This is a genomic window from Vibrio sp. R10-SF1-ISO8 (assembly GCF_059833805.1).
In genome coordinates this window covers 115,343-173,013 of sequence record NZ_JCBDHL010000016.1, presented here as the reverse complement: position 1 = coordinate 173,013, position 57,671 = coordinate 115,343, and the positions used below count along the sequence as shown (strand labels likewise).

Sequence of the window (57,671 nt, the reverse complement as noted above, 5' to 3'; positions counted from 1 at the left end):
AGCGACGGGCACCATAGATGAAATACGAGTTTGCGCTACAGGGAAATCTGGGAATGGCTATTGGGTAAGAACATTGCAGTTTAGAATTGAAGATAAGTGGTTTGCTTTTTGGGCTGATCACTATGGTGTAGGAAATGACTACGACAACAATATCGGCACTTCAGTTATATTGATGGCTTACTCTCAAAATTTGAGTGTACAGGTCAAGGCTAGCGATCCTTGGTATGATCTATTTAAAAAATGTGGAGTGATGGAAGGAAGCACAATGCATTCAACTGCTGGTGACTATATTCGCCTCGTTAAATAGGATAGGTAGTACACTTACTGATTGTAATTTATGAGCTTGAAGAGAAACCCACCATATAACGTGGTGGGTTTCAGCAGTGACTTACACAGAAGCCAATTACTTACGACGACGCCATAGCGCTAGGCCGAACAGAGAGATCATTGCGCCGAAGCCGAATGAACCTGCCATGTTTAGCTCTAGAACTGCTGGATCGTGGTCAGAAGAACGGAAGTGATCTTGGTACTTAGGTAGGTCACCTTTGTACTCATCGTTGTAATCGAACAGCGTAGATTCACCACCATTGATGTGCCAGTCTGTTGCATCAACAAAGTGCTTCTCTAGACTTGGGCTGATCAATAGGTGATCAAGTGCGCCCACTTCATCATTGAATGAGTAGCTCCAGCTGTTCGGATGCGCTTTCGCTACGGCATTGATGTAACCGTAGTTGTGAGTAATCACTGCACCGTCATCACCGTACTGAACTTCACCGCCGATGTATGTGTTACGCGCCGCTTTGATTGTCTTACCGTACTTCTCTTGGCTGTAATCCGTCAGAACAAGCATTGGGTCTTCCATGCCGTACGAGTTCATATCACCCAAGATAACTTTGTGGCCTTTAATCTCTTTCAGCGCATCACCCAATGCCACTGCCGCTGCAACGCGGAAGTTTTCACATGAGCCCTGCTTGTCTAGGTCTTGACCACCCTGACCGCCTTGCTCAACCGGTGCTGCATCTTCCCAACACTTAGAGCCTTTTGATTTGAAGTGGTTAATCGCCACTGTGATCTTCTCTTTGGTCCCTTTCACCTTAAAGGTTGGTGCTAGAGAATCACGCTGGTAGTTCTTACCGTCTTCAATCACTTTGCCGTTTTCATCAACCACTTCAGGTGCTTGCTGACTTGGCATTGCGATAACGCGAGACTCTTTTAGCTTAACCACTTTAGGACGGTAGATAACGCCTGTTGTGATAACGTCGGTGCCAATGTAGTCATTTTCATCAGTCACTTTATCGCCATTGCTGTCGATAGCGACGATATCGTAACGATCTTTCTTGTTTTCAATGCGTGCGTTTAGCTGGTCTACAAGCTGACGAATCGCACCGCTTTCACCAAAGCCGTTGTTCTCGATTTCCATCAGGCCGATGATGTCAGCGTCTAGACGTAGAATCGCATTGACGATCTTCGCTTGCTGTACTTCAAACTCTTCAAAGTTGTTCGCACCACGGTTGTTACCATGTGGGTTTGTGTCACCACCAAACGGCGAGTTGAAGTAGTTCAAGACGTTGAAAGTCGCGATACGTAGGTCGCCTTCTTTCATATCGATATCTTGAGTACGTGGGTCGTTACGTACGAAGCTTTCACTGGTTAACGTATTAGTCGGGATTAGACGGTAATCGCCGTAGCTGTAAGTAATTACACCTTCTAAACCAACAATCGTATCGTCAACACGGATGTAATCCTCTGTCGAACCATCTTGGTCTGCGTCAGTGCGGCCAAAATCTGGGTAGTAAGGGATAGAGCCGTTTGGCGCTTTGGCATCAGATTCTACATATAGACGACGCTCCGCGTTTTCGATGCTCTGCTGTTTCGCTTGCTCTGAACCTGCAGCAAAGTTTTGGTTTGGCTGCATGCTGATACGACCTTGCGCCAGTACCATGTTGTTACGACGCGCAGCGTAATCGTAGCCGAATGTACGCGTCACACGCATATCGAGCGCTTCAGTGGTTCTGACTAGCATGCCTTCGTAACGTTCTAACGTGCGATCGAAGTTTTTATCGGTTGGCAGGATTTCGATATCCGTCGCGGTTGGCGCCGCTTGTTCGCCTTGCTTAACCCAGTTGTTGTTTTCTGTCTTTAGCTGAGTGTGGTTGTAGTATTCTTGAACTTTACCTTTCACACACACCACATCGCCCGGTTTTAGCTCTGAGCTTGATTGGTTAGTGTGAACGAACAAACCTTCTGATGTTTGTGGGTTGTAGTCATCAGTCAGTGCTTGTAGGTAGAAACCTTTGGTTAGGCCAGTCGTCACGGCGCTAACCACACCTTTAACAAAGAAGTCTTCGTCTGTGATGTATGGGTAGCCATTAATAAATGGAGAGGTATCACCTTCACCCTGGATTTCTTGAATAGAAGTAAAGGTTGGCGCTGCGCCATCTTGAGTACAAGCGAATGGCTCTGGAGCTGTGCCACCATCCAACGTACCTAACCCTTCAATGCTATCTTTCGGCAGTGAAGACCACTGTGCAGCATTGTGCGCTGTAGAAGGTGTCATCGCATCTGAGTTGCGAACTAAAGTGGTGTCTTTTGCAAAGTCAGAGCCACCCATGTCACCCAGCAGATCATGCACACTGCCATCTTTCAGCAGTGCCATTGGGTCATTACCGTTGAACCCCGTTACTGAGCCATTAAGGATGTCCGCAACCGCTTTAATGTCGTCGCTGGCGCTAGTATGAGCAACAACCAGTACGCTTTTCGCTGCCAGCACTTGGCCGTTGAGTGACAGCTTGCTGCCCCACTCGCCATTGCCATTAGTTGACTTTGCTAGTTCATAACCATCAAGAGAGACAGAAGCATCACCTGTGTTAGCAATCTCGATTGCTTTATTGTTGCTGCCACCTTCTACATACTGAGAAATAATAATGTCTGCCATTGCTGGAGAAGACAGAGCACCTGCTACCACTGCTGCAAGTAGCGTTGGGGTTAGTTTTTGTTTCATGTTATCCACCATGCATCGCTTCCAATGTTGAACTACAACGAGAAAGCGTGTTCCAAATCACTTTTTTCGTGACTACTTATAAATAAATCATGTCCAGTGTTGATGTTTTTTATGAAACTAAAAATTACATTCAGTGACAGTGAGATTTCGATCTCATAGACATGATGAATAATTGAAGCGTCGTCAAATTTTCAACACATGGTGGTAACAGAAGTTTCAACTTTGAGACGAGGAGGTTGAATTATTTAAGTTTTTGCTAATAAATAGAGTAACTACTTTAGAGGTATTCAGCGTTAGACAGAAACAAAAAAGGCGCGGTGAGAGCGCCTTTGGAAAGAGAGTTAAACGGATTAGTTTAGTCGGTTTTGGTCATCATCATCTTTACGCTCAAACTCCCCTTCGAAAGTCGAGCCTTGCTTAGAGTCCCCTTTGTGGAAAGGACCTTGTTCAAATGGGTTCTGACCAAACTGCTCGCCATGAAATCCACCTTGGAATCCACCACCCACAGATTTCACCACCATTTTGCTCATCAAGTACTTAGCGATAACCGCCCTAGGAGCAGGAAGTAAAACCAGCATACCGAATGCATCAGTCATAAAACCTGGGGTCAGAAGCAGCACTCCGGCAACCGCCAGCATCACGCCCTCAAAGATCTGCTGAGCAGGTAACTCTCCCTGCTGAAGGCGATTTTGTACTGACATCAAAGTGTGCAGCCCTTGGCTACGAACTAACGAGGCACCAACAAATGCCGTGATCAGTACCAAGCCGATGGTAGGCCACAAACCCAGAAAACCACCGACTTGAATAAATAGGCCTATTTCAATAATAGGAACGAAGATAAACAGCAATAATAAGATAGGAAACACACGCCCTCCTTTGTTGGGTTCAGTGTACGTGTTCCACGGTTTTAGCTCAAATTGAAGCTGTAAAAAATCGTGATAAAACACTCAATAAAACCCTACCACTAAAGGGCTATTAACAACCTATTCATATCTTACAAAACTTTAACTCAACAAAAGCAAAAAAGGTGATCCACTTACTATTTTTATACCGCAGGTACAGTATTATGTGCCACATAAGTCAGGACGGATTATACAGCCAAAAATTCTGTCGAATGGATTCTTAGACTACAGATTGGCTATAAAGCAACTTTATTATCAGAATAAATATCTAAGGATCCTGTATGGCTACCCTAACTGAAACCTCTCAAGTGGCTAACCAAGCAACCCGTATCGAAGAAGACTTACTCGGCGAGCGCCACGTACCTGCTGACGCTTACTACGGCATTCATACTCTTCGCGCGATTGAAAACTTCAATATTTCTAACATGACCATCTCTGACGTACCTGAATTTGTACGCGGTATGGTGATGACAAAGAAAGCCGCTGCACTCGCAAACAAAGAGCTAGGTGTTATCCCTAAAGATGTTGCTAACTACATCATCGAAGCGTGTGATTTGATCCTTGAAACAGGTAAGTGCATGGATCAGTTCCCTTCAGACGTATTCCAAGGTGGTGCAGGCACTTCCGTCAACATGAACACCAACGAAGTGATTGCTAACGTTGCTCTTGAACTAATGGGCAAAGAGAAAGGTCAGTACGACATCGTTAACCCGAACGATCACGTAAACAAGAGCCAATCAACAAACTGTGCATACCCAACGGGCTTCCGTATCGCGGTATACAACAGCGTAGCGAAACTGATTGAAGCGATTGAATACCTAAAAGGTGCCTTTGAGCTTAAGAGCCAAGAGTTTAAAGATGTATTGAAGATGGGCCGTACTCAGCTTCAAGACGCAGTGCCAATGACAGTCGGTCAAGAGTTCCATGCTTGGGCAGTCACTCTAAACGAAGAAATTCGTGCGCTTGAGTACACATCAAAACTGCTACTAGAAATCAACCTAGGCGCAACCGCAATTGGTACAGGCCTAAACGCTGCGCAAGGTTACCAAGCATCAGCAGTGAAACACCTAGCGGAAGTAACAGGTCTAGAAGTGGTTCCTGCAGAAGACTTGATCGAAGCAACGTCTGACTGTGGCGCATATGTAATGACACACGGCGCACTAAAACGCCTAGCGGTTAAACTGTCTAAGATCTGTAACGACCTACGTCTGCTTTCATCTGGTCCTCGTTCAGGTCTAAACGAACTGAACCTGCCAGAACTTCAAGCAGGCTCGTCAATCATGCCAGCGAAAGTAAACCCAGTAGTTCCTGAAGTAGTTAACCAAGTTTGTTTCAAAGTGCTAGGTAACGACAACACTATCTCGTTTGCAGCAGAAGGTGGTCAGCTTCAGCTTAACGTGATGGAACCTGTGATTGCACAAAGCATGTTTGAGTCTATCTCAATCCTATCCAACGCATGTGTCAACCTGCGTGACAAGTGTATCGATGGCATCACAGTCAACAAAGAGACGTGTGAAAGCTATGTCTACAACTCTATTGGTATCGTGACTTACCTAAACCCTTACATCGGCCACCACGAAGGTGACATTGTTGGTAAGATCTGTGCAGAAACAGGTAAGAGTGTTCGTGAAGTCGTGCTTGAGCGCGGTCTGCTAACCGAAGAAGAGCTTGATGAAATTCTTTGTGTTGAAAACTTTATGCACCCAACGTATAAAGCGAAACGCTACGAATAATCGCAGTAAGAAAGGGCTCTTCGGAGCCCTTTTTTGGCACTCAATACGGTTAACCACAATTTTATCAAGGTCTCTCTTCATTCCTATTATCTAACTATTTAGACGCTGAGTCGTTAGATAATCAGAATCAAAATAAACTTTATGAGGTATCAATATGGTGGCAGTCGAACTCTTTGTCGTTCTGCTCTTTATCTATTTAGGAGCAAGAATTGGTGGTATTGGCATTGGTTTAGCAGGTGGTGCAGGTGTTATCGCACTCTCTTTGGTACTTGGTGTACCCACTAGCCAAGCTTTTATTCCAGTAGACGTTATTCTTATCATTATGTCGGTCATTACCGCGATCGCAGCCATGCAGGTTGCTGGCGGCATGGACTGGTTAGTACAAGTGGCTGAAAACTTTTTGCGTAAACACCCTGAGCGCATCACCTTTTATGCGCCGATTGTGACTTTCTTAATGACGCTAATGGCAGGAACAGGGCACACTGCATTCTCGACTCTGCCTGTTATCGCTGAAGTAGCAAAAGGCCAAGGGGTTCGCCCATCTCGCCCACTGTCTATTGCGGTTGTTGCTTCACAAATCGCCATTACCGCTTCACCGATTTCAGCGGCTGTTGTTGCGTTTGCAGCAATGCTAGCGCCTATTGGGGTGGATTACCTAACTCTGTTAGCGGTATGTATTCCAACCACTTTCATCGCATGTATGATTGGTGCATTCGTTGCCAACTTTATGGGCAGCGAGCTTAAAGATGACCCTATCTATCAAGAGCGTCTGGAAAAAGGCTTAATCAAGCTAGCAACTGAAAAGCAGCGTGAAATTCTACCTACAGCAAAAACTGCAACTTACATCTTCCTTGCCGCGATCGGTTTTGTTGTTTGCTACGCCGCAGCAATTTCCGGCTCGATTGGCCTTATCAAGGATCCGGCGCTAGGCCGAAATGAAGCGATAATGACAGTGATGCTGGCAGCAGCGGCAGCTATCGTTCTCGTGACTAAGATTGATGCGTCTAAGATCCCTTCAGCGGCAACCTTCCGCTCAGGTATGACAGCATGTGTTTGTGTACTTGGTGTTGCTTGGCTTGGTTCAACCTTTGTTAACGCACACGTAGACGGCATTAAAGAAGTGGCGGGGGCACTGCTTTCAGATTACCCATGGATGCTAGCTATGGTGCTGTTTTTTGCTTCAATGCTGCTTTACTCACAAGGGGCAACTACGGTCGCACTGATGCCAGCTGCACTGGCTATTGGTGTCGCGCCTCTCACAGCCGTTGCATCTTTCGCCGCAGTAAGTGCGCTATTCGTACTACCTACCTACCCAACACTGCTTGCAGCAGTTGAAATGGACGACACTGGTTCAACACGTATCGGCAAGTACGTCTTCAACCATCCGTTCTTTATTCCAGGTGTGGTGACTATCTCATCTGCGGTAGCACTAGGCTTTACATTCGGTGGTTTGTTCATCTAAAAACCCTATTAAAAATAAGGGAGCTTCGGCTCCCTTTTTTTATTTTATCTCGTGTAAAAAATCTAGCTCACATTTTATTTTTGACTTTAGTCAATAAAGTGTTCAAAAACTCTTTGTGCATTTTAATCCCAACGTTTGAATAAAATTCCGGTCAAATTTTTACTTTCCAACCACAGCCTACTTACCCACCTTCTATAACTGTTTTTCTAGAATATTAATCCGCCTATTTCAAACAATTAGTCGCTCCAATTTATCACTAGATTTATAGCGATTTTTTTGTCGATTTATTTTGTGAAGATCACCAAAGTTAGCATCAAGAACTGCTTTTAAAATAGCGTCAAAGGGCAGATTTGACAGTGAAGCCCAGTTTATAAATCAAATACCAATAACTTACCCTACATAAGTTATTTAATTATTAATAACTATTAGTCGCTGATTCACTTTTATTTATTGGTATATAAATAAAAGTAAGGAGATAGCCATGACAACCCAAACTGTACCGACCGAAGAAAAAAAAGGCGGCTTCTTTGCCAACTTTAAGTTCCCTTCCGCATATACGATTCTTTTTGTTTTAATCGCGCTGGTTGCGCTGCTGACCTGGATTGTTCCAGCAGGCCAGTACGACCGCGTAATGAACGAAGACCTAGGGCGTGAAGTTCCTGTCACAGGCACCTATCAAGCCGTAGATGGCAACCCTCAAGGCGTTATTGATGTTCTACTTGCACCTATTGATGGCTTCTATGATCACAACAGCTACGAAGCTGCAGCGATCGACGTTTCTCTTTTCATCCTCATCATTGGTGGCTTCCTAGGGCTAGTAACTAAAACAGGGGCAATTGACGCGGGTATCGAGCGCGTGACTCATCGTCTGGAAGGACGAGAAGAGATGATGATACCTATCCTGATGGCGCTGTTTGCCGCAGGTGGTACTGTTTACGGCATGGCTGAAGAATCTCTACCTTTCTACACCCTACTCGTCCCTGTCATGATGGCTGCGCGTTTTGACCCTGTTGTTGCAGCAGCAACCGTCTTGCTTGGTGCTGGTATTGGCTGTTTGGGTTCAACTATTAACCCATTTGCCACTGTCATCGCTGCAAACGCATCAGGTATCCCATTTACAGATGGTATTGCACTACGCCTTATCATGCTAGTCGCTGGTTGGGCTATCTGTGTTGCCTACGTGATGCGTTATGCTCGCATGGTTCGCGAAGACCAATCTAAATCGATTGTGTACGACAAATACGAAGAAAATAAAGCACACTTCCTTGGTAACCAGTCTGATGAAGGCTTAGAGTTCACGACCACTCGTAAAGCTATCCTTACTATTTTTGGTGGCTCATTTGGTGTGATGATCTACGGTGTATCAGTTGCAGGTTGGTGGATGGCCGAGATCTCTGCCATGTTCCTAGCCGCTACCATCATTGTCGGTATCGTGGCACGCATGAGTGAAGAAGAGTTTACGAGCAGCTTTATCGACGGTGCTCGCGACCTACTAGGCGTTGCGCTAATCATTGGTATTGCTCGTGGTATCGTCGTCGTTATGGACCGCGGTATGATCACTGACACCATCTTGTTCTCTGCAGAGCAAATGGTGACGGGGCTATCGTCTGTGGTGTTCATCAACGTGATGTTCTTCCTAGAAATTCTACTGTCGTTCCTTGTACCTTCAACGTCTGGTCTAGCGGTTCTTACTATGCCTATCATGGCGCCATTAGCAGACTTTGCGGGTGTCGGTCGTGACCTAGTTATCACTGCATATCAATCTGCATCTGGCTTAGTGAACCTAATTACGCCAACCTCTGCAGTTGTAATGGGCGGCTTGGCAATTGCTAAAGTCCCATACGTACGCTGGGTGAAATGGGTAGCGCCATTGCTAGCAATTCTGACTCTGTTCTGCGTTGTTGTACTAAGTATTGGTGCCCTAATCTAAGCCACAGACTTCTTTTCCTTACCCTGGCTCACAGGAAGTGAGCCGCCCTCAAAGCCGCCTTAGTGCGGCTTTTCTTTTGAGAGACCAGAAACGAGATACGAGAATATTTTACTTCTGCTCCTATTGCCTGCCAACACTATCAAAACTAAAGACTCCATCCCAAACCACTCACATTCCTCTCGCAGGGCGAAGCCCGCTCCCGCAGCGAAGCGTTCTAGAAGACGAAGTCTGATCTCAATTCTATTTTTTAATTAGAAAAAGTATCCCAACCAATAAACTTTATTAATTAAATAAATCCATCTAATTAAAGCGGTGCAAATATTAATATGTGATCAGCACAACAATTATTACCAAATATTTTGTTATAAAACGATTAATTTGCACCTCAAAAGCACTTATCTAGAAAGATTCATTGCATATTTCCGCTTTATTCAATTTATTGTCACTAAATTTTTAGTGCATATTCTTTCTTCTAATTATTGTTTATCTAGCATCTTGGATATTTACCTGCATAAAGTTCCACACTGAGTGGCTAATTAGAGGTGTTACAGCTCAATAACAACTGCATAGATATTGTTAAAACCCTTGTAAATCAAGGCCTGAAGCATAAAAATCGAACTGTGATTGACCTCTAAGATTCCCCCGCCAACAGGCGTAATATGAGTTCCAGAAACAAAATAAGTGAATAAATAAATTCACGCTTCTATTCCCTACAAATTAAATATTAGTTTTTAAATATTAAGACTAATTAAAATATAAGAGAGATACGATCATGAGTAAGTTATACGTAGGTTCTGAAATCGGTCAATTACGTCGCGTTCTTGTTCACCGCCCTAGACGAGCTCTGACTCACCTGACACCTTCTAACTGTCACGATCTGCTATTTGATGACGTATTAGCAGTTGAGCGTGCAGGTAAAGAGCACGACGTATTCACTCAAACACTGCGTGATCAAGGTGTGGAAGTGCTACTTCTTACAGACCTACTAGCAGACACGCTTGCTGTTCCAGAAGCAAAAGACTGGCTACTTAGCCGCCAAGTATCAGATTACCGCTTGGGCAAAACCTTCGCTAACGATGTACGCTGCTACTTAGGTGACCTACCTAATCTAGAGCTAGCGAAAATTCTGACTGGTGGCCTTTCTTACGCTGAAATGCCAATGAAATCTTCTTCAATGATGCAAGGTCTGCACGCTCCAACTGATTTCATCATTGAGCCTCTACCAAACCACCTATTTACTCGTGACACTTCTTGCTGGGTATACGGTGGCGTATCAATCAACCCAATGGCAAAACCTGCTCGTCAACGTGAAACAAACCATGTTCGTGCGATTTACCGCTGGCATCCAACCTTCGCAGGTCAAGACTTCATTAAGTACTTCGGCGACGAAGAGACAATCAACTACGACAACTCAACTATCGAAGGCGGCGACGTATTGGTTCTTGGTCGTGGCACGGTACTTATCGGTATGTCTGAGCGTACAACCGCACAAGGTGTTGAGCATCTAGCTTCTGGTCTATTCAAGCACGGCCAAGCGAAACAAATCATTGCGATGGAGCTACCTAAACACCGCTCTTGCATGCACCTAGACACCGTTATGACTCACATGAACGAAGATACCTTCTCTGTTTACCCAGAAGTGGTGCGTAAAGACGTGAAATGTTGGAGCCTAACTGGCGATGAGTCTGGTGCGGTTAATGTGAAAGAAGAGGGCTACTTTGTAACGGCTATCGAGAAAGCACTTGGTGTCGACAAGCTAAACCTTATCACAACAGGTGGTGACAACTTCCACGCAGAACGTGAGCAGTGGAACGACGCAAACAACGTACTGACTGTGAAACCAGGTGTGGTTGTTGGCTACGAAGGCAACACTTACACCAACGAGAAATACGACAAAGCGGGCATCACTGTTCTACCTATCCCAGGTGACGAGCTAGGCCGTGGTCGTGGTGGCGCTCGCTGCATGAGCTGCCCAATCGAGCGTGACGGTATTTAAGTAAGTGATTAGTTGGCGGGAGCCCTTTTGCTCCTGCCCCCTGCAGAGAGATTAAAGCAATGACTAAACAAACAGTAGTTGTAGCACTTGGCGGTAACGCCCTACTTCGCCGCGGCGAGCCATTAGAAGCTGAAGTTCAGCGCCAAAACATTGAGATTGCGGTTAAGACAATTTCTGAAATCGCGCAAGAGTACAACGTAGTGCTTGTGCACGGTAACGGCCCACAAGTAGGCCTACTTGCTTTGCAAGGTTTGGAATACAAAAAAGTCGCTCCGTACCCACTTGATGTACTGGGCAGTGAAACTCAAGGCATGATCGGCTACATGCTGATGCAAGAGTTTAAAAACCAAATGCCTAACGTAAACGCGACTTGCATGTTGACTCAAATGACGGTTGACCCAAGTGATCCTGCATTCGCCGATCCAACCAAGCCTATCGGCCCAATTTACGAAGAAGCAGAAGCTCGTGAACTAGCAGAGAAGTACCGCTGGACAATCAAGCCAGACGGTCAACACTTCCGCCGCGTAGTCCCAAGCCCACAGCCTACAGGCATTATTGAACATGAAGCGATTACCGCACTTATCGAGCAAGGCCACTTGGTTATCTGTACTGGCGGTGGCGGTATTCCAGTCAAACGCGAAAACGGCAAATTAGTTGGTGTTGAAGCGGTTATCGACAAAGACATGTCTGCCGCGTTCCTAGCAAAACAACTAGACGCCGATGCGCTACTTATCCTGACTGACGCTGATGCAGTTTACCTAGATTGGGGCAAACCAACTCAACATGCTCTACGCAGCACTAACCCATCTGAACTGGCTCAGTACCAATTTGATGCAGGCTCAATGGGACCGAAGATCGAAGCGTCATGCGAGTTCATTAAACAAGGTGGCAAAGTGGTCGGCATTGGTTCTCTAGAAGATGGTTTACGCATTCTTCAAGGCACCGCGGGTACCAATATCACCAAAGGCTAACCGACTCGTTACTCCACAACTGGAGCGAGATGGAATAACCAGACCCTCGTTGAACTTAAGGTATTCATATCTCGCTCCCCACTGTGGAAGCAGAAATTATACAAACATTACTTATTTATGCGCTTTCTTACCTCTTTCCCTGCAACCAAGAGAGCGCAATCAAAACAAAGAAGGAAAACATCATGGCTTTTAACCTACGCAACCGTAACTTCCTAAAACTATTAGACTTTACTCCACGTGAAATTCAACACATGTTGGATCTATCTGCGGAACTTAAAAAAGCGAAATACAACGGCTATGAACAACCTCGTCTAAAAGGCAAAAACATTGCGCTAATTTTCGAGAAAACATCTACTCGTACTCGTTGTGCATTTGAAGTTGCAGCATTTGACCAAGGCGCTCAAGTTTCTTACTTAGGCCCATCGGGTTCTCAAATCGGTCACAAAGAGTCAATGAAAGATACTGCTCGCGTTCTTGGTCGCATGTACGACGGCATCGAGTACCGCGGCTTTGGTCAAGAAATCGTTGAAGAGCTAGGCGCGTACGCAGGTGTTCCTGTATGGAATGGCCTAACAGACGAGTTCCACCCAACGCAAATCCTAGCTGACTTCCTAACTATGATGGAACACGGCCGTGGTAAGCAACTACATGAAATGAAGTTCGCTTACCTAGGCGACGCTCGTAACAACATGGGTAACTCTCTAATGGTTGGTGCAGCGAAGATGGGTATGGACATCCGCCTAGTGGCTCCTAAAGCGTTCTGGCCAGAAGAAGAGCTAGTAGCGACTTGTCGCGAAATCGCTGAAGAAACCGGTGCGAAAATCACTCTGACTGAAGACGTTCAAGAAGGCGTTCAAGGCTGTGATTACCTATACACAGACGTATGGGTATCTATGGGTGAAGCGAAAGAAGCATGGGCTGAGCGTATCAACCTAATGATGCCTTACCAAGTGAACATGGAAATGCTAAAAGCGACAGGTAACCCGCATGTGAAATTCATGCACTGCCTACCTGCATTCCATGGCGAAGATACTACCGTTGGTAAACAGCTAGCGGCTGAGTACCCACAACTTAAAGATGGCGTAGAAGTAACAGATGAAGTTGTTGAATCTAAACACTCTATCGTCTTCGATGAAGCAGAGAACCGTATGCACACTATCAAAGCAGTGATGGTAGCAACACTAGGCGACTAATATCACTCAAAGATATTAATCGCGAACACTCTATATCACGGAATTAATCCATAGGTATCACGAGTGGTTTGCAGGGAAATGCGGGTGGCATTCACCATGTTTCAAAAAGCATGCTGAATAAAGCCCGCATTTTTTTTCATTCCACTGACTACAAAAAAACTCTCAATCACCCTCCAAGCAAGTTCCGACAACGGCTGCGAAAAGCACATCAAAAACAGTCAATTTCGCATAAAAATCCAATTTCTGGATACTTTGCGCAAACGCTTGCGTCGCGTAATTTTGTCCGTATAATCCTCCGCAATTTGTCTAGGAGAGCATTATGAACCAGCAAAATACAACATCTCGTTGTTACAAAACGCGCCCTGAATCAGGGACGTCAGCTGTTTTATTTTTGTTCTCCATCGATCCTTTATCAGCCTCCTATTGTTAGGGGGCTTTTTTTTGTCTGTCATCTATGAGGCGAGGAAATACAGCTATGGCGCATTCGTTATTTAACAAGCACATCATCTCCATCCCTGAGCTCAGCCGCAGCGAGCTTGAACTTATCGTCGATACTGCAGCACGCTTAAAAGCAGAGCCAAACCCTGAGCTACTAAAAAACAAAGTCGTGGCGAGTTGCTTCTTCGAGCCATCGACTCGTACCCGTTTGTCGTTTGAAACCGCCGTTGAGCGTTTAGGCGGCAGCGTGATTGGCTTCGATAACGGTGGTAACACGTCTCTAGCTAAAAAAGGGGAAACATTGGCTGACTCGGTCCAAGTCATCGCTTCATATGTTGATGCCTTTGTGATGCGCCACCCTCAGGAAGGGGCTGCGCGTTTAGCGTCTGAGTTCTCTAACGGTGTTCCAATCATTAACGGTGGCGACGGCGCAAACCAACACCCAACCCAAACTCTGCTCGACCTATTCTCTATCCACGAAACGCAAGGCACGCTTGATAACCTCAACGTTGCTTTCGTTGGGGACCTAAAATATGGCCGCACTGTGCACTCACTGACTCAAGCACTGGCAAAATTCAACAACGTGCGCTTCTTCTTTATCGCTCCAGATGCACTGGCTATGCCTGACTATATCTGCGAAGAGTTAGAGGAAGCGGGTATCAAGTTCAGCATGCATAACAACATTGAAGAAGTGGTACCTGAGCTCGACGTGCTTTACATGACGCGAGTGCAAAAAGAGCGCTTTGATGAGTCAGAGTACGCGCATATGAAATCGGCCTTCATCCTTACAGCTGCAACCCTAGAAGGTGCGCGCGACAACCTAAAAGTGCTTCACCCACTACCACGTGTTGACGAGATCACCACAGATGTCGATAAGACCAAACACGCTTACTACTTCGAGCAAGCTGAAAATGGCGTTTATGCGCGCGAAGCTCTGCTAGCCCTAGTCTTGAACGAAACTCTTTAATCTGCAGGAGAACTATCATGGTAAAAGAAACTCAACTACAAGTAGAAGCGATTCGCAACGGCTCTGTCATTGACCATATTCCTGCAAACATCGGCATCAAGGTGCTGAAACTGTTCAAAATGCACAAGTCAAATGAGCGTATTACGATAGGTTTAAACCTGCCTTCTTCAGCGCTAGGTGCTAAAGACCTGATCAAGATTGAAAACATCTACCTGACTAAAGAGCAAGCGAACCAACTGGCGCTTTACGCTCCAAAAGCAACAGTGAATCAGATTGAAGAATACAAGGTCGTCAACAAGCTTAATCTTGTGCTTCCAGAAAGCATTGAAAGTGTGTTTGAGTGCCCGAATAGCAACTGTATTTCACACGGAGAACCGGTAGAAAGTCGCTTTAATGTGCAGCAAAAGAAAGAGAATGTGCAGCTAAAATGCCATTACTGTGAAAAAGTATTCTCACGCGAAATCATGACGGAAGCGCGCTAAGCAATCAGCGCTTAATCTCGCTAAGCTCCCTCTAAAATTAAGCTGGATATTTATTCCCAATCAGGAATAAATATCCACTTTCCATCAGAATATTTATCCAAAAAACATCCGCTAAAGCAGTTATTTATTTGGCGATCGCTCTCACAAAGCCACATATACTTTGGTGGTATTATGATCGCATTAAATATAAGTCACCAAAAAAGAAGTGACCGCTCAATCAAATGGTACGGCACCTAGATGGAGTTAAGTGCTGATAGTTACATGGACGAATCATCCCTACGTCATGTTTTTTAAGGAGTTCCCATGAGTGAAACTCTAAACGCAACCACTATTGACTACAGTGAAGACAAAACGCTAACCGCGGCATGCAAACGTCTGCTGCAACAGCAAAGTTTTAGCACTCAAAATGAGCTCCGTGAAGCCTTGGTAGATATTGGTTTCGAAGGTATCAGTCAATCAACCGTCTCTAGATTGCTGTCTCAGTTAGGTGTAGTGAAAGTCCAGAATGCGTGTGGTAAGAAGGTTTACTGCATTACCGTTGAAACGGCTCCGGTACGTGTCGAGTCTTCTATCTCTTCCCAGATAGAATTCATTACTCATAACCAAGCCATGGTGGTGGTCAAAACCCACCCAGGTAGCGCGCAACTTGTCGCTCGATTAGTCGACATTGATCCTCATACCGAGATCTTAGGTACTGTTGGTGGTAACGATACGGTACTTGTCATCCCTAAAGATACTGACAACATTGATGCGTGTGAGCGTGTGGTTCGCGCGCGGTTAGGTGTCGCTTAGAACTTTATTGCCTCCTCTAAGAGCCCCATTTCTTTGGGGAGGCATCACACAAAAAATGTTCTAAATGATAGCAAGTTGAAACTTATTCCCCCTTTCCTCTGTCTGATTGAGTTAAAATGATGAAAATTTAACTTAAGTGACTCTTCTATGCGCTTCGCTTTATCTCTAATTCTGCTGTGTTTCTCTATTGTTTCTGCACCTGCTTTGGCCGTATTTGAGCAATCAAACTCCGCACCAAGCTTTGGAGTTAGCAACAATACTTTTGTTCCGGTAGACCAAGCTTTCCCATTCAATTCTTTCCAACAAGGGAATCGCGTTTTCCTCGATTGGCAAGTCAAAGAAGATTACTACCTGTATCAACATCGTATTTCTGTCAGTGGCGAAAATGTCACTCTGGGTGATATTGAAATGCGAGATGGAGAACCTTACAAAGATGAGTTCTTTGGTGAGGTAAATATTTACACGACACCGCTATTTGTCGAAGTTCCGCTCGCAAATTACCAAGATGGGGCGCGCCTGATCGTTCAATACCAAGGCTGTGCCAAAGCCGGTTTTTGCTACCCACCAGAAACCCGAGTTATCGATGTCACTAGCTTCGACTTCCAAGAAGCGAATGCAGTCATTCCAACTCAAAAAGAACCGGCAAATTCAACAACAGCAACAAAGCAAACACCTGTCTCAAGCGAGTCAAACCTTGCTTCTAAGCTCAGTGACAACTGGTGGACGCCTCTACTATTTTTGGCTTTAGGTGTTGGTCTCGCCTTTACACCATGCGTACTGCCAATGTACCCAATTTTAACCAGTATTGTTCTGGGTAGCGGTAAGCTTAGCCATGGACGTGCCCTAGGGTTGGCCTTTATCTACGTGCAAGGCATGGCACTGACCTATACCTTACTCGGCCTAGTTGTTGCGTCAGCGGGTATGCAATTTCAAGCGGCCATGCAGCACCCTTATGTCTTAGTTGGCCTAAGCGTTTTATTTGTCGCCCTGGCACTCTCCATGTTTGGTCTCTACAGCTTGCAGCTGCCTAGCAGCGTTCAGACATGGTTGAACAATTTAAGCAATAAACAGCAAGGTGGAAGTTCACTGGGTGTGTTCGCCATGGGAGCGATTTCTGGCTTAGTTTGTTCACCTTGTACCACTGCGCCGCTCTCTGGTGCTCTATTGTATGTAGCACAAAGTGGCGATCTACTCACTGGTGGTATCGCTCTGTATGCTCTGGCACTTGGCATGGGGATTCCATTGATGCTAGTCGCTGTTTTTGGCAACAAGCTGCTACCAAAAGCAGGCAATTGGATGGATCGGGTCAAGACTCTGTTTGGCTTCATTCTACTGGCTGCGCCAATATTCTTACTTGAGCGAATCTTGCCTGAAGTGTGGGCGACAGGATTATGGTCAGTGCTCGGCATTGCTGCGTTTGGTTGGCTCTACCATGTCAAAAATTCACTGCCATTTGGTGGCTGGAAACAGAGCGTGGTGGGAATCATCGCTGTACTTGGTCTATTTGCTTCAGCTCAACCTGCATTGAACCACTACTTTGGTAAGAGCGCGATCAGCACCGAGCAAAAACAAAATCAGATAGAATTTATCCGGATCGCCAATGTTGAGCAGCTCAACACACAACTTGCTAAAGCAAAAGCGGATGGTAAAGCGGTCATGCTCGATTTCTACGCCGACTGGTGTGTGGCCTGTAAAGAATTCGAGAAATACACCTTCCACCAGCCAGATGTTGAGTCGCGCCTAAAAGATTTTGTGTTGCTGCAAGCAGACGTGACACGAAATCAACCACAAGACATTGCCTTATTGAAAGAGATGAGCGTGCTAGGGCTTCCTACTATCGAGTTCTGGGATAGACAAGGAACTCATCTCCCAAGCGCTCGTATTACTGGCTTCATGAAAGCTCAGCCATTTTTGACACATATTGATAGTTTTCTAACAGAGAAGAAGTAGTTAAGCTAGAGTGGCACAACTAATTGCTTTTTAACGACAAAATGAAGGATGCACATGTCAAGTAAAGTATACGTACTCGCACAATTTAAAGCTAAGAAAGGAAAGGAATCGGAACTATTTGAAGTATTGAAAGCTCTCGAACCAGACTCATTACGTGAAGAAGGGTGTATACAATATATTCTGACTCGCCAAATCAATCATCCTAGCGCTACTCGAACCGACTACAGCATTGTGTTTAATGAAATCTGGGCTAATGCGGAGAGCTGGGCTGCACATGGTCGTCGACTTCAGATTCAAACTTTCTTTGAAACTCACGTACAAGCAGAAACAGGACTTGTTGAAGACGCTATTGTAACCGCTTATAGCGATGAAGCTGACAACTTCGACGCTCCAATTTTCCTGTAAGCACATGATAAATATTTGCTATACATCATAGTTGTTTGAGCCAAGCATTGCAGATACATCCTTATGCTCGGCTCTTTCACATTTTGTGAAGAAACACTCGATAATCCACGCATACTAGTTGTGTCTCTATCAGCAAATGGTAATACTGAACTTAATAACCTATAAAAAGTGTTGATTCCATGGACGCGACCTACACCATTATCATTGCGGATGATCATCCGCTGTTTCGCAATGCTCTGTTCCAATCGGTGCATATGGCGGTGAGTGGCGCAAATCTGCTAGAAGCCGACTCGTTAGATGCCCTTCTTACCCTGCTCGCTAAAGAAGACGAACCGGACTTACTTCTGCTCGACTTAAAGATGCCCGGAGCAAACGGCATGTCAGGCTTGATTCAACTGCGTGCTGAATATCCTGATTTACCCATTGTGGTCGTCTCAGCTAGTGAAGAACCGTCAGTAGTGACTCAGGTTAAGAGTCATGGCGCATTCGGTTTTATTCCCAAATCAAGTGATATGCGTGAGCTCGTCAGTGCTCTCAATCAGGTGCTCAATGGCGAACCTTTCTTCCCTGAAGGTTCCATTACCAACAACGCAGCATGTAATGATTTAGCAGAAAAAATTGCCACTTTGACCCCACAGCAATATAAAGTCTTAGGAATGCTATCTGATGGCTTGCTGAATAAGCAGATTGCTTATGAATTAAATGTATCAGAAGCAACAATAAAAGCTCATATGACGGCAATATTCCGCAAGTTAGGTGTGAAAAATCGAACTCAAGCGGTTATTTTACTTCAACAACTCGAATCAGAAACTTAACTCACCAGTTTCTGACACAAAAGCTCCTAGAAATTTGCTACACTTGAGGAATCAGGCAACAATCTGATTTACCCCTCTGTTCAACAAACTCTGGGAGTACTTCTCTTGCTAAGCGTTCTAATTACTCAATTTGTCGTCCTCTGGGCCGTTATCGATCCCATTGGCTCAGTCCCGGTTTACTTATCTCAAACTCAGCATCTCACCGCTAAACAGCGCCGTTTGGTCGCGTTAAAAGCCGTGGCTATTTCAACGGGCGTACTACTGTTTTTCCTCGTCGCAGGTCAGTTGCTCCTTGAAGCGATGCAGATACCCTTGCCTGCATTTCAGGCGGCAGGTGGCTTAGTGCTACTACTGTTTGCCCTAACCATGATCTTTGGCGAGTCTAAGCCTGAACAAGAAACTAAGCTTTCTGAAGAAGTGAGTCATTCCGATCTCGCTGATTTGGCGGTTTACCCTTTAGCTATTCCCTCCATCGCTTCTCCGGGAGCGATGATGGCGATTGTCATGCTGACGGACAATCATAGATACGCACTTGTCGATCAGGGGATTACTGCCGCTGTCATGGTGACAGTTTTACTTATCACCCTATTGTTACTTCTGGGTGCGACACATATTCAAAAGTGGATTGGCAATGTCGGTGCCGCCATTATCAGTCGTGTGATGGGGCTTATTCTTGCAGCCGTAGCAGTAAGCAACCTGCTGATGGGGATCAAAGATTTTTACGCCGGATAACGAAAATCGATAAGATTAACAATAAAACGTTAGACTTTAGGCTAATTTAACACCCCATTAACATCACAAAAATCTATCAATAATCCTTAAGCGCCTTATTTTTAGGCGCTTTTTGTTTTTCTCACCGCGACTAAAGTTGAAAAGAGTTCTTGTTCCACCCTTGCTAATGTAGATATTGAAACATTTTCTTAACAACGAACACGTAAGGAGACGGCAATGGCGTTTGAAAGTCAGGATAAAGCCAAAGCCTACTGGGATAAGAACGTAAAACTGATGATTAGCCTTATGGTTATCTGGTTTGTCGTTTCTTTCGGCTGCGGCATTTTATTTGTAGATGAACTCAATCAATTTCAACTAGGCGGGTACAAGCTTGGTTTCTGGTTTGCTCAACAAGGCTCAATCTATGCCTTCCTGGGTATTATTTTCTACTACGCGTGGAAAATGCGCCAAATCGACCGTGAATTCGGCGTAGATGAGTAAGGAGTAACTCAGATGGATTTGAAAACTATCACTTACCTCGTTGTTGGTGCGACCTTTATCCTTTACATCGGTATTGCGATTTGGGCACGTGCTGGGTCAACTAAAGAGTTTTATGTTGCAGGCGGTGGTGTAAACCCAATCGCCAACGGTATGGCAACCGCAGCAGACTGGATGTCAGCCGCATCATTTATCTCTATGGCAGGTCTGATTGCCTTTATGGGTTACGGTGGCTCCGTATTCCTAATGGGTTGGACTGGCGGTTACGTACTTCTCGCACTACTACTTGCACCTTACCTACGTAAGTTCGGCAAGTTTACTGTACCAGAGTTCGTAGGTGAGCGTTTCTACTCAAACGCAGCACGTATCGTAGCAGTTGTCTGTCTTATCATCGCCTCGGTCACTTATGTAATCGGTCAGATGAAAGGCGTGGGTGTTGCGTTCGGTCGTTTCCTAGAAGTTGATTACTCAACTGGTCTTCTGATCGGTATGTGTATCGTATTCATGTACGCTGTAATGGGCGGCATGAAAGGGATTACTTACACGCAGATTGCTCAATATTGCGTGCTCATTTTAGCTTACACTATTCCTGCAATCTTTATCTCTCTGCAACTGACTGGTCACCCTCTTCCTCAGATTGGTCTCGGTAGTACCATCCAAGGCACCGACGTCTATCTACTGGATAGGCTCGACCAAGTGGTCACCGAACTCGGCTTTAGTGAATACACCACTCAAGTCCGTGGCGATACCCTCAACATGTTTGTTTACACCATGTCGCTAATGATTGGTACTGCGGGTCTACCACACGTAATCATCCGTTTCTTCACGGTACCTAAAGTGCGTGACGCACGTACTTCAGCAGGTTGGGCACTAGTCTTCATAGCTATCCTATACACAACTGCACCAGCAGTATCGGCGATGGCTCGTCTAAACCTAATGGATACCGTAAATCCAGCTCCAGGTCAGCACCTTGCTTATGATGAACGCCCTGACTGGTTCAAAAACTGGGAGAAAACAGGTCTACTAGGCTTTGATGATAAGAACGGCGATGGTCTGATTGAATACACGTCAAACCCAGCAACTAACGAACTGAAAGTTGACCGTGACATCATGGTATTGGCTAACCCTGAGATTGCTAAGCTTCCAAACTGGGTGATTGCCTTGGTGGCAGCCGGTGGTCTGGCAGCGGCACTATCAACGGCGGCAGGTCTCTTGCTCGCGATATCCTCTGCGATATCCCATGATTTAATCAAAGGCGTCATCAATCCGAATATATCCGAGAAGAAAGAGCTGCTCGCCAGTCGGATTTCCATGGCGGTGGCGATTGCGGTGGCAGGCTATCTCGGCCTCAACCCGCCAGGCTTTGCAGCAGGTACAGTAGCACTGGCATTTGGTCTTGCGGCGTCCTCAATCTTCCCGGCACTAATGATGGGTATCTTCAGTAAAGGTATCAACAAGGAAGGCGCAATCGCGGGTATGATTGCGGGTATCAGTATCACTCTTTTCTACGTATTCCAGCACAAAGGCATCCTGTTTGTTGCTGATTGGACTTACCTAGAAAGCTGGGGCAGCAACTGGTTCCTAGGCATTGAACCAAACGCATTCGGTGCAATTGGTGCAGTCTTTAACTTCGCAGTCGCGTTTGCTGTATCGAAAGTAACAGCGGAAACACCACAAGAAGTGAAAGACTTGGTTGAACACGTACGTGTACCAGCAGGCGCTGGCGGTGCAGTAGACCACTAAAATAATACCTAAGCCACAAAAGCCCCCTCGGGGGCTTTTTTATTCGCTAAATTGAGTTAACTTAGCCTTTTAACGTTGAAGCCAGGACGCAAGATGTTCAAAAATAAGCACTTTCTAATCGCATTATTGATTGCCCCAATTCTTTCTCTGATTGCCTACTTTGGTACAGATATGGCGCTGAGTGAAAAGCCTCATGCCGCGAAAGAAGGCGAAACCTATAAGCTAGCCGCCAAATCTAACTGCCGCTACACCAGCGGACTATGTGATATGACCAACGGCGACTTTAAAGTGCAGTTTCGTTCCGAGAAGTTAACCGCGAACGGTTTGGACTTATCTTTAAAAGCCGCTTTCCCTTTAGAAGGCGTAAAGCTATCCATTGTCGATAGCCAAGAGCAAAGCGCTCAACCTTTGGATATGCAGCCAACAGATAGTACTGGCCAACACTGGGCAATCTCTGTAGCGAAACCAACATCGGCTGAAAGCTGGCTACGCGTCGCAATTCAGTCTGAAGGAACGCTGTATTACGGCGAAACTCAAACTGCGTTTGTTAAATACGAGACTTTGTTTACGGAGTAGCGAGAAGCGAGAAGCGAGAAGCGAGAAGCGAGAAGCGAGAAGCGAGAAGCGAGAAGCGAGAAGCGAGAAGCGAGAAGCGAGAAGCGAGAAGCGAGAAGCGAGAAGCGAGAAGCGAGAAGCGAGAAATTTTGGAGGGTTGGCACTAAGTGTCAACCCTTTTTCATTGGATACGGAAGACGAGATACGGGATACGGGATACGGGATACGGGATACGGGATACGGGATACGGGTCATTCTATGCCCCAATGAGCAGGCACTGTCAAAAGTTGCCAACTCACGAACAACTTTCGTTCTCGAAGGACGAAGTCCGTTCTCTAGCGTAGCGTTCCATAGGGCGCAGCCCGTTCCCGATTCTGCCCCTCTAAACCCTATTCAACACCGCTCTGAGTTTTAGCGGTTTAACAGGCTTAGGAATAAAGCTAAACCCATTCGACTTGATACCATCTAGCATATCGTCAGTGCGGTCTGCACTAATAATGACGCCGATAAAGCTATCGCCTAAACGCAAGCGACACTGCTGAAGCACTTCTAATCCGGTGCGTCCATTATCGAGTCGATAGTCAGACAAAATCACATCCGGCACCCAGGTTTCTTCTATTGCTTGCAAGCTGTTAACCAAGTCCACGGCGGTTCGTACGTCGCACCCCCAGCGGCCGAGCAAGGTTTCCATGCCAACCAAGATATCGGTTTCGTTATCCACACACAGAACTTTCAAATGACTCAAGTCTGAAGTAGAACTTGCCGGTGCAGCTTTTACAGGCTCAAGAGCTTTTTCGCTGCGCGCGAGTGTAATCGAGAACACGCTGCCTTTGCCCGGCCACGAACGCATAGTGATTTGGTGACCAAGAACATGAGCTATCCCTTTAGAAATTGCCAGACCAAGTCCTAAGCCCTGATCAGAACGAACTTGATTCCCACGATTAAACTCTTCAAATATCTCTTGCTGCTTGTCCTCATCAATGCCCATACCATTGTCCCACACATCGATGCGTGCTTGGCTTCCCACTCGTCTTACGCCGAGAACCACTTTACCTTTTGGACTGTAGCGAAACGCGTTGGTTAAGAAGTTTTGTACCACACGACGTAAGAGCTTCGGGTCAGACTGAACCAATAGCTGACTCGGAATCATGGTGAACTCAACACCCTGCTGCTTAGCAAGCGCACTAAATTCCGCATTGAGGTTAGATAAAACATCGTTAATCGCAAAGCCATGCACGTTGATATCTAGCTTGCCTGATTCTAGACGCGAGATATCCAGTAAGTCGCCAATCAAATCTTCAGCGGCCCCTAAGGCACTTTCAATATGCTGGGAAAGCTGTTTAGTTTCAGGCTCTTTTGCCACTTCAGACAAGGATGAGGCAAACAGGCGAGCAGCATTGAGTGGCTGCATTAAGTCATGGCTTACGGCCGCTAAAAAGCGCGATTTAGATTGTGACTCATGTTCAGATCTTTGGGTGGCTGAGACCAATTTTTTGTTCAGCTGCTCTAGCTCTTGAGTACGCTCTTGTACGCGCTCTTCAAGGGTTTCGTTAGCATCTTTTAGTGCTTGTTCGGCATCGCGGAAGACGGTGATGTCGGTAAAGCTCATCACAAACCCTCCACCTGGCATTGGGTTGCCCTGCACTTCTATCACTCGACCATCAGGTCGCACACGCGAAGAGGTATGACGCGTCCCTTGTTCCAGGTGAAAAACTCGTCGGCGCACATGCTCGTCAGGGTCACCCGGACCACACAAGCCTTGTTCAGCATTATGGCGAATCACATCAGCAATCGGCCTACCCACCTGAATCAAGCCGACCGGAAACGTAAATAGCTCTAAGTAACGCTGATTCCATGCCACAAGACGAAGCTGCTTATCGACCACGGCAATACCTTGACCGATATGTTCAATCGCCCCTTGCAGTAATCCTCGGCTAAAGTCATACAGCTCTGAAGCTTCATCGACAATGGTAGCAACTTCTTCCAGTTGCATGTTTCTGCCTTGTAGCGCAGAAGTAAGGACTAACTTAGCCGATGAGGCACCAAAAACCCCAGCCAACACCCTTTCGGTATGGCGAATTAAAGTAGAAGGCGCTTGTTGATTCGGCAGTAAGGTTTCTCTTTGCTGTTGCCAATATTGCCTGAATGCACTTCGCACCCGTTGCCTACCAACAAAACGCGACGCCAGCATCTCTAACTCACCCACAGTGACACGGCTTTGATACAAGCTCATATTTTCACTTTCAGGCAGAGGCGTACCCACAAACGAAGCAGACTGTAAGCGCTCACTTAGACTGGCACGAGTTAGCAGTGAGACGACAACATAGCAAAGTGTGTTGAGCGCAACACTGAGTACAATGCCCCAGTCTGAGTTTTTGACATTGAGATTTTGCAGCCATTCAGGCGGAGTAATCATCCACAGCAGGAAGTTGTCTTGCGCGGTGCCGGCCAACATATCGGTTTGGCTCATTAAGGTAATCAGCCATAAGGTAAAACCTACCGCCAAACCAACGTATACCCCTTTGCGGTTTCCCTGACGCCAATACATGCCACCTATCAAAGCTGGGGCAAACTGGGTGATAGCCGCAAAGGAGAGGAAACCAATCGCAGAAAGGGAGTGAATGTTCCCCAGAGCTTGATAAAAACCCCAAGCTCCGAGCAGTAGCAGAAGAATTAGCCCACGACGAATAATCAACAGCAAGCCAGAGAAGTGCCTATGATTGCGCTGTGAGAGTCGCATTCTGCGCAACAGCAATGGCATGACTAAATCATTGGAAACCATGATTGCCAAAGCGATGGTTGAAACAATTACCATGCCACTGGCCGCAGACGTACCGCCGAGGAAAGCGAGCAAGGCGATATCCTGCGCGCCAACCGCCATAGGTAAGCTAATTACATAGGTATCTGGGCTAGCGTCTGTCAGCAGAGATTGCCCAACCCAAGCGATCGGCAAGACAAAAATGCCCATCAAAATCAGATATACGGGGAACAACCAACGCGCGGTATGCAGATCTTGCGCGCGTTCGTTTTCCACCACCATAGTATGGAACTGACGTGGCAGACAGACAATCGCTAACATGGTTAGCACGGTATGAATAACTAGAGTCGGTATGTTCGGTGATTGATAGGTCTGACGCGCAATCTGTGCTAGCTCAACGTCATTGCGATTAAGCGCCAAGAACAGAATAAACAGACCAACGGCTAGAAATGCCACCAGCTTGATAATAGATTCAAACGCAATCGCCATCATCATACCGCGGTGATGCTCAGTATTATCAATATGGCGAGTACCAAACAGCATGGTAAAAATGGCCAATGCACCAACCACGAACCAAGATACATCGAGACTTGAACCTTCGAAACTTCGTGGCAGTTCAGGCGAAATAATCTCTAACCCCATGGTGATACCGCGCAGTTGCAGGGCGATGTAAGGCAAAATGCCAGCCACAGCAATCAAGGTAACGACCACAGCTAAACCTTGTGATTTACCATAGCGCGCAGCGATAAAGTCAGCAATAGAGGTAATGTGTTCTCGTTTGGCGGTAATAATCAACCGAGCCAGAATTCGCCAACCGAGAGTAAAGACGAGTATTGGGGCGATATAGATAGGCAGGAAAGCCCAAGGATTGTTACTAGCCTGCCCGACGGTGCCGTAAAATGTCCACGATGTGCAGTACACTGCGATAGATAGGCTGTAAATCCAAGGTCGCCATTTGGCCAACCAGTTGTGCTGTTTATCACCATACCAAGCAATGAGGAACAGTAGTCCGAGATACATCAGTGATACAGTGATCACTAGCCAGCCTTGCATCAGATATCCTTATCATGCGCCAAACAAAAACCTCCCCATATTGGAGAGGTTTCATTTAACTAAGGATATGCTATCAACTCAATCAGCTAGGCTTAATTCTGTGCATTAGGCTCCGCTTTCGACATATCGCTAACTTGATGTTTTTGAGGATCAACTTTGATAAATAAAGCCAAGACACCCATAGCGGCCATAGCCCAGAAGACGTTTGCCCCCCAGTTTTCATAGCCCCAGCCACTTAAGGTTGTCATCAAGGCGATGAATGCCCCTAAAGGAATCGCATTGTATAGCGCTTGCAGCGCCACCATTTTTCTTTGCTCAGAGTGTTGGATGTATTGAATCGCGGCGATATGTGCAATTGCAAAAGTCACACCATGTAGAAGCTGGATCATGACCAATGCCACTAATGCTGTTGTAGAAGCCGTCAAGCCCCAACGTACCACCACACCAAGTGCAGCGACCATAAACAACGCTCGAAGCGTCCAACCCGAGAACAGACGTTTACTCAAAGCAAAAATCGCCACCTCAGCCACAACACCTAAGCTCCAGAGATAACCGATAATGTCTTCTGAGTAGCCCGCCTCTTTCCAATAAATCGAACTGAAGCTGTAATACGCAGCGTGACTGCCTTGAATAAGGGAAACCAAAATCAGGAATTTAACCACAGGAAGTTCACGCAGCAGCTCTGTCAACTTAGGGCGCTCGGCATCTTCATTTTCCGTCGTAACGGGCATTGGATTGATGTTGCGCATTGAGAACAACAAAGCCACAACCACACCAGCCAGTGCGGTGAAGATAATCATGCCACTGCCATACTGCGCAACTAAGAAGCCAACCACCGTTGAACCGGCAATAAAGGCAATCGAACCCCACAAGCGAGTGCGGCCATAATCCAACATTTGCAAACGTGAATAGTAGTTCGCCATGGCATCAGACAAGGGAACAATAGGACCACAGCACAGATTGAACAACACAGTCGCCAATGCCATTAACCAGAAACTACCACCAGTAAAGAAGTGGAAACCAACAAAAAGAATAGAGGCAAAGCTGAGCCATCGCAGTGCTGGCATCAAGTGTTCGACTTTATGGATACGTGGTGTTAGCACCATGTTGGCGACACATCGGGTCGCAAAACCAATACCGACCAGTAATCCGATATCTGTTGCCGATACCCCCTGCTCTTCAAACCACAACGCCCAAAATGGTAGATAAACACCATAAGCGAAAAAGAAACCGACAAAATACTGGGAAATCCAGCCATATGGAGATGGGGTGAGCATCATTACCTCTGAATGCGTGAATAAATTGGAACAAAGCGGCGATATTATCGTTTGCTTTGCTGAGAATAAAAAGGGAATAATCGTCACAACTGCGTTTCCCTATTCTCACTATTTTCATCATTAGCAACGAAATGAGCAGACTTGTTTCATTAATAGATTCGACCAAAGTCGTCTGGAACAATTATGCCAATCCTGCACACTTAACCTATAGAGTGGCAATGAAGTAGGGTTCGCAATGCCAGATAAATTTAATATGCACTCCCCACCGTTTGATCGACTGGACAGCCAGCAGCAGAGCCGGCTGCGTAGCTCATTGGATGTCGCTTATTTCCGTGCCAAAGAAACCTTACTTCAGCCCGGTACACAGAGCCAGCACCTGCATATCCTGATCAAAGGAGCAGTCGAAGAGCGCTCAGAGGACGACAAAGAAATCTTTGCTCACTACGCTAATGATGATTTGTTTGATGTGCGTGCTCTATTTGAAGAGACGGTAAAGCATCGCTACATCGCATTAGAAGATACCCTTTGCTATCTATTGCCCAAGTCAGTTTTCATTGAGCTGTATAACGAGAATGGTCAGTTCGCCGCCTACTTCGACAACAACCTTGCCAAGCGCCAAGAGCTGATCGATGCGGCCCAGCAACAGCAAAACCTGGCCGAGTTTATCCTGACCAAGGTCGATAAAGAGATCTATCACCCGCCAATGATACTCTCTCCCGACCAACCGCTGAATGAAGTCACGCAAACACTCAAGCAAAATGGTATCGACTCTGCGTTGGTGCGACTAAACGACTCTGACGTTCGCCTCGTTGAAGATGAACACTCAATGCCCTATGGGATCATTACTCGAACCAATATGCTGCATGCGGTTATGCTTGACGGTCACCCACTCGACACTCCTGTAGGCAAAATTGCCACTTTCCCTGTGGTGCACGTTGAGGACGGTGAGTTTCTTTTTAATGCGATGATAAAAATGACGCGCCACCGAATGAAACGCGTGATGGTCGCCGATGGTAAAGAAGCGGTCGGCATGCTCGATATGACTCAGATCCTCAGTGCTTTCTCTACCCACTCGCACGTATTAACGTTAAGTATTGCCCGCTCGACCAGTATTGAAGAGTTGGCTCTCGCCTCGAACAGGCAACGAAACTTAGTCGAAAGTCTGCTTAATAACGGCATTCGCACCCGCTTTATCATGGAACTGATCTCAGCGGTCAACGAGCAGATCATAGAGAAAGCCTTTGAGCTGATTGTTCCTCCTGCCCTTCACGATCACTGTTGTTTGGTCGTTCTAGGCTCAGAAGGGCGTGGGGAACAAATACTGAAAACTGACCAAGACAACGCGTTGATCATCAAAGATGGTCTTCATTGGCACCAATGTGAAACCGTGATGGGTCAGCTAACTCATACGCTGCAACAACTTGGCTACCCACTTTGCCCTGGCAATGTCATGGTCAATAACCCGAAATGGGTTAAGACCCAGTCAGAATGGAAAAGCACGATCAGCCAATGGTCTAAGCCTAGCAGTGCAGAAAACGTCATGGACCTCGCGATTTTCACCGATGCTCATGCAGTCGCAGGCAACAAAACATTACTCGAATCCATCACGCAACATCTTAAGCAAACCATGCTGAACAACATGCTCGCGCTGCAAGACTTCTCACGCCCTGCGTTGCAGTTTTCTCTACCATTGACTCTGTTTGGCAATGTTAAGAAAGACAAACAAGGTGTCGACGTAAAAAGTGGCGGCATCTTCCCTATCGTTCATGGGATCCGTACCTTGTCGCTAGAATATGGCATTGAAGAGAAAAACACCTTTGAACGCATAGAAGCTTTAAGAGTAAAACGGATACTCGAACCAGAAACCGCCGACAACCTCAGTGAAGCACTTAAGTTGCTATTCAAGCTGCGCCTCAATCAACAACTGACAAATCAACACAGCCATAATCGCATCGACCTTAAACAAATAGAGCGTACCGAGCGAGATTTACTACGTCATAGTTTGCATGTAGTGAAAAAGTTTAAGCAGTTCTTGGGCTATCATTATCAGATAAGAGATTAGAGGCTGGTGTATGAATTGGTTGCAACGCCGTTATTGGTTTTACAAACTCAAGGGCTCTCTTTACCAGCCTCTTTTTGCCTCGGTGCAAAAAGGCGAGTACGTCTCGTTAGATTGTGAGACCACTAGCCTCGACCCTAAGCGTGCTGAGCTCGTCACCATTGCGGCGACCAAAATCATCGACAATCGCATTATTACCAGTAAACCGTTTGAAGTCAGGCTTAGAGCCCCGCAATCACTGGATTCTGGCTCGATTAAAATCCACCGCATCCGCCATCAGGATCTCGTTGATGGTATCGATGAAAAACAAGCCTTAATGCAACTGCTAGAGTTTATTGGTAATCGCCCATTGGTTGGCTATCACATTCGCTATGACAAAAAAATTCTCGATCTCGCTTGTCGCAAACAATTGGGCTTCCCTCTACCCAACCCTTTAATCGAAGTGAGTCAGATTTATCACGACAAATTAGAGAAGCACCTACCTAACGCATACTTTGATCTCAGCTTGGATGCCATTTGTAAGCATCTCGACTTGCCTTTGCAAGACAAACACGATGCCCTACAAGATGCGATTTCCGCCGCCTTAGTGTTTGTTCGATTAACAAAAGGTGACCTCCCTAGCTTAAATCTGCCCTATACCCGCTAACCTAACTTACGACCAAGTTCTCAATTTGCGTTTTAATTCCTTCATTTCAAAGCAGATCTATCTCTCTCATCCTAAAGTCTAATTGTCGAATTGTCGCCTGTGCTTGAAAGTTATGGGTATAGGGATTTTACAACGTCAGGGTCAGGTGACCTTATCGTTTTAAACGGACACTTGCTCAATTCACAAGGAATTAAGCACAAGGAGATAAGCAATGAGTGAAGCCCATATTTATCCGGTAAAAGAAAACATCAAAAAAAATACCCACGCGGATAATGATACCTACCAAGCTATGTACCAACAATCTGTGACAGATCCTGTTGGTTTCTGGAGTGAGCACGGAAAAATCGTCGATTGGATGAAGCCTTTCACTCAAGTAAAGAACACGTCATTTGATACCGGCCACGTTGATATCCGTTGGTTCGAAGACGGTACGCTAAACGTATCTGCAAACTGTATTGACCGTCACCTTGCTGAACGTGGTGATGACGTCGCCATCATCTGGGAAGGTGATGATCCAAACGACGATAAAACACTGACGTTTAACCAACTGCATAAAGAAGTGTGTGAGTTTTCAAACGCACTGAAAGAGCAAGGCGTGCGTAAAGGCGATGTGGTTTGTCTTTACATGCCAATGGTGACTGAAGCAGCCGTGGCCATGCTAGCCTGTACCCGTATTGGTGCGGTACATACTGTTGTATTCGGTGGCTTCTCTCCAGAAGCACTATCTGGCCGTATTATTGATTCAGACGCTAAAGTGGTGATTACCGCTGACGAAGGCGTGCGTGGTGGTCGTGCCGTTCCCCTGAAAAAGAATGTCGATGAAGCACTGACTAATCCAGAAGTAAAAACCATCGAAAAAGTTATTGTCATGAAACGTACTGGCGGCGACATTGACTGGCATGAGCATCGTGATGTTTGGTGGCATGAAGCAACCGCAAATGTTTCTGCTGACTGCCCACCAGAAGAGATGAAAGCAGAAGACCCTCTTTTCATCCTCTACACTTCTGGCTCGACAGGTAAACCTAAAGGTGTTCTACACACCACGGGCGGTTACCTTGTCTACGCTACCATGACATTCAAGTACGTATTTGATTATCAACCAGGCGAAACCTTCTGGTGTACCGCTGACGTGGGTTGGATTACCGGCCACACTTATCTGATTTACGGCCCACTGGCTAACGGTGCAAAAACGATTCTGTTTGAAGGTGTGCCTAACTACCCAAGCACAAACCGCATGAGCCAAGTGGTGGATAAACACCAAGTGAATATCCTCTACACAGCACCAACAGCGATTCGTGCACTTATGGCGAAAGGCAATGAAGCGGTAGAAGGCACTTCACGTAGCAGCCTACGTATTATGGGTTCGGTAGGTGAACCGATTAACCCTGAAGCGTGGGAGTGGTACTACAAAACCATCGGTAATGAAGATTCACCTATTGTGGATACTTGGTGGCAAACCGAAACAGGCGGCATCTTGATTGCCCCACTACCAGGCGCAACAGACCTCAAACCAGGCTCTGCGACTCGCCCATTCTTCGGTGTTCAGCCTGCTCTGGTAGATAACATGGGTAACATCATCGAAGGTGCGACTGACGGTAACCTAGTCATCCTTGATTCATGGCCAGGTCAGATGCGCACAGTATATGGCGACCATGAGCGCTTCGAGCAAACTTACTTCTCTACATTTAAAGGCATGTACTTCACCAGTGACGGCGCGCGTCGCGATGAAGATGGTTACTACTGGATTACAGGTCGTGTGGATGACGTATTAAACGTCTCTGGTCACCGTATGGGTACCGCAGAAATCGAATCGGCGCTCGTCGCTCACGATAAGATTGCTGAAGCAGCGATTGTTGGTATACCTCACGATATTAAAGGCCAAGCAATCTACGCTTACATCACGCTCAATGATGGTGAGTTTCCTAGTGCAGAACTGCATAAAGAAGTGAAGGACTGGGTGCGTAAAGAAATTGGCCCTATTGCAACACCAGATGTGCTGCACTGGACAGATTCATTACCTAAAACTCGTTCAGGTAAGATTATGCGCCGTATTCTACGTAAGATTGCTACAGGCGATACTAGCAACTTAGGCGATACTTCAACCCTAGCGGATCCAAGTGTGGTTGATAAGCTGATTGCAGAAAAAGCAGAATTGGCGTAATTACCAACACCACTATGTAGAACTTCAAACCGTCACATTATGTGGCGGTTTTTTGTTTTTACCGTCTAAAGTACTCCTCTCTCGCCCTTTCTCATTGAGCAAAAAGTGTTACCTCGGTTACAAAAATCCGGCTTCAAGCTGGGAGATTAGACCAGTAAATTGCTGCTAAATGCGCTGAATTAGCTATAATCTGGGTCTATTTCAAAGATTCACTGCTATTTTTAGTAAAAACTGCATGATGAATCCGAGATAATATGGGAATATTCCAGTTCATATCATGAAGTAGGAAGATGGCAGCACAATGACAGCAAAATCACGCATTCTTGTCTTAAATGGTCCAAATTTAAACCTGTTAGGTCTACGCGAACCCGCACATTACGGTTCTTCGACGCTACCGCAGATTATCGACACATTAACCAAGCAAGCGAATGAAGCCAATGTTGAACTCCAACATCTTCAATCCAATCGTGAGTATGAGCTGATCGAAGCTATCCATGCGGCATACGACAAGGTGGATTTTATTATCATCAACCCTGCCGCCTTTACCCACACCAGTGTTGCACTTAGAGATGCGCTGTTAGGTGTGGCTATCCCATTTATCGAAGTACATTTATCCAATGTGCATGCTCGTGAACCATTCCGTCATCACTCTTATCTCTCAGATAAGGCTGAGGGCGTGATTTGTGGTTTAGGTGCGCAAGGATACGAATTCGCTCTGTCTGCCGCGCTGAATAAACTGCAGGCAAAGTAACCCAACTGACGTTGAAGTCGTTCGCAGATGCTCAACGTAAATAAACACTCTGCAGCTCGTTTTGAGCTGTCTTATTCACAAGATAAAAGAGAAAGAAAAGATGGATATCCGTAAAATCAAGAAGCTTATCGAGTTAGTAGAAGAGTCTGGCATTGCTGAGCTAGAAATCTCTGAAGGTGAAGAGTCGGTACGCATCAGCCGTAACGGTACTGCTGCACCTGTAGCACCAGTTCAATACGCAGCAGCTCCAGCTCCTGTAGCGGCTGCACCAGCAGCGGCACCTGCTCCTGCTCCTGCAGCAGCGCCAGAAGCGGCAGCGGCTCCTGCAACTCCAGCAGGTCACCAAGTTCTTTCTCCAATGGTAGGTACTTTCTACCGTTCTCCAAGCCCAGACGCGAAGTCATTCGTTGAAGTTGGTCAAACAGTAAACGCAGGCGACACGCTATGTATCGTTGAAGCGATGAAGATGATGAACCAAATCGAAGCAGACAAGTCTGGCGTTGTAACCGCTATCCTAGTTGAAGACGGCCAACCAGTTGAATTCGACCAACCACTTGTTGTTATCGAATAATAGAGGCTCTCTCTTATGCTAGATAAATTAGTCATCGCGAACCGAGGTGAAATTGCACTTCGTATTCTTCGCGCATGTAAAGAATTGGGCATCAAAACAGTAGCTGTTCACTCAACTGCTGACCGTGACCTAAAACACGTACTACTTGCAGACGAAGCAATTTGTATCGGTCCTGCTCGTGGCATCGATAGCTACCTAAATATTCCACGCATCATTTCAGCGGCGGAAGTGACTGGCGCGGTGGCAATCCACCCTGGTTACGGTTTCCTATCTGAAAACGCAGATTTTGCTGAGCAAGTTGAGCGCAGCGGCTTTATCTTTGTTGGTCCTAAAGCGGAAACCATCCGCATCATGGGTGACAAGGTTTCAGCTATTACGGCAATGAAGAAAGCTGGCGTACCTTGTGTACCGGGTTCTGATGGCCCACTAGATGACGATGAGCAGGCAAACAAAGCACACGCTAAGCGTATTGGTTACCCAGTAATCATCAAAGCGTCTGGCGGCGGCGGCGGTCGTGGTATGCGTGTTGTACGTTCTGAAGGCGAGCTCATTGAAGCTATCGCTATGACGCGTGCTGAAGCAAAAGCAGCGTTCAACAACGACATGGTTTACATGGAGAAATTCCTAGAGAACCCTCGTCACGTTGAAGTTCAGGTTATTGCTGATGGTCAAGGCGGTGCTATCCACCTAGGTGAACGTGACTGTTCTATGCAGCGTCGTCACCAGAAGGTTGTTGAAGAAGCGCCAGCACCAGGTATCACTGAAGAGATGCGTAAGTACATCGGTGAACGTTGTACACGTGCATGTCTAGAAATCGGTTACCGCGGTGCAGGTACGTTCGAGTTCCTATACGAAAACGGCGAATTCTACTTCATCGAAATGAATACTCGTATTCAGGTTGAGCACCCAGTAACTGAAATGGTAACGGGCGTTGACCTAATCAAAGAGCAACTGCGTGTAGCAGCAGGTCAGCCTTTGTCATTCACTCAGGATGACATCAAGATCCGCGGCCATGCTATCGAATGTCGTATCAACGCAGAAGACCCAGAGCGCTTCCTACCTTCACCAGGTAAGATTGAACGCTTCCACGCCCCTGGTGGCATGGGTGTTCGCTGGGAATCACACATCTACACAGGCTACACAGTGCCTCCTCACTACGATTCAATGATCGGTAAGCTGATCACTTTCGGTGAGAACCGCGATGTTGCGATTGCACGTATGAAGAACGCACTAGGCGAGATGATCGTTGAAGGCATCAAGACTAACGTTCCTCTACAAGAAAGCATTATGAATGATGAGAACTTCCAACACGGTGGTGCCAACATTCATTACCTAGAGAAGAAACTAGGCCTGCAATAAGCAATTTCCGCTTTAGTCATAATGAAAATGCTCACTTCGGTGAGCATTTTTGTTTTCGCGCACTTGTTAGCCTTTTCTGCTACACTCTGCGCCAAATCACATCAATCAATGTAAAGAGCTCATACTCATGCCTTGGATTCAAATCAAACTCAATGCGACCAATGAAAACGCTGAACAGATCGGCGACATGCTAATGGAAGAGACTGGTGCGCTGTCTGTGACCTTCTTAGACGCGCAGGATACGCCTGTATTCGAACCTCTACCTGGTGAAACTCGTCTTTGGGGTGATACGGATATCCTAGCGCTGTATGACGCGGAAGCGGATACTAACTTTATCATTGAGCAAACCAAACTCAGCGGTCTACTGGCAGATGATTTCGCTTATAAAGTCGAGCAGTTGGAAGACAAGGACTGGGAACGCGAATGGATGGATAACTTCCACCCAATGAAGTTTGGCGAGCGTTTGTGGATTTGCCCTAGCTGGCGTGAAATCCCTGAGCCTGATGCGGTGAACGTAATGCTTGATCCGGGCCTTGCCTTTGGTACTGGTACCCACCCAACTACCGCTTTATGTCTTGAATGGCTAGAAGGCTTAGATTTATCGGGCAAAACCGTGATCGACTTTGGTTGTGGCTCTGGCATTCTTGCGATCGCCGCGATCAAGCTGGGCGCTGAAAAGGTAATCGGGATCGATATTGATCCTCAAGCACTGCTTGCCTCTAAAGACAACGCCGAGCGTAACGGTGTTGCCGACCAACTAGAAGTGTTCCTTCCTCAAGATCAGCCAGAAGGTCTGATTGCTGACGTGGTTGTTGCTAACATCTTAGCAGGTCCGCTACGCGAGCTTTCACCAATCATTAAGTCTTTAGTTAAGCCAAACGGCGAGCTTGCGATGTCAGGCGTGCTAGATACTCAAGCTGAAGATGTGGCTAACTATTACCGTGATGAGCTTCACATTGATCCTATCAAAGAGCAAAGTGAATGGTGTCGCATCTCTGGTCGAAAGCAAGGCTAGACAAGACTTTGCGAGCTAATTGACTGATTTTTGGGCATTTTGCGAAAACAATTTGTAAATGCTCAAATATTAGTCTTTTCACAGCGCTAAAAAATGCGTAAAATGCGCGCCCTTGCTGGTACTAAGCTGTGAAGACGTTTTGAAAATCGGAAACTACCAACTTAAGAATAATCTCATCGTTGCCCCTATGGCAGGTGTGACTGATAGACCGTTCCGTGAGTTGTGTCTCCGCTATGGTGCTGGAATGGCCGTCAGTGAAATGATGTCATCCAATCCAAAGCTATGGACAACGTCCAAATCAAAGCAACGCATGGTACATGAAGGCGAATCGGGCATTCGCTCTGTACAAATTGCGGGCGCTGATCCACAGCTTATGGCCGACGCTGCTCAGTTCAGTGTTGAAAACGGTGCGCAAATCATCGACATCAACATGGGCTGTCCAGCCAAAAAAGTGAATAAGAAGCTAGCCGGCTCTGCCCTGCTTCAGTATCCAGATATCATTGAAGATATTCTGAAGGCTGTGGTCAATGCAGTCGATGTCCCTGTGACATTGAAAACCCGTACTGGCTGGGATACAGATAACAAAAACTGTGTCCAAATCGCTAAATTAGCCGAAGACTGCGGCATTCAGGCTCTTGCTCTGCATGGCAGAACAAAAGCGTGTATGTACAAAGGTGAGGCCGAATACGACAGCATTAAAGCGGTCAAGCAAGCTATCTCAATTCCGGTTATCGCTAACGGTGATATCGATAGCCCAGAGAAAGCCAAGCATGTACTGGAATATACCGGTGCTGACGCTTTAATGATTGGACGCCCTGCCCAAGGTCGTCCGTGGATTTTTCAGGAAATCCAACACTTTTTGGAAAACGGCACCACGATGCCTGAGCTTCCTTATTCGGAAGTGAAAGACATCCTGCTTGGCCATGTGAATGCACTGCATGATTTCTATGGAGAGTATTTAGGTCCACGAATCGCGCGTAAGCACGTAGGTTGGTACCTAAAAGAGCATGAGCAAGCAAGTGAGTTTCGCCGTACCTTCAACGCCATTGATGCAGCTGAGCTGCAACTTGAAGCGCTTGAAGAGTATTTTGATAAAGCCTAACTAGTTGTGCTTTCGCCCCAACTACGACAGGTAAACGTTGCATCATAATTAAGAGAAGAGCTAGACCGAATATGTTCGAACAAAATCTGACTTCAGAAGCATTAACAGTAACTACAGTAACGTCACAGGACCAGATTACTCAGAAGCCACTACGTGACTCTGTTAAAGCGTCTCTTAAAAACTACTTGGCTCAACTTAATGGCCAAGAAGTAACAGAACTATATGAATTAGTTCTAGCTGAAGTTGAACAGCCACTACTAGATACCATCATGCAGTACACTCGCGGTAACCAAACTCGCGCAGCAACTATGATGGGTATCAACCGCGGTACTCTTCGCAAGAAACTTAAAAAATACGGCATGAACTAATCGTTCATTCGATATTTTGATTTTAAGAAGCCGGGCTTACGTCAGTAATCCCGGTTTTTTTATCATTAGACCCAGTGTTAGTTGCACGAATATTCAGCGATCTGTGATCTATTGCGATTGCTAACCTCGAAGTGGTCGATATAATAATCAATTACGTTTACGTTCGGACTAATCTACATGGTTGATATGCAAAGGGAAGAATGGCTGAGTCTTATGCTCTCCGAGCTACCTGATCGTCTGCTGATCATTGATGAGCACGGACGTATCGTAGATAGCTTTGGTGAAGCAACTCAATCTGATCCTGAGTTAACCAGCAAGTACCTCAAGCGTACGTTTAGCGAGATCCTTCCTGAAAACCTTGCTGAGAACTTGGAGCAACACTTCAGACACGTGTTAACCTCAGGTCAACGTAAAACTCTGCAATACTCTATGACCCCTTGTCAACAGCTGTTGCTTTCTATTGAAGAGCTTGAAGCTTGGAATGGCGTCGACGAAAGATGGTTTGAAGCCTCTCTCAAGCCCATCACATTGGCAAGCGGTGCCAAATATGTTCTGTGGCAAGAGAAAGAGATCACTAACGCACATCTTCAACAAGTTGAATTAAAGAAACTGGCTGAAACCGATGAGTTGACTGGCATATTAAACCGCCGTGCCTTTATGCTAAGACTGGAACGAGAGTTCGATAGTCCAACCCAACAGCACCTCTCTTGTTTGATGATAGATATCGACCACTTTAAAGAAATTAATGACCAAGTGGGCCACTTATCGGGTGATGAAGTCATCGTCCAAGTTGCGCATATTTGCCAAGGTTTAATTCGCTCCAGTGATTATATTGGCCGTTTGGGTGGTGAAGAGTTTGGTGTGGTGCTTTCTCGCACTAACGCAATTCAAGCGTACGATATTGCTGAGCGCATCCGTCACTCGATTGAGACCACACCTTGTCAGGTAGATGATCACATCATCTTGCCGACAGTGAGTATTGGGATTGCCGAGTTGAATGACCATGTATCATCCGTTAGAGAACTGATGGTACAAGCAGACAAAGCGATGTATTACTCCAAACAAACCGGTCGTAACCAAGTCACTCTCTACTACGAGAATCTTCCGGACATCAAGTCAAACACTGAGTTGAAAGCCAATATCCGCCGCGCTTCTTAAACCCCCTTTTCTATCTCACAGCAAGAGTCTTGGTGTTCTTCGCTCGCAAGTGCACCTAAAATCGAGCAATGACTGGCATCGTCATCAACGTGTCCACAGCAAGCATCATTAATTTTCTTCAGTGCTGTGCGAATTCGAGTTAATTCAAGAATCTTTTCATCAATCACAGAAAGCTTAGCTGTAGTGATCGCCTTAACTTCGGCGCAACTATGTTCTGTAGCCTCAAGTTTTATCTCTAAAAGTTCGCGAATCTCATCCAAGCTCAAACCTAAGTCTTTCGCTTTGAGGATAAAGCTGACTTGATCTTGGTTTTCTTCATTATAAAGCCGGTAACCTGAATCACTGCGACCTGCTGGTTTAATCAGCTGATTCTTTTCGTAAAAGCGTAATGTATCTGCGGTGACATTACAGCGCTTAGCCAATTCTCCGATCTGGAACATAACTTTTCCTATTAACTGTTTCGTTACGTTTTAAGCCTAAACTTGAGCTTTTCACAATTATTTTTGAGATGCCAAACGATTGCGCGAGCTTTTTTGTAATAAATTAGTTAGAATGTGCGCCATCAAACTCAGAGACTAGTTTACCACCAACAAATGTTGGAAAGGTCTTTACCAAAACTGGCCAATATCTTACTGCCTGATTGTAATCAAAGCATAAGAACAAGTTCATTTTTGGCAAATATCTTTATCTTACGTATTAACTCTGTGACTTTGAGGAAATGGAAGCATGACTAACGCTCGTCCTATTCGCCGCGCACTAATCAGCGTATCAGACAAAACTGGTATTGTTGAGTTTGCCCAAGCTCTTGCTAACCGAGGTGTTGATATTCTATCAACAGGTGGCACTGCTCGCCTACTGGCAGAAAAAGGCATCTCAGTAACTGAGGTATCAGATTACACTGGTTTCCCAGAAATGATGGACGGTCGTGTTAAGACGCTTCACCCTAAAGTACATGGTGGTGTGCTAGGTCGTCGTGGTCAAGATGACGACGTAATGGAAAAGCACGGTATCAACCCAATCGACATGGTTGTGGTTAACCTTTACCCATTCGCTGAAACAGTGGCGAAAGAAGGCTGCACTCTTGCTGACGCGGTTGAGAACATTGATATCGGTGGTCCAACTATGGTTCGCTCAGCAGCGAAAAACCACAAAGATGTAACTATCGTCGTTAACGCCCACGATTACGACCGCGTTATCACTGAGATGGATGCTAATGAGACGTCTCTGACTCTAGAAACACGCTTTGACCTAGCTATCGCTGCCTTCGAGCACACAGCCTCTTACGACGGCATGATCGCTAACTACTTCGGCACTATGGTTCCATCTTACGGAGAGAACAAAGAAGGTGACGAAGAGAGCAAATTCCCTCGCACATTCAACCAGCAGTTCATCAAGAAACAAGACATGCGTTACGGTGAAAACAGCCACCAAGACGCAGCTTTCTATGTTGAAGCAAATCCAGAAGAAGCCTCTGTTTCTACTGCTCGCCAAATCCAAGGAAAAGCCCTTTCTTACAACAACATCGCCGATACTGACGCAGCACTTGAGTGTGTTAAAGAGTTCGACGAGCCAGCATGTGTGATTGTTAAGCACGCTAACCCATGTGGTGTTGCGCTAGGTGGCAACATCCTTGAAGCGTATGATCGCGCATACAAAACTGACCCAACTTCTGCTTTCGGCGGTATTATCGCCTTCAACCAAGAGCTAGATGCAGCAACAGCAACGGCTATCGTTGAGCGCCAATTCGTTGAAGTCATCATCGCGCCATCAGTATCTGCTGAAGCAATTGAAGTGGTTGCAGCGAAGAAGAACGTTCGCCTTCTAGACTGTGGTGAATGGGCAACTAAGACGACGGGCTTTGACGTGAAACGCGTTAATGGCGGCCTACTGGTTCAAGACCGTGACCAAGGCATGGTAAGCCTAGATGACCTTAAAGTGGTTTCTAAGCGCCAACCAACAGAAGAAGAGCTAAAAGACGCCCTATTCTGCTGGAAAGTAGCTAAGTACGTTAAATCAAATGCGATTGTTTACTCGAAGGGTGACATGACTATCGGCGTTGGCGCTGGCCAAATGAGCCGCGTTTACTCAGCGAAGATCGCAGGCATCAAAGCGGCTGACGAAGGTCTACAAGTTGAAGGTTGTGTAATGGCATCGGATGCGTTCTTCCCATTCCGCGACGGTATCGATGCGGCTGCAGAAGCAGGCATCAAGTGCGTGATTCAACCGGGCGGCTCTATGCGTGATGACGAAGTTATCGCAGCAGCAGACGAACATGGCATGGCGATGATCTTTACCGGTATGCGCCACTTCCGCCACTAGAAAGAAGCGAGAGCGCTTCGCTTCTGGAAACGGGAACGCAGCGCTCCGAGAATTTGTTTTTTGGATATTCCGATATTTGAAATACGTTAGAGCAAGCCAGTGCCTTTAGTTCAAGGAAAACACGTGGAGCTTATGACTATAAGTGAGCATGTTTGACACAGAAATAAAGACACTGGCGCAGCTATAAGGATTTAAAAAATGAACGTACTTATCATTGGTGCAGGTGGTCGTGAACATGCACTAGGCTGGAAAGCGGCGCAAAACCCAAACGTAGAAACCGTATTTGTTGCACCTGGTAACGCAGGTACTGCTCTTGAGCCTAAGCTTGAGAACGTAAACATTGGTGTTGAAGCGATTTCTGAACTGGTTGCTTTCGCCCAAGAGAAAAAAATCGAGTTAACGATTGTTGGCCCTGAAGCGCCACTTGTAATCGGTGTGGTTGATGCGTTCCGTGAAGCGGGTTTGCAAATCTTTGGCCCAACCGAAGCTGCAGCACAGTTAGAAGGTTCAAAAGCGTTTACTAAAGACTTCCTAGCTCGTCACAACATCCCAACCGGTGCTTACGCCAACTTCACTGAAATCGAGCCTGCATTGGCTTACGTTCGTCAGCAAGGCGCACCTATCGTGGTCAAAGCCGATGGTCTTGCGGCAGGTAAAGGCGTTATTGTTGCGATGACTCTAGAAGAAGCCGAAGACGCAATCAAAGATATGCTAGCAGGCAACGCATTTGGTGAAGCGGGTAGCCGCGTGGTTATCGAAGAGTTCCTAGACGGCGAAGAAGCAAGCTTCATTGTAATGGTGGATGGTAAAAGCGTTCTACCTATGGCCACCAGCCAAGACCACAAACGTGTCGGTGACAAAGATACTGGCCCTAACACAGGTGGTATGGGTGCTTACTCTCCTGCACCTGTTGTAACCCCAGAAATCCACGAGCGTATCCTTGAAGAGGTTATCTACCCAACAGTTCGCGGCATGGATGCAGAAGGTCACCCTTACACAGGCTTCCTCTACGCGGGTCTAATGATCGATAAAGACGGCACGCCAAAGGTTATCGAATATAACTGCCGCTTCGGCGATCCCGAAACGCAACCTATCATGATGCGTATGGAATCTGATCTTGTCGAGCTATGTCTAATGGCTATCGATGAGAAGCTAGATGAAGCAGAGTCTAAATGGGATCCGCGTGCGTCTATCGGTGTGGTACTAGCTGCAGGTGGTTACCCAGCAGACTACGCGAAAGGCGATGTGATTTCTCTACCAGCGGCAGAAGTCGCAGGTCAGAAAATCTTCCACGCTGGTACTACTAACAATGCATCTGGTGATATCGTGACAAACGGCGGCCGCGTTCTTTGTGCAACAGCACTTGGTAATAGCGTTTCTGAGGCTCAGGATCAAGCGTACGCCCTAGCGAAGCAAGTAAGCTGGAATGGCATGTTCCACCGCAATGACATCGGCTACAGAGCGATTGCACGCGAGCAAGAGCAGTAAATCACAACATCAGTTGGCTTATCGTAAAAAGGCGCTCGTTTAGCGCCTTTGTTTTATCTATCTTTTGCCGGTTATTACTCTTCGATCAGAGTCGGTCGCTCAATACAGTCATGGCTATCTTCCGCCAGCATGAGCAATTGGTTTACCACAACCTTTTTGCTTCGCGTGGTACCCAAAAACGCCGCATAGCTGTCTACGCTCGCCAAGCGGTTTACTACAAAACTTGGTAATGTCTCGTTAAACTCGACTTGCTCATAGCTTTGTCCTGAACAAGTATCAAAGCTTGAGCCATCCCAATAGCCCTGAATCAAACGCACACCTGAATTGCTCTGCTCTTTGGTGCGAGTTGGAATAGTCAGCGCTTCTTGCTTAAGCCAAGCAATTTTATCAGCTTTCAGCGGCAAGACCTTCCCGTCGAGCCGGTACTGCTGATAGATCGCTTCGCCATCTTTGTTAAAGCGAATATGAATACGGTACGGAACTAAGCCTTGATTGTCTTTTAGCTGTTGCCCTTCACGAATCAGTTCTCGAATCTCGCCATCTTCCCATCGATAGTCAGATTTATACCAACCATAGTCTCCGGCGCTCACATAGTCCGCAGCGGTGTAAGGAAAAGATAAACGTTCGGTGTACCAATATAAGCTGGTCGCATCCCCCATACTCTGACCACCTGTATACTCAGTAAACTGGTCTAGGTTGGGAGTCGGAATACTCGAAGAGCATCCAACCAGTAAAGAAGCGATTAGTGAAGGTGCTAGAAGTTTTTTCATCGTCATAAACAAATATACGCCAAGATAGCAGCTACCTTGGCGTATTATATACAATTCCGAGTTTGAAACTCTGAAATCAGCAATAAATTATTTTACTGAATCTTTCAGTGCTTTACCTGCTACGAATGCAGGAACGTTAGCCGCAGCGATTTGAATCTCTGCACCAGTCTTAGGGTTACGACCAGTACGTGCTGCGCGGTGGTTAACTTTGAATGTACCAAAACCAATTAGTTGAACTTGGTCACCCTCTTTAAGTGCATCAGTCACACCTTCAAGAGTTGCTTCAAGAGCAGCTTTAGCTTGCGCTTTAGATAGGTCTGCTTTCTCTGCGATAAAGTCGATTAATTGGGTCTTGTTCATTAGGTTTCCCTTCTCATATGTTATCGAATTCAACTCACTCTAAAACATAAATGCCCCATCTGGCAAAGGTTTGTAAGCGATCTTTAGCTCTCATGACGCACTTTTAACCATATTCTGAGCATTAACTCACAATTTGTTACTCTGTCAGCAAGACTTAATACTTGTTTTTAACCTATTTTGGCCTTATTTATAGACATGCGAGAGCCCGTAAAGCCTGATATTTCGGGACCTAAAGCGAATATAAAATGCTCATATCAATAATGCGCAGGTACGAAAAGTCGCACTTTTCCGGCAAGAATTGATAGGGGTGTAAATCTACATAGGACACTTATGTTGTTGCTAACCATATACGTCACTGTTGCGATTGGCGTATCGTTTATCTGCTCCGTATTAGAAGCGGTTCTTCTGAGTATCTCACCAAGTTATATCGCCCAATTGCGTCAGCAAGGGCACCCCGCGGCTGAGCAACTGGCTAAGCTAAAAGCAGACATTGACCGCCCACTGGCGTCGATTCTGACCTTGAACACGATTGCCCACACCATTGGTGCGGCGAGTGCAGGTGCACAAGCTGCGGTTGTATTTGGTAGCGAGTGGCTAGGCGTTTTCTCAGGCGTGCTCACTCTAGGTATCTTAGTGCTATCAGAAATCGTACCTAAAACCATTGGTGCCACTTACTGGCGTCAACTAGCCCCAGTTTCAGCTGTAGTTCTGCGTTGGATGGTTTGGGCGCTAACTCCATTTGTGTGGTTCTCAGAGCAGATCACTAAGCGTTTAGCTCGTGGGCATGAAGCACCAAAAATGCGTGATGAGCTGTCCGCCATGGCCATTTTAGCCAAAGAGAGTGGCGAATTTGCAGAAGGTGAATCTAAGATCCTGACTAACCTGCTTGGTATCCAAGATGTGCCCGTCACTCAGGTGATGACACCTCGCCCTGTCGTTTTCCGCGTAGATGCCGAAATGACGATTAATGAGTTTCTCGATAAACATAAAGAAACGCCGTTCTCACGTCCTCTGGTTTATAGCCAGTCGACTGATAACATCATTGGTTTTGTTCACCGTCTTGAGTTATTTAAGCTGCAACAAGCAGGCTGTGGTGACAAGCAACTCGGTGCGATAATGCGTCCTGTGCATGTACTCTTCAACACTATGGCACTGCCAAAAGCGTTTGAGCAGATGATGGCAAAGCGCCTGCAATTGGCGATGATCGTCGATGAATACGGCACCATTCAAGGTATTTTGACTCTGGAAGATGTGTTTGAACACTTAGTTGGTGAAGAGATTGTCGATGAAGCGGACCGTACCACTGACATGCAAGAGCTTGCTTTTGATCGCTGGGAGAAGTGGAAAGAAAAGCACGGCGTAATCGAGAATCGTGATGACGATGAAGAGCTTATTGAAGAACCCGTAGATAAGCCGAAAGAGAATAAAGACGAGAACTAGTTAGCTGGATAACTGGATAACTGGATAACTGGATAACTGGATAATAAAAAAGAGGGTTGACGTGAAAACGTCAACCCTCTTCTATTTTAATAAACTCAAGTAGGGAAAGCTTAACTTTAGAAGAGCGCTCTATAGCTCGATGCCAATATTACTGACACCTTCATCGCGAAGCTCAGCACGTAAATCTTTGATCAAATCAATATCACGCTGTTCAGCTTCTCTCAATGGACGGAAGATCGCCCATTGCACATCCCATTCACCACACACAGCTTCATTCTGTTTTTGGTTGTCGTTAGTAATCTCTTCACCTGTTTGGGCTTCTTCAAGTTGAGCTACTGTCAACACCGACTGCTGACTCACTTTGTGCATGTTTTCAAACAGATAATCTCGATCTAACAAACCATGAAGAAGGTTAGAAAGCGCTACACAAGCGTCAATCGCTGGATAAACGCCATAAAAATCAAAATCTTCTGAGCTTGGAATGATCTCTTCTAGCTTTTCTAGCTGACGCTCAAAGTTCACTTTTGCCGTTTTGACAGTGAGCTGTTCCCAAATGCTGTCTAAAATATCACGGTAAACACGTGCTTCGGCAAACTCGGTGCTATCACAAAACATTGCATAGTTTGGGTACATACGTTCACACAGACTCGCCATAAAGGTAATCTGTTGCCATGGTTCTAACTTCTCAAGACGAAGCTGAAGAGGGTTCTGTAGCATAGAGACTCTTTGGGTCAGTTGACCTAGTTGCTGAATTAGACAGCGAAAGTGTACTTGATAACCAACAGGGAAAAAAGCAAGGCGATGAACAATTTCACTCATAAAGTTTATCTTCTTACCGAAGATGATGGCCGTTACCAACAGTTACTCGAACAAGTAGCACTTCCTGAACTCGAATTCACCTCATCGCGCAGTGAGGCAACTATCCTACTTGCTTCGCCCCCGCTCGCCGCTAAGCATCTTGATGATTTCCCCAACGTCGAATGGATTCAATCTATTTATGCTGGAGTCGATGCCCTAGTAGGCAAACTAGACGATTTCTCAGGAGAGCTAACCAATGTAAAAGGTATTTTTGGTCAGCAAATTGCCGAATACGTCTTGGGTTATACCATTGAACACTATCGTCACTTTAATCACTATCGACAGCTGCAAACGCAACATCAGTGGCAACCCAAACCTTATCTATCTTTGGCGAAAAAGAAGATGGTTATCCTTGGTACAGGGTCGATAGGCGCTTATCTTGCAAGCGTCGCTAAGGGGTTTGCCATCGAGCCGATTGGCGTAAACAGAAGTGGCATTCCTGGCAAACAGTCCCCTTTTGATGCGACCTATCATATTCAAGAATTGGCTACAGCGTTAAAACAGGCGGATATCATCGTTAATACCTTGCCAAACACTCCTGAAACAGAAAATATCCTCGATGCTGATAGTTTGAGTCACTGTTCAGGTGCTTTGCTGTTTAATGTCGGTCGAGGTAGTGCAGTCGATGAAGATGGATTACTCACGGCGATTAAGAATGGAAATGTCAGTCATGCTTATCTAGACGTGTTCAAACAGGAGCCACTGAATGAAGAGCACCGGTTCTGGCAACATGAGGGGATAACTCTTACTCCCCATATAGCAGCTTTGAGTTTTCCTGAACAAGTTATCGACATTTTTGCCGAGAACTATCAGCGTTGGTGCGATGGCTTTGGGCTAATGAACGTGGTTGACTTGAGTAAAGGTTATTAATGCTAAAACCGCTACTAAAAGAGATCCGAGCTTGCAAGGTCTGCGAGCCTTCTCTGCCACTGGGAGCCAACCCTGTCATCCAAGCCTCTAGCTCCGCAAAATTGTTGATCATAGGCCAAGCGCCAGGAACAAGAGTCCATGAGACCTCAATACCTTGGAATGACCCAAGCGGTAATCGGCTGCGTGAGTGGTTAGCGCTCGACAATGAAACCTTCTACGACCCAAATAAGATTGCCATTATGCCTATGGGCTTATGTTATCCGGGCAAAGGCAAAAGTGGCGACCTACCACCACGAAAAGAGTGCGCACCACTATGGCACCAGCGCGTTCTTGACCAACTGCCTAACATAGGTATGACGCTACTCATCGGCCAATATGCGCAGAATTACTATTTGTCAGATAAACCGAAAACACTAACCGAGACGGTTCAGCAATGGCAACGCTGGGCACCCAACTACCTCCCCCTACCTCATCCATCACCACGCAATACTTTGTGGCTAAAGAAAAATCCTTGGTTTGAAGCTGAGGTTGTGCCGTTTATCCGCGGCTATGTGCACCAACAACTAAACCTATAAAAACAAAAACGGAGACCAAAGTCTCCGTTATGTATCAGTCTGAACCAAACAGGTCTCGGGTATAAACCTTGTCTGCAACGTCGGCAAGCTCTTCTGCCATACGATTAGAGACAATGACGTCAGATTTGATTTTAAACGCATCTAAATCTCGCATCACTTCTGAATGGAAAAATTCATCTTCTTCAAGAACAGGCTCGTAAACTACAACCAAAATCCCCTTAGCCTTAAGTCGCTTCATGATTCCTTGAATAGAAGAAGCTCGGAAATTATCTGAGCCCGACTTCATGATAAGACGGTATATACCAACGACCTTTGGCTCGCGTTTTAAGATCGAGTCAGCGATAAAATCTTTTCGGGTGCGGTTCGCATCAACTATTGCACCAACAATATTGTTAGGTACATCCTGGTAGTTGGCTAATAACTGCTTGGTGTCTTTAGGCAAGCAGTAGCCCCCATAGCCAAATGATGGGTTGTTGTAGTGATTGCCAATTCGAGGGTCTAAGCCAACACCCTGGATAATTTGACGAGTATCTAAACCATGAGCTTCAGCATAGGAGTCTAGCTCATTAAAGTACGCCACTCGCATAGCAAGATAAGTATTGGAGAACAATTTGACCGCTTCCGCTTCCGTAGAGTTAGTCAGCAATACTTCGATGTTTTGTTTTTCCGCTCCTTCCACCAACAAGTTGGCAAATTCTTGAGCTCTTTCGCTTTGCTCGCCGACAATGATTCGCGAAGGGTGTAAATTGTCATGTAAGGCCTTACCTTCACGAAGAAACTCTGGCGAAAAGATAATATTGCTACATCCAAGTTCCCGTTTAATGCGTTCCGTATAGCCAACAGGAACGGTTGACTTAATCACCATCACCGCTTGTGGATTAATCGTCATGACATCTTTAATGACTGATTCCACAGAGGAAGTATCAAAATAGTTAGTTACTGGATCGTAGTCTGTCGGCGTTGCAATCACGACATAACACGCGTCTTTGTATGCAACTTCTTTGACCGTTGTAGCTTGGAAAGACAACGCTTTATTGGCTAAAAATTCTTCTATTTCTTTATCAACTATTGGAGAAAGCTTGTTGTTCAAAAGTCTTACTTTGTCTTCTACAACATCTAGTGCAACAACTTGATGATTTTGAGCTAACAAAATTGCATTTGATAGCCCGACATAACCTGTACCAGCAACCGCTATTTTCACGATAAACTCCATTATCCGCGATGGAAAGCTTAAGCAACATTTCCACTAATAATCAAAACGCTAGCATCATACCACTAGACACTCACTTGAGTTACGCTCAGAGTCAGAATCTTTATAATGTTTCAATAATGATAACCATGTATTTGAGCTACGGTTTAAATCTATGAACAAAAACGGAGACCGAAGTCTCCGCTTTTAAATCGCTATAAGTAGCTCAGGGGATTACATCATACCGCCCATGCCACCCATACCACCCATGCCGCCCATATCAGGCATTGCAGGAGCATCTTTTTGTGGTAAGTCTGTCACCATAGCTTCAGTCGTGATCATTAGACCAGCAACTGATGCAGCGAACTGAAGTGCGCTGCGAGTAACCTTAGTCGGATCTAAGATACCCATTGCGATCATATCGCCATACTCACCCGTAGCAGCGTTGTAGCCGTAAGAGCCTTCACCACCTTTCACGTTGTTCGCTACCACTGACTCTTCGTCACCAGCGTTCTTAGTGATTTGACGGATAGGCGCTTCCATTGCACGTAGAGCTACGCGGATACCCACGTTTTGCTCTTCGTTGTCGCCTTGAAGTTCAGTGATCTTAGAAGCTGCGCGGATTAGTGCTACACCACCACCAGCAACAACACCTTCTTCAACCGCAGCGCGAGTCGCATGTAGAGCGTCTTCTACGCGGTCTTTCTTCTCTTTCATTTCAACTTCAGTTGCTGCACCAACTTTGATCACTGCCACACCGCCTGCTAGTTTAGCAACGCGCTCTTGTAACTTCTCTTTGTCGTAGTCTGAAGTCGCTTCTTCGATTTGCTGACGAATTTGAGCAACACGACCAGAGATCATAGCTTCTTCACCAATGCCATCGATGATAGTTGTGTTTTCTTTAGTGATAGCAACACGCTTCGCTTGACCTAGGTCTTCTAGAACCACTTTCTCTAGCTCTAAACCTACTTCTTCAGAGATCACTGTACCACCCGTTAGGATAGCGATGTCTTGTAGCATAGCTTTACGACGATCACCGAAACCAGGTGCTTTAACCGCCGCTACTTTCACGATGCCACGCATGTTGTTCACAACTAGAGTTGCTAGTGCTTCGCCTTCAACATCTTCTGCGATAATAAGTAGAGGGCGAGACGCTTTTGCTACCGCTTCTAGAGTCGGAAGCAGCTCACGGATGTTTGAAACTTTCTTGTCGATTAGAAGAATGAATGGATTCTCTAGATCAACAGAGCCTGCTTCTTGGTTGTTGATGAAGTAAGGCGATAGGTAACCACGGTCGAACTGCATACCCTCAACCACGTCTAGCTCGTCTTGTAGCGCCTGGCCTTCTTCAACAGTGATAACGCCATCACGGCCAACTTTTTCCATCGCTTCAGCAATGATATTACCGACACTTGAATCAGAGTTCGCAGAGATAGTCCCTACCTGAGCAATCGCTTTAGTGTCTTCACATGGAACTGACAGCGCTTTTAGCTCTTCAACAGCAGCAACAACCGCTTTGTCGATACCACGCTTAAGATCCATTGGGTTCATACCCGCAGCAACCGCTTTTAAGCCTTCGTTTACGATAGCTTGAGCAAGTACTGTTGCCGTTGTTGTACCGTCACCCGCAGCGTCATTTGCTTGAGACGCGACTTCTTTAACCATTTGCGCGCCCATGTTTTGGAACTTGTCTTCAAGCTCGATTTCACGCGCTACAGATACACCATCTTTAGTAATAGTTGGTGCACCGAAAGATTTGTCTAGAACAACGTTACGGCCTTTAGGGCCAAGTGTTACTTTTACCGCGTCAGCTAGAACGTTTACACCCTCTAGCATTTTTACGCGTGCGTCGTTACCAAATTTAACGTCTTTAGCAGCCATCTTTAGTTTCCTTTTCTAAATTCTTTGTTTTGATTTTCAGCTGAATCTGAGCAAAAAATTACTCAATGATTGCTATTATTCAACAATTGCCATGATGTCGTTTTCAGACATAACTAGCACTTCTTTACCGTCGATTTTTTCAGTTTTAGTGCCGTAACCTTCAGCGAAGATAACAGTGTCGCCAACTTTAACGTCCAACGGTAGCACAGTACCGTTTTCTAGGATGCGGCCTTTACCCACAGCTAGTACAACACCGCGAGTCGATTTCTCTGCAGCAGAACCAGTCAGAACGATGCCACCTGCTGACTTAGATTCAACTTCTTGGCGTTCTACGATAACTCGGTCGTGTAATGGACGAATGTTCATCGGTCGTCTCTCCTGAAAATTTCCATGTTGTTTGATAATTGCATTGCGCGAAAGCACAAGGCTTCAAAGTCTTGTGCTATCTATATGAGGGGTAAATTCACGAAACCCAAGGGGGAAGTAGTGGATTTTTGTGATCTGGTTCAGAGAAGAATAGATAAATGAAGCATGCACTAACCTGAAGGAGTGGTGAGTGAAGGAAACCTTTTTAACGCCAATCATCCAAGGGAATAACCTGTGCACTGTGCTGAGGATCTATTTCGCTCACATCACCATCAAGCACATCTTGAAATTTTACCATTTGGGAGACGAGCTCGCGCATGAGGAGCACGTTGGCATGATTGGGGTTTTTGCAGCTTCCGACAACACGATCGATATGGCTTTGCTGCGCCCATAATCGGTCTTGCATTTCCTCTGAAGCCGAAAGAATCATTTCTTTACACATATCCTGCTTTAGCTGAGTAAAGCCTTCCGGATTATTTTCTGCCAGTGCCATTAGCTCATCGAAAGAAGGTAAGGTTTGATTAATTAATGGTGAACTCATACTGCCTCCCTTAGTGATGACTAAATTATCAACACCGCAAATTAAGGATAGGCGATCCAGACGAAGTTAGTGAACCTGAAAATCACTTTCTCAGATTTGAGACGAGCTAGGATGGAATACGTTTAATTTGATAGACACATCTTCTCTGCCCAGCAACGATATGTTCTGTGCGTTCGACAGATAACTCGTCACCAAGTAAAGTCTGAAAAATAGCTAATTCTGAGCGACACAAACTCGGACAACGTGTCGCAGCCTTACAAATAGGACAGTGGTTTTCAATCAAAAAGTAACCACTATCAGTCTGTTCAAGCTCCGCCATGTAGCCTTCTTGTTGGCGCAATTCTACCAGCCTTTTCAGCTTAGAAAAGGAGTCGGAGCAATGACTGAGTTCTTCTTGATAGTGAGCTAACGTTTTGGCTTCTCGCTCATCCGCCACTTTTTGCAAACCCTCTTGGCCAAACAAGTTTTCGACCGCTTCTATGACTTGAATGGTCAGCTCACTGTGACGATCAGCAAATTGCGCATGACCTTTTTTTGTCAGCGACCAGTGCCGCGTAGGTCTACCCACTTTCACTTTGAGGTCTTCGAAAGCGAGTAAATCATCATTCTCAAGAGTTTGTAGGTGTTGACGCGCCCCCATGGTGGTCATATCGAGTGCGTCGGCAAGCTGCTTAGCGGTAACAGCCCCCTCTCTTTTTATGGTTTGTAATATTTTGTCGGCGCTTTTCATGCTTGCTCCCTCAATCACTGAAATATTATGGAGCATCAGCTTTATAAAGCAAACGCTTTACCGAGATGGTTTGACGTACTTCATCGCTACCAGTTGCTTCTTAAGACTATAACGTTCAAACAGTCCTTTTAGCGAGTTAGGTAACTGACTCACATCAATCGTCTTGAAGTTATGTTGAGCATAAAATGTTTCTAGATGTGCGTAGGCAAAGCAGAAATCATGCTCCGATAAAACATGCTGAGCGCAGTACCCCATTAACTGATGACCTAAGCCACTTCCTCTGTGTTGAGGTATCACTAGCATTCCTGTTAGTAAACGGAATTGCTCAATACTTCTAAAACGAACCAGTGAGACGATTTGATGCTCAATAGTACCAACAATGGTCAGCTCATCCTTTTTCGCCTTGCCTGAAGGATAGTGAGCTTTGTACAAACGCGAGACAAGAGGGAGTTTTATTGGGTCTAAGGTTTCAATCTGCATTGGGCTCATTATCACCAAACTTCAATTTAGGGTAGAATGCAGGCAGTTTAGATTACTCGATAAATCCGATGCAAATATTAGCTAACGCCGATCTTAGTCGCTCCCACACCTTTTCTATCTCGCAAACCTGCTCTTATCTGGTTGAAGTCACAACCGTTGAAGAAATCAAATATGTCTATCAAAAACAAGAGTGGCTGCGCCTTCCTAAACTGATTTTAGGTAAAGGCAGTAATGTTTTGTTTACCCAGCCCTACCAAGGCGTGGTGGTAGTCAATAAATTGCTCGGTAAGTCGGTCAGTGAAACCGACATGCATTGGCATCTTCATATCGCTGGCGGCGAAGATTGGCCAAGCTTGGTGAAATGGAGTGTTGAACAAGGTTACTTTGGATTAGAGAATCTCGCTCTCATCCCCGGCTGTGCGGGCAGCGCTCCGATTCAGAACATCGGTGCTTATGGTGTTGAGCTGAAAGACATCTGCGAATATGTCGACATACTTTGTTTAGAAACCTTCAACACCAGACGGCTGAGCACTGACGAGTGTCAGTTTGGCTATCGAGACTCCATTTTTAAACATGAGCTGTTTGAGAAAGTCATAGTTGTCGCGATTGGCTTGAAGCTCCCAAAGCAGTGGTCAGCAAATATCGAATATGGACCGCTTCAACCTCTTCAAAGTGAAACCCTCACCGCGCAGCAGGTGTTTGAGCGAGTTTGCCAAATCCGAATGGAAAAGCTGCCAGATCCTACCAAACTAGGCAATGCAGGGAGCTTCTTTAAAAACCCGGTTATCTCGAACCAGCAGTTCGAAAATTTGAGCAAACAATTCCCCAATATTGCCGCGTACCCAACACAAGATGGCGTAAAAGTCGCCGCTGGCTGGCTAATAGATCAATGCCAATTAAAAGGCCATCAAATCGGTGGTGCTCAAGTCCACCCTAAGCAAGCATTGGTGCTGGTGAATACCGACAATGCAACCGCAAACGATGTGATCAAATTAGCAGCAACAGTACGTCAAGCTGTATTGGAAAGATATCAGATAGCGTTAGAGCATGAAGTGAGATTTATCGGTTCTCATACAGAAACAAATCTAGCGACAATATTAGAGAGCCAGCAATGAAAGAACATTCCGTAAAACTTTCTATCTTGAAAGCTTTATCACAAGGAGGATTTCACTCCGGAGAAGAGCTAGGAGATAAGCTTGGCGTATCCAGAGCCGCGATCAGTAAGCATATTAAAGGCATCCAAGCTTGGGGAGTCGATGTGTTTAGCGTGCAGGGCAAGGGCTACCAACTCGCTAAGCCTATGCAATTGCTCGACAAAGAGATACTTCAAAATAGTTTAACGAACCGAGTAGAGCTGAGACCTATTATTGACTCAACCAACCAATATCTACTTGATAGAGTCGATAACTTAGAGTCTGGATCAGTATGCCTTGCGGAATATCAAGCCAAAGGCAGAGGGCGCCGTGGGCGCGAGTGGATATCTCCTTTTGGTTCAAACCTATACTTATCTATGTTTTGGCGTTTAGATGCCGGTATGGCAGCCGCAATGGGATTAAGCCTAGTAGTTGGCGTGGCAATCGTTGAAGCTCTCGAAGAAATGGGACTGACAGGGGTAAAACTAAAGTGGCCAAATGACCTCTATTATCAAGACAAGAAGCTCGCAGGCATTCTGGTCGAAATGTCAGGCCAAGCTGGTGCAGCGGCCAACCTTGTAATTGGTATGGGCCTCAACTTGATGATGTCAGAGGCAACGGAAGGCATTACCCAGCCATGGGCTAGCCTAGATGAAGTGGCAGATAATCAACTGATTGATAGAAACCAACTGGCGATTACCATGATAACCACCCTACACAAAGCTTTAGATGATTATGAACTGTATGGGATGGCAGGCTTTGTCGAGAGATGGAATCGCTTGGATAACTTTATCAACCGTTCAGTAAAACTGCTTATGGGACCTAGGGAGATTAGCGGAATAGCCAGAGGCATCAACGAACAAGGCGCAGTTCTTTTAGAAACCGAAAATGGGTTAGAAACTTTCATCGGTGGTGAGATCAGCCTTCGTCCCAATCAATAAATCACAGGTTTTACAACTCGCATTGTCGAACTAGGATCTGGTAGCTAGGAACTGCTAGCACATTTTGCTAATATCCTTGTCCACTTTAAGTAAAGGTAACCCATCCAACATGATGACTAATAGGAACTTATTCGAACAACTTCCTACTTTGGCGCAAGATCCAGCTCAGTTTGAGACACTTTATGCAGCTAAAGATTTTCGAACTCGCTTAATAGAAGCGATTCGTCAGGCAAGTAAACGAATCTACCTGGTTGCTCTTTATTTGGAGGATGATGAAGCAGGAAGAGAGATCTTAACTGAACTCTATGAAGCCAAACAGCGCAACCCTGGTCTAGAAATCAATGTATGTGTTGATTGGCACCGTGCTCAGCGCGGATTAATCGGTGCGGAACCTGGCGAAACCAACGCCTCTATGTATAAGAGCTTTGCGGATAATTACGAGCACAGAATTCCTATCTATGGTGTTCCAGTTCGTGGACGTGAAGTATTCGGCGTTTTGCACTTAAAAGGCTTCATTATTGATGACCAAGTTATCTACAGTGGCGCAAGCCTTAACAACATCTATCTCAACTACAAAGAACGTTATCGTTTCGACCGCTATCATGTGCTCAATAACAAAGCACTAGCTGATAGTATGGTCAACTTCGTTCAGAAAGAGATGATCGACCACCCTGCAGTGAACAATCTAGCCTGTTCAAATAAGCCGGAGACCAAAGAGATAAAAGCTCAGATTCGCCAATTAAGGGCTTCTCTTGCTAAATCCTCTTATCATTTTGAGTCGCAGACGGTATCTCAAGAACAGGTTGCTATAACACCTATCGTGGGCGTGGGTAAAAAACGTAACAAGCTTAATCAAGGCATCAATCAGTTACTCGCACAAGCCAAAGATGAGGTTTTCATCTGTACGCCTTATTTTAACTTCCCGCGCAGCGTGGCTAAAGAAGTTAAAAAAGCACTCAAGCGTGGTGTGAAAGTGACCATAGTGGTGGGGGACAAAACAGCTAATGACTTTTATATTTCACCTGAGGAAGAGTTTAAAACTATAGGTGGTCTGCCTTACCTTTATGAGCGAAACTTGCGTCAGTTTGCTAAGTCAAATGAAGCCAATATCGCCAGTCGTAAACTGTCAATCCATTTATGGAAGCATGAAGAAAATAGCTTTCACCTAAAAGGTATCTGGGTAGACAAGCGTTACATGCTGATTACGGGTAATAATCTAAACCCGAGAGCTTGGAGTTTAGATTTAGAGAACGCTCTCTTTATCCAAGATAACTTCAACCACCTAACACCTCAGTTTGAGAAAGAGGTGGAAAATATTCTCCAGCATACTCAGCTAATTTGTACTTACAGACAATTAGAGAAAGCTGAAGATTACCCTGACGCAGTTCAAAAGCTGATGCGTAAGATCACTAGGGTCAGCGCAGATCGAGTATTGAAGCAGATTTTGTAAATCTCTGAATAGAAGAAGAATATAAGAAGAGCTCCAAAAATTGGAGCTCTTTCTTCATCTAATGGATAATATCAACTTTATCTTCTTTGCCCTCATGAAGCTTTTGCCAAACTAAATCACCAATGCCATCGGTTGGATTAAAATCTGTCGGAGCTTCAAGCAATAGTTCCCTAATCTTATCATGTTCGAAGTTGTGACAGGCCTTATCTAACTTATCTATAACCTCAATATATTCATCCAGAGGAAGAAAACGTTCGTTGGCAGTCATAATTCTTGGGTGAGCTGTTTCACCAACATTATCACCAATAAGCAATTCTTCAAATAGCTTTTCTCCTGGGCGTAGGCCAGAAAATTCTATAGATATGTCACCATATGGATTACTGTCATCTTTCAATTCTAATCCTGACAACTGAATCAAATTTACCGCTAGATCGGTAATTTTTACTGGTTCGCCCATATCGAGGACAAACACATCACCACCTTTACCCATAGCCCCTGCTTGGATCACAAGCTGTGCTGCCTCAGGGATTGTCATGAAGTATCGAATGATATCTGGATGGGTTACTGTAATTGGGCCGCCACTTGCGATCTGCTTTTTAAACAGAGGGATCACTGACCCCGAAGAACCTAAGACATTGCCGAATCGAACCATACAAAAACGGGTACCATTTTTTTTAGTATTTTCCTGCTCGGCTAAAGCTTGAAGACCTAACTCTGCCATACGTTTAGTCGTACCCATAACATTGGTTGGCCGCACTGCCTTATCAGTCGAAATCAAAACAAATGACTCTACTTGCGCTTCAATCGCCGCTTTTGCTGTATAGTAAGTACCGAAGACATTATTCCTTACTCCTTCGACGACATTGTATTCAACTAAAGGAACATGCTTGTAAGCCGCAGCATGATATACCGTATGCACTCCGAAGCTTTGCATTGATGTTACCAGTCGATTAATACGCTGGACTGAACCAAGTAACGGAACAATCTCAACATTCAGATCCTCTTTTACTACCAGGCTATTGAGCTCCCGATCAACCTGATACAAACCAAACTCTGACAGTTCATATAAAATCAACACTTTAGGTTTCTGACGAAGAATCTGACGGCATAGTTCTGAGCCAATTGATCCGCCTGCTCCAGTAACCATTACAACCTTTTCTTTTACGTTAGACTCAATAAGTGCTTTCTGAGGCTCCACACAATCTCTACCTAACAAATCCTCAATTTCTACATCTTTCAACTCATCAATCTTCGCCTTACCCTCAACAATATCCTTCATATCAGGAACCGTGAGGACCTCTGCTGGTAAATGAACCAATGAGTCTAGTATTTCTTTCCGTCTCGCTCGTGAGGCACTTGGGACTGCAAGTAGAACTTGACTGACAGAATACTTTGAAATTAATGACTCTGCTCTGCCTACACTTTTAACTTTTAAGCCCATTATAATGGTGTTACTAA

Annotated in this window: 50 protein-coding genes (2 of these 50 running past the window's edge); 35 read left to right on the top strand and 15 right to left on the bottom strand. The window is 45.7% G+C overall.

The window, feature by feature from the left end; all coding sequences use genetic code 11:
• Positions 1-307, top strand: partial view of a hypothetical protein gene (locus AC6R00_RS12715; protein WP_500640640.1) — the 3' portion only. The gene continues 59 nt to the left of window position 1, outside the view; 307 of the gene's 366 nt are visible here — the last part of the coding sequence; the start codon falls outside the window, past its left edge; it ends in the stop codon at positions 305-307.
• Positions 308-403: 96 nt separating this feature from the next.
• On the opposite strand, the gene AC6R00_RS12710 is transcribed toward AC6R00_RS12715, so the two are convergent.
• Both AC6R00_RS12710 and AC6R00_RS12705 read right to left on the bottom strand, forming a co-directional pair.
• Positions 404-3,001 carry an ExeM/NucH family extracellular endonuclease gene (locus tag AC6R00_RS12710; RefSeq protein WP_500640639.1) on the bottom strand — a complete coding sequence of 866 codons (2,598 nt, stop codon included), beginning with the start codon at positions 2,999-3,001 and terminating at the stop codon, positions 404-406.
• A 350-nt stretch (positions 3,002-3,351) separates the two neighbouring features.
• Complete coding sequence (locus AC6R00_RS12705; protein ID WP_500640638.1) at positions 3,352-3,867, bottom strand: FxsA family protein; 516 nt, start codon at positions 3,865-3,867, stop codon at positions 3,352-3,354.
• A 317-nt stretch (positions 3,868-4,184) separates the two neighbouring features.
• Between AC6R00_RS12705 and aspA the strand changes: the two genes are divergently transcribed.
• The 16 genes from aspA (at position 4,185) to AC6R00_RS12625 (ending at position 22,565) form a co-directional block, all read left to right on the top strand.
• Complete coding sequence (gene aspA, locus AC6R00_RS12700) at positions 4,185-5,636, top strand: aspartate ammonia-lyase (RefSeq protein WP_004742783.1); 1,452 nt, start codon at positions 4,185-4,187, stop codon at positions 5,634-5,636.
• A gap of 154 nt (positions 5,637-5,790) precedes the next feature.
• Complete coding sequence (locus AC6R00_RS12695; RefSeq protein WP_500640637.1) at positions 5,791-7,098, top strand: anaerobic C4-dicarboxylate transporter; 1,308 nt, start codon at positions 5,791-5,793, stop codon at positions 7,096-7,098.
• 481 nt (positions 7,099-7,579) lie between these two features.
• Positions 7,580-9,028, top strand: a complete 1,449-nt coding sequence (locus AC6R00_RS12690; RefSeq protein WP_500640636.1) for a YfcC family protein — start codon at positions 7,580-7,582, stop codon at positions 9,026-9,028.
• 772 nt (positions 9,029-9,800) lie between these two features.
• The gene (gene arcA / locus AC6R00_RS12685; protein ID WP_171323699.1) at positions 9,801-11,024 is read left to right on the top strand and encodes an arginine deiminase; all 1,224 of its coding nucleotides are present in this window, start codon (positions 9,801-9,803) and stop codon (positions 11,022-11,024) included.
• A 59-nt stretch (positions 11,025-11,083) separates the two neighbouring features.
• Complete coding sequence (arcC, locus tag AC6R00_RS12680) at positions 11,084-11,995, top strand: carbamate kinase (protein ID WP_004742779.1); 912 nt, start codon at positions 11,084-11,086, stop codon at positions 11,993-11,995.
• Positions 11,996-12,177: 182 nt separating this feature from the next.
• Positions 12,178-13,188: an ornithine carbamoyltransferase gene (locus tag AC6R00_RS12675; RefSeq protein WP_004742778.1), complete on the top strand. Its 1,011-nt coding sequence runs from the start codon at positions 12,178-12,180 to the stop codon at positions 13,186-13,188.
• A gap of 475 nt (positions 13,189-13,663) precedes the next feature.
• Positions 13,664-14,593, top strand: coding sequence for an aspartate carbamoyltransferase (gene pyrB / locus AC6R00_RS12670; RefSeq protein ID WP_004749078.1), 930 nt, complete (start codon positions 13,664-13,666; stop codon positions 14,591-14,593).
• A 17-nt stretch (positions 14,594-14,610) separates the two neighbouring features.
• Positions 14,611-15,075, top strand: a complete 465-nt coding sequence (gene pyrI / locus AC6R00_RS12665; protein ID WP_004742968.1) for an aspartate carbamoyltransferase regulatory subunit — start codon at positions 14,611-14,613, stop codon at positions 15,073-15,075.
• A gap of 303 nt (positions 15,076-15,378) precedes the next feature.
• Positions 15,379-15,867, top strand: a complete 489-nt coding sequence (locus AC6R00_RS12660; protein ID WP_004742967.1) for an arginine repressor — start codon at positions 15,379-15,381, stop codon at positions 15,865-15,867.
• 147 nt (positions 15,868-16,014) lie between these two features.
• Positions 16,015-17,817, top strand: a complete 1,803-nt coding sequence (locus AC6R00_RS12655) for a protein-disulfide reductase DsbD (RefSeq protein WP_500640635.1) — start codon at positions 16,015-16,017, stop codon at positions 17,815-17,817.
• Between the two features lie 54 nt (positions 17,818-17,871).
• Positions 17,872-18,222: a putative quinol monooxygenase gene (locus tag AC6R00_RS12650; protein ID WP_171381730.1), complete on the top strand. Its 351-nt coding sequence runs from the start codon at positions 17,872-17,874 to the stop codon at positions 18,220-18,222.
• A 179-nt stretch (positions 18,223-18,401) separates the two neighbouring features.
• Positions 18,402-19,037: a response regulator transcription factor gene (locus tag AC6R00_RS12645; protein ID WP_500640634.1), complete on the top strand. Its 636-nt coding sequence runs from the start codon at positions 18,402-18,404 to the stop codon at positions 19,035-19,037.
• A gap of 105 nt (positions 19,038-19,142) precedes the next feature.
• The gene (locus AC6R00_RS12640; protein WP_500640633.1) at positions 19,143-19,769 is read left to right on the top strand and encodes a MarC family protein; all 627 of its coding nucleotides are present in this window, start codon (positions 19,143-19,145) and stop codon (positions 19,767-19,769) included.
• Positions 19,770-19,985: 216 nt separating this feature from the next.
• Positions 19,986-20,249, top strand: a complete 264-nt coding sequence (locus tag AC6R00_RS12635; protein WP_004742963.1) for a DUF4212 domain-containing protein — start codon at positions 19,986-19,988, stop codon at positions 20,247-20,249.
• A 12-nt stretch (positions 20,250-20,261) separates the two neighbouring features.
• Entirely contained in the window at positions 20,262-21,989 is a 1,728-nt protein-coding gene (locus AC6R00_RS12630) for a sodium:solute symporter family protein (protein WP_004742962.1), read from the top strand.
• Between the two features lie 93 nt (positions 21,990-22,082).
• A complete protein-coding gene (locus AC6R00_RS12625) occupies positions 22,083-22,565 on the top strand; it encodes a hypothetical protein (RefSeq protein ID WP_004742961.1) in 483 nt (160 codons plus the stop codon).
• Between the two features lie 361 nt (positions 22,566-22,926).
• On the opposite strand, the gene AC6R00_RS12620 is transcribed toward AC6R00_RS12625, so the two are convergent.
• Together AC6R00_RS12620 and AC6R00_RS12615 are read right to left on the bottom strand one after the other, a co-directional pair.
• Complete coding sequence (locus AC6R00_RS12620; protein ID WP_500640632.1) at positions 22,927-26,355, bottom strand: PAS domain-containing hybrid sensor histidine kinase/response regulator; 3,429 nt, start codon at positions 26,353-26,355, stop codon at positions 22,927-22,929.
• 92 nt (positions 26,356-26,447) lie between these two features.
• Complete coding sequence (locus AC6R00_RS12615) at positions 26,448-27,632, bottom strand: 3-phenylpropionate MFS transporter (RefSeq protein ID WP_500640677.1); 1,185 nt, start codon at positions 27,630-27,632, stop codon at positions 26,448-26,450.
• A 235-nt stretch (positions 27,633-27,867) separates the two neighbouring features.
• On the opposite strand from AC6R00_RS12615, the gene AC6R00_RS12610 reads away from it, so the two are divergent.
• The 10 genes from AC6R00_RS12610 (at position 27,868) to AC6R00_RS12565 (ending at position 38,822) form a co-directional block, all read left to right on the top strand.
• Complete coding sequence (locus AC6R00_RS12610; protein WP_500640631.1) at positions 27,868-29,694, top strand: DUF294 nucleotidyltransferase-like domain-containing protein; 1,827 nt, start codon at positions 27,868-27,870, stop codon at positions 29,692-29,694.
• A 10-nt stretch (positions 29,695-29,704) separates the two neighbouring features.
• Positions 29,705-30,337 carry a 3'-5' exonuclease gene (locus AC6R00_RS12605; protein WP_500640630.1) on the top strand — a complete coding sequence of 211 codons (633 nt, stop codon included), beginning with the start codon at positions 29,705-29,707 and terminating at the stop codon, positions 30,335-30,337.
• 211 nt (positions 30,338-30,548) lie between these two features.
• A complete protein-coding gene (gene acs, locus AC6R00_RS12600) occupies positions 30,549-32,498 on the top strand; it encodes an acetate--CoA ligase (protein ID WP_004742956.1) in 1,950 nt (649 codons plus the stop codon).
• Between the two features lie 301 nt (positions 32,499-32,799).
• The gene (aroQ, locus tag AC6R00_RS12595) at positions 32,800-33,249 is read left to right on the top strand and encodes a type II 3-dehydroquinate dehydratase (protein ID WP_004742955.1); all 450 of its coding nucleotides are present in this window, start codon (positions 32,800-32,802) and stop codon (positions 33,247-33,249) included.
• Between the two features lie 100 nt (positions 33,250-33,349).
• Positions 33,350-33,820: an acetyl-CoA carboxylase biotin carboxyl carrier protein gene (gene accB, locus AC6R00_RS12590; RefSeq protein WP_500640629.1), complete on the top strand. Its 471-nt coding sequence runs from the start codon at positions 33,350-33,352 to the stop codon at positions 33,818-33,820.
• Positions 33,821-33,835: 15 nt separating this feature from the next.
• Entirely contained in the window at positions 33,836-35,179 is a 1,344-nt protein-coding gene (accC, locus tag AC6R00_RS12585; RefSeq protein ID WP_171323715.1) for an acetyl-CoA carboxylase biotin carboxylase subunit, read from the top strand.
• 127 nt (positions 35,180-35,306) lie between these two features.
• On the top strand, positions 35,307-36,194 hold the full coding sequence (prmA, locus tag AC6R00_RS12580) for a 50S ribosomal protein L11 methyltransferase (RefSeq protein WP_004742952.1): 888 nt from the start codon (positions 35,307-35,309) through the stop codon (positions 36,192-36,194).
• 139 nt (positions 36,195-36,333) lie between these two features.
• The gene (gene dusB / locus AC6R00_RS12575) at positions 36,334-37,296 is read left to right on the top strand and encodes a tRNA dihydrouridine synthase DusB (protein ID WP_500640628.1); all 963 of its coding nucleotides are present in this window, start codon (positions 36,334-36,336) and stop codon (positions 37,294-37,296) included.
• 71 nt (positions 37,297-37,367) lie between these two features.
• On the top strand, positions 37,368-37,664 hold the full coding sequence (gene fis, locus AC6R00_RS12570) for a DNA-binding transcriptional regulator Fis (RefSeq protein WP_000462885.1): 297 nt from the start codon (positions 37,368-37,370) through the stop codon (positions 37,662-37,664).
• 177 nt (positions 37,665-37,841) lie between these two features.
• The gene (locus tag AC6R00_RS12565) at positions 37,842-38,822 is read left to right on the top strand and encodes a sensor domain-containing diguanylate cyclase (RefSeq protein ID WP_500640627.1); all 981 of its coding nucleotides are present in this window, start codon (positions 37,842-37,844) and stop codon (positions 38,820-38,822) included.
• On the opposite strand, the gene zntR is transcribed toward AC6R00_RS12565, so the two are convergent.
• Complete coding sequence (zntR, locus tag AC6R00_RS12560; RefSeq protein WP_500640626.1) at positions 38,819-39,262, bottom strand: Zn(2+)-responsive transcriptional regulator; 444 nt, start codon at positions 39,260-39,262, stop codon at positions 38,819-38,821. The two genes, AC6R00_RS12565 and zntR, sit on opposite strands and share 4 nt — an antisense overlap.
• A gap of 286 nt (positions 39,263-39,548) precedes the next feature.
• Here zntR and purH point away from each other — a divergent pair, with 286 nt between their 5' ends.
• Both purH and purD read left to right on the top strand, forming a co-directional pair.
• Positions 39,549-41,141, top strand: a complete 1,593-nt coding sequence (gene purH, locus AC6R00_RS12555) for a bifunctional phosphoribosylaminoimidazolecarboxamide formyltransferase/IMP cyclohydrolase (RefSeq protein ID WP_500640625.1) — start codon at positions 39,549-39,551, stop codon at positions 41,139-41,141.
• Between the two features lie 198 nt (positions 41,142-41,339).
• Entirely contained in the window at positions 41,340-42,629 is a 1,290-nt protein-coding gene (gene purD, locus AC6R00_RS12550) for a phosphoribosylamine--glycine ligase (RefSeq protein ID WP_500640624.1), read from the top strand.
• 74 nt (positions 42,630-42,703) lie between these two features.
• Here the strand turns inward: purD and AC6R00_RS12545 are convergent, their stop codons facing one another.
• Both AC6R00_RS12545 and hupA read right to left on the bottom strand, forming a co-directional pair.
• Entirely contained in the window at positions 42,704-43,405 is a 702-nt protein-coding gene (locus AC6R00_RS12545) for a DUF1481 domain-containing protein (RefSeq protein WP_500640623.1), read from the bottom strand.
• An 81-nt stretch (positions 43,406-43,486) separates the two neighbouring features.
• Positions 43,487-43,759, bottom strand: coding sequence for a nucleoid-associated protein HU-alpha (hupA, locus tag AC6R00_RS12540; protein WP_004742945.1), 273 nt, complete (start codon positions 43,757-43,759; stop codon positions 43,487-43,489).
• 330 nt (positions 43,760-44,089) lie between these two features.
• Between hupA and AC6R00_RS12535 the strand changes: the two genes are divergently transcribed.
• Positions 44,090-45,199, top strand: a complete 1,110-nt coding sequence (locus tag AC6R00_RS12535) for a CNNM domain-containing protein (RefSeq protein WP_500640622.1) — start codon at positions 44,090-44,092, stop codon at positions 45,197-45,199.
• 129 nt (positions 45,200-45,328) lie between these two features.
• On the opposite strand, the gene AC6R00_RS12530 is transcribed toward AC6R00_RS12535, so the two are convergent.
• Entirely contained in the window at positions 45,329-45,916 is a 588-nt protein-coding gene (locus tag AC6R00_RS12530; protein ID WP_500640676.1) for a YjaG family protein, read from the bottom strand.
• An 84-nt stretch (positions 45,917-46,000) separates the two neighbouring features.
• Between AC6R00_RS12530 and AC6R00_RS12525 the strand changes: the two genes are divergently transcribed.
• Positions 46,001-46,927, top strand: coding sequence for a D-2-hydroxyacid dehydrogenase (locus AC6R00_RS12525; protein ID WP_500640621.1), 927 nt, complete (start codon positions 46,001-46,003; stop codon positions 46,925-46,927).
• Positions 46,927-47,502 carry a uracil-DNA glycosylase family protein gene (locus AC6R00_RS12520; protein WP_500640620.1) on the top strand — a complete coding sequence of 192 codons (576 nt, stop codon included), beginning with the start codon at positions 46,927-46,929 and terminating at the stop codon, positions 47,500-47,502. The genes AC6R00_RS12525 and AC6R00_RS12520 overlap by 1 nt, the downstream gene beginning before the upstream one ends.
• A gap of 34 nt (positions 47,503-47,536) precedes the next feature.
• Here the strand turns inward: AC6R00_RS12520 and AC6R00_RS12515 are convergent, their stop codons facing one another.
• From AC6R00_RS12515 to AC6R00_RS12490, 6 genes are all read right to left on the bottom strand, one after another.
• Positions 47,537-48,703 (bottom strand): nucleotide sugar dehydrogenase, encoded by a 1,167-nt coding sequence (locus AC6R00_RS12515; RefSeq protein ID WP_500640619.1) that lies wholly within the window; start codon positions 48,701-48,703, stop codon positions 47,537-47,539.
• Between the two features lie 222 nt (positions 48,704-48,925).
• Positions 48,926-50,572, bottom strand: a complete 1,647-nt coding sequence (gene groL, locus AC6R00_RS12510) for a chaperonin GroEL (protein WP_004742940.1) — start codon at positions 50,570-50,572, stop codon at positions 48,926-48,928.
• Positions 50,573-50,647: 75 nt separating this feature from the next.
• Positions 50,648-50,938: a co-chaperone GroES gene (locus AC6R00_RS12505; protein WP_004410737.1), complete on the bottom strand. Its 291-nt coding sequence runs from the start codon at positions 50,936-50,938 to the stop codon at positions 50,648-50,650.
• 205 nt (positions 50,939-51,143) lie between these two features.
• A complete protein-coding gene (locus AC6R00_RS12500) occupies positions 51,144-51,479 on the bottom strand; it encodes a DUF3135 domain-containing protein (protein ID WP_500640618.1) in 336 nt (111 codons plus the stop codon).
• Between the two features lie 106 nt (positions 51,480-51,585).
• The gene (locus tag AC6R00_RS12495) at positions 51,586-52,209 is read right to left on the bottom strand and encodes a helix-turn-helix transcriptional regulator (protein WP_500640617.1); all 624 of its coding nucleotides are present in this window, start codon (positions 52,207-52,209) and stop codon (positions 51,586-51,588) included.
• 57 nt (positions 52,210-52,266) lie between these two features.
• Positions 52,267-52,689 (bottom strand): GNAT family N-acetyltransferase, encoded by a 423-nt coding sequence (locus tag AC6R00_RS12490; RefSeq protein WP_500640616.1) that lies wholly within the window; start codon positions 52,687-52,689, stop codon positions 52,267-52,269.
• A 68-nt stretch (positions 52,690-52,757) separates the two neighbouring features.
• On the opposite strand from AC6R00_RS12490, the gene murB reads away from it, so the two are divergent.
• From murB to pssA, 3 genes are all read left to right on the top strand, one after another.
• Positions 52,758-53,804 (top strand): UDP-N-acetylmuramate dehydrogenase, encoded by a 1,047-nt coding sequence (gene murB / locus AC6R00_RS12485; RefSeq protein ID WP_500640615.1) that lies wholly within the window; start codon positions 52,758-52,760, stop codon positions 53,802-53,804.
• Complete coding sequence (gene birA / locus AC6R00_RS12480) at positions 53,801-54,763, top strand: bifunctional biotin--[acetyl-CoA-carboxylase] ligase/biotin operon repressor BirA (protein ID WP_500640614.1); 963 nt, start codon at positions 53,801-53,803, stop codon at positions 54,761-54,763. The genes murB and birA overlap by 4 nt, the downstream gene beginning before the upstream one ends.
• 109 nt (positions 54,764-54,872) lie before the next feature.
• A complete protein-coding gene (gene pssA, locus AC6R00_RS12475) occupies positions 54,873-56,213 on the top strand; it encodes a CDP-diacylglycerol--serine O-phosphatidyltransferase (protein ID WP_171381707.1) in 1,341 nt (446 codons plus the stop codon).
• Positions 56,214-56,271: 58 nt separating this feature from the next.
• Here pssA and AC6R00_RS12470 read toward each other — a convergent pair whose 3' ends face one another.
• Positions 56,272-57,671, bottom strand: partial view of a polysaccharide biosynthesis protein gene (locus AC6R00_RS12470; protein ID WP_171381706.1) — the 3' portion only. Its footprint extends 538 nt past the window's final position; only the last 1,400 of its 1,938 coding nucleotides appear in the window; the start codon falls outside the window, past its right edge; its stop codon occupies positions 56,272-56,274.

Bases quoted from the DNA above. Each gene is read 5' to 3' on its own strand.
- pyrI (WP_004742968.1), top strand. From the start codon at position 14,611: ATGGTAAAAGAAACTCAACTACAAGTAGAAGCGATTCGCAACGGCTCT.
- birA (WP_500640614.1), top strand. From the start codon at position 53,801: ATGAAAGAACATTCCGTAAAACTTTCTATCTTGAAAGCTTTATCACAA.
- arcC (WP_004742779.1), top strand. From the start codon at position 11,084: ATGACTAAACAAACAGTAGTTGTAGCACTTGGCGGTAACGCCCTACTT.
- AC6R00_RS12520 (WP_500640620.1), top strand. From the start codon at position 46,927: ATGCTAAAACCGCTACTAAAAGAGATCCGAGCTTGCAAGGTCTGCGAG.
- pyrB (WP_004749078.1), top strand. From the start codon at position 13,664: ATGGCGCATTCGTTATTTAACAAGCACATCATCTCCATCCCTGAGCTC.
- AC6R00_RS12605 (WP_500640630.1), top strand. From the start codon at position 29,705: ATGAATTGGTTGCAACGCCGTTATTGGTTTTACAAACTCAAGGGCTCT.
- AC6R00_RS12505 (WP_004410737.1), bottom strand. From the start codon at position 50,938: ATGAACATTCGTCCATTACACGACCGAGTTATCGTAGAACGCCAAGAA.
- prmA (WP_004742952.1), top strand. From the start codon at position 35,307: ATGCCTTGGATTCAAATCAAACTCAATGCGACCAATGAAAACGCTGAA.
- AC6R00_RS12500 (WP_500640618.1), bottom strand. From the start codon at position 51,479: ATGAGTTCACCATTAATTAATCAAACCTTACCTTCTTTCGATGAGCTA.
- AC6R00_RS12650 (WP_171381730.1), top strand. From the start codon at position 17,872: ATGTCAAGTAAAGTATACGTACTCGCACAATTTAAAGCTAAGAAAGGA.
- hupA (WP_004742945.1), bottom strand. From the start codon at position 43,759: ATGAACAAGACCCAATTAATCGACTTTATCGCAGAGAAAGCAGACCTA.
- AC6R00_RS12545 (WP_500640623.1), bottom strand. From the start codon at position 43,405: ATGACGATGAAAAAACTTCTAGCACCTTCACTAATCGCTTCTTTACTG.
- purH (WP_500640625.1), top strand. From the start codon at position 39,549: ATGACTAACGCTCGTCCTATTCGCCGCGCACTAATCAGCGTATCAGAC.
- AC6R00_RS12645 (WP_500640634.1), top strand. From the start codon at position 18,402: ATGGACGCGACCTACACCATTATCATTGCGGATGATCATCCGCTGTTT.
- aspA (WP_004742783.1), top strand. From the start codon at position 4,185: ATGGCTACCCTAACTGAAACCTCTCAAGTGGCTAACCAAGCAACCCGT.
- AC6R00_RS12525 (WP_500640621.1), top strand. From the start codon at position 46,001: ATGAACAATTTCACTCATAAAGTTTATCTTCTTACCGAAGATGATGGC.
- fis (WP_000462885.1), top strand. From the start codon at position 37,368: ATGTTCGAACAAAATCTGACTTCAGAAGCATTAACAGTAACTACAGTA.
- AC6R00_RS12675 (WP_004742778.1), top strand. From the start codon at position 12,178: ATGGCTTTTAACCTACGCAACCGTAACTTCCTAAAACTATTAGACTTT.
- accC (WP_171323715.1), top strand. From the start codon at position 33,836: ATGCTAGATAAATTAGTCATCGCGAACCGAGGTGAAATTGCACTTCGT.
- AC6R00_RS12610 (WP_500640631.1), top strand. From the start codon at position 27,868: ATGCCAGATAAATTTAATATGCACTCCCCACCGTTTGATCGACTGGAC.
- AC6R00_RS12625 (WP_004742961.1), top strand. From the start codon at position 22,083: ATGTTCAAAAATAAGCACTTTCTAATCGCATTATTGATTGCCCCAATT.
- groL (WP_004742940.1), bottom strand. From the start codon at position 50,572: ATGGCTGCTAAAGACGTTAAATTTGGTAACGACGCACGCGTAAAAATG.
- pssA (WP_171381707.1), top strand. From the start codon at position 54,873: ATGATGACTAATAGGAACTTATTCGAACAACTTCCTACTTTGGCGCAA.
- AC6R00_RS12660 (WP_004742967.1), top strand. From the start codon at position 15,379: ATGAGTGAAACTCTAAACGCAACCACTATTGACTACAGTGAAGACAAA.
- AC6R00_RS12535 (WP_500640622.1), top strand. From the start codon at position 44,090: ATGTTGTTGCTAACCATATACGTCACTGTTGCGATTGGCGTATCGTTT.
- AC6R00_RS12565 (WP_500640627.1), top strand. From the start codon at position 37,842: ATGGTTGATATGCAAAGGGAAGAATGGCTGAGTCTTATGCTCTCCGAG.
- acs (WP_004742956.1), top strand. From the start codon at position 30,549: ATGAGTGAAGCCCATATTTATCCGGTAAAAGAAAACATCAAAAAAAAT.
- AC6R00_RS12490 (WP_500640616.1), bottom strand. From the start codon at position 52,689: ATGCAGATTGAAACCTTAGACCCAATAAAACTCCCTCTTGTCTCGCGT.
- AC6R00_RS12710 (WP_500640639.1), bottom strand. From the start codon at position 3,001: ATGAAACAAAAACTAACCCCAACGCTACTTGCAGCAGTGGTAGCAGGT.
- aroQ (WP_004742955.1), top strand. From the start codon at position 32,800: ATGACAGCAAAATCACGCATTCTTGTCTTAAATGGTCCAAATTTAAAC.
- accB (WP_500640629.1), top strand. From the start codon at position 33,350: ATGGATATCCGTAAAATCAAGAAGCTTATCGAGTTAGTAGAAGAGTCT.
- AC6R00_RS12690 (WP_500640636.1), top strand. From the start codon at position 7,580: ATGACAACCCAAACTGTACCGACCGAAGAAAAAAAAGGCGGCTTCTTT.
- AC6R00_RS12635 (WP_004742963.1), top strand. From the start codon at position 19,986: ATGGCGTTTGAAAGTCAGGATAAAGCCAAAGCCTACTGGGATAAGAAC.
- zntR (WP_500640626.1), bottom strand. From the start codon at position 39,262: ATGTTCCAGATCGGAGAATTGGCTAAGCGCTGTAATGTCACCGCAGAT.
- arcA (WP_171323699.1), top strand. From the start codon at position 9,801: ATGAGTAAGTTATACGTAGGTTCTGAAATCGGTCAATTACGTCGCGTT.
- AC6R00_RS12620 (WP_500640632.1), bottom strand. From the start codon at position 26,355: ATGCAAGGCTGGCTAGTGATCACTGTATCACTGATGTATCTCGGACTA.
- AC6R00_RS12695 (WP_500640637.1), top strand. From the start codon at position 5,791: ATGGTGGCAGTCGAACTCTTTGTCGTTCTGCTCTTTATCTATTTAGGA.
- AC6R00_RS12530 (WP_500640676.1), bottom strand. From the start codon at position 45,916: ATGCTACAGAACCCTCTTCAGCTTCGTCTTGAGAAGTTAGAACCATGG.
- AC6R00_RS12630 (WP_004742962.1), top strand. From the start codon at position 20,262: ATGGATTTGAAAACTATCACTTACCTCGTTGTTGGTGCGACCTTTATC.
- AC6R00_RS12615 (WP_500640677.1), bottom strand. From the start codon at position 27,632: ATGCTCACCCCATCTCCATATGGCTGGATTTCCCAGTATTTTGTCGGT.
- purD (WP_500640624.1), top strand. From the start codon at position 41,340: ATGAACGTACTTATCATTGGTGCAGGTGGTCGTGAACATGCACTAGGC.
- AC6R00_RS12655 (WP_500640635.1), top strand. From the start codon at position 16,015: ATGCGCTTCGCTTTATCTCTAATTCTGCTGTGTTTCTCTATTGTTTCT.
- murB (WP_500640615.1), top strand. From the start codon at position 52,758: ATGCAAATATTAGCTAACGCCGATCTTAGTCGCTCCCACACCTTTTCT.
- AC6R00_RS12495 (WP_500640617.1), bottom strand. From the start codon at position 52,209: ATGAAAAGCGCCGACAAAATATTACAAACCATAAAAAGAGAGGGGGCT.